The following is a 57004-nucleotide window of genomic DNA, read 5'->3' as shown; positions in this document are numbered from 1 at the left end:
GCCCAGCCAGCGGGCGCCGATCGCGCGCAGGATGTGTCCGTGGGCGAAGAGCAGGACGTCGCGGTCGGCCGAGCGCGCCCAGGCGACGACCTCGTCCGCCCGGGCCGTCATCGCGGCGAGGGTCTCGCCCTCGGGGACGCCGTCGCGCCAGATCAGCCAGCCGGGGCGGACGGCCTGGATGTCCGCCGGGGTCATGCCCTCGTACGCCCCGTAGTCCCACTCCAGCAGCGCGTCCCAGGGGCGCGCGCGGTCGCCGAAACCGGCCAGTTCGCAGGTGTCACGCGCGCGTGCCAGCGGACTGGTGCGCACCTCGGCCCCGGGCAGGCCCGCGTACGGTGTCCGGTGCAGGCGCTCCCCGAGCAGCTTGGCGCCGCGCCGGCCCTCCTCCAGGAGGGGTACGTCGGTCCTGCCGGTGTGCTTGCCGGACAGGGACCACTCGGTCTGTCCGTGGCGGGCCAGCAGGATGCGCGGAGCCATGGGGAACCTTTCCGGAGGAAAAACGCAAGCCGAACTCCTCCATCATCGCGCACCCTGTGCACGGGCAACCCGGGGGGCGATCTCTGCGTCTTTGAGGGCCGGAGGGCGCCCCCAGGGCGAGCCCGTACGCCGTAAAGTGGCACGACCGGACGGCCGGGCGCCGCGTGAGAAGAAGGGGGAGGGCATCGGATGCCGCACACCGAGACACCGGGCACCGAGGCGGACCCCGCACCGCGGCTGCGCTGGTGGACGGAGCTGCCGCTGATCGTGCTGGTGTACGCGTGCTACTCGGCGGGCCGGCTGCTGGCCCGCGGCGACGTCTCCGGCGCGGTCGACCACGGTCTGGCGCTGCTGCGCATCGAGAAGGCGCTCTACCTGAACTTCGAGCACCCGCTCAACCGCCTCTTCACGCGCGAGCCCTGGATAGGCATACCCGCCGACTTCTGGTACGCGTCGCTGCACTACCTGGTGACCCCGGCCCTGCTGGTGTGGCTCTTCCGCTCCCGGGCCGTGCGCTACCGGGCCGCGCGCACCTGGCTGATGACCTCCACCCTCATCGGCCTGATCGGCTTCACGCTGCTGCCGACCTGCCCGCCCCGGCTCCTCGACGCGAGCCACGGCTTCGTGGACACGATGGCGCAGTACAGCTCCTACGGCTGGTGGGGAGGCGCCGCGAGCGCCCCGCGCGGCATGGGGGGCATGACCAACCAGTACGCCGCGATGCCGAGCCTGCACGTGGGCTGGGCCCTGTGGTGCGGCGTGATCCTGTGGCGCTACGGCGGTACGCGCCTGACGAAGGCGGCCGGTGTCGCCTACCCCCTGATCACCACCATCGTGGTGATGGGCACCGCCAACCACTACTTCCTGGACGCGGTCGCGGGCGCGGCGGTCATGGGCGCCGGGCTGCTGCTGGCGCCGGTCGTGATGCGCGCGGCCGACCGGGTCAGGGCGCGGTTCGTGCCGCGCGTCGCACCGGTCCCGGCGGACACTTCCGCCGCGGGTTCCTCGATTGTCAGTGCCGGATGCCAGACTTCCGCGGGTGAGCGAATTCCACGGCAGCGCGAGTCGCGGTTCGGAGCGGGAGCCGAGCCGGGTGCCTCCCCCAAGGACGCGGGGGACGGCGCTCCGGCACCGGCTCGCTGAGCTGCGCGGCCCCGACGTCCCCGCGAAGGCACTGGACGCGCGCGCCCTGGCGGCGCTGGCCGCCAACCCCGGCTGCGCGCGGCGCGCGATCCTGGACGGCGCCGGGGTGAACAAGACGGCCCTGGCGAGCGCGCTGGGCGCCCCGTCGGCGTTCGGCCAGTCGCAGTTCGCGCTCACGCGGGGCAACGCCTTCGAGGCGAAGGTCAAGGCCGACGGCGGTGCGGAGCTGCTGCGGCTGGTGCACGAGAAGCTGGACCCCTCGGCCGAACCGCCCGCCGGGGCGCGCGTGCCCGACCTGACCGCGACCGGCCCCCAGGGGCGCACGGCCCGTACGGCGCTGGAACTGCGGGAGGCCGCCGCGCACCCCGGCGTGTGGACCCTGCTGGACCACCCGATGCTCGCGCTGGACGTCGCGGGCTCCCCCGCGTTCCTGGAGCCGGACGCGGTGGTGGTCCACCCGGACGGCAGCTGGACGGTCGTCGAGATCAAGTCCTTCCCGCTGCTGGACGGTTCGGCGGACCCGGCGAAGGTCGGGGCGGCGGCCCGGCAGGCCGCGGTGTACGTGCTGGCGCTGGAAGAGGTCGCGGCCCGGCTGGACCCGGCCCCGCGCGTGCGCCACCGGATCCTGCTGGTCTGCCCGCGGGACTTCTCCAACCTGCCGGCGGCGTCCGCGGTGGACGTGCGCAAGCAGCGCGCGGTGACGGCCCGCCAGCTGGCCCGGCTGACCCGCATCGAGGACATCGCCGACGCGCTCCCCGAGGGCACGTGCTTCTCCCCCGAGCTGCCCGCCGAGGAGCTGACCGCGGCCGTGGAGTCGGTCCCGGCGACGTACGCGCCCGAGTGCCTGTCCGCGTGCGAGCTGGCCTTCCACTGCCGCTCGCGGGCCCGCGAGGCCGGGGCGGTGACCTCGCTCGGCCGTGCGGTGCGGGCGGAGCTGGGCGGTCTGACGACCGTGGAGGACGTCCTGGCCGCGGCCCGCGGCGAGGCCGGCGACCCCGGCGACCCGGCGGTGGCGGCCCTGCGCCGCGCGGCGGCCCTGCGCTCCGAGGCCCTGGAGGCGGCGTGTCGCTGATTTCCACGCTGGCCCGCCTGGAAGCGGTCAGCACCGGCCGCGCCCAGCCCGCCGCCACGGTCCGCCACCGGCACCTGTCCGACCGCCCCCTGGTGTTCGTGCCGCTCGTCACCGCCGGTGAGGCCGGTGCGCCGCTGGGCGCGCTGGTCGGCACCGACCGCGACGCGCCGCGGCTGCTGGTCGTCCCGCAGCCCCGCGACCGCGACCTGAGGTTCGCGTTCCTGGCCGACCTGGCCGACGTGGTGCTGCCGTACGTCGAGGCCTACGGCGAGGTGGTGGAGGCCGCCGAGCGCACCGAGACCGACCCGGAGACCGGCAAGCGGGTCAAGGTCGAGGTCGACCTGTGCGCGGACGCGCCGCAGCTGGTGGTGCCGAGCCGGGCGGGCATCGACCTGGTGCGGCTGCTGGGGCGGTCCATGCGGTTCCGGCGCACGGCCGAGCAGGACCCGGAGACGCCCTACCCGGCGCCGCCGCGGGTGCCGCTGCTCGGGCGCTGGCTGACGCACTTCGGGGAGCGGGCCCGGGTGCCGGGCTCGTCGCTGCTGCTGGCGATGACCGACGTGCTCGGCCGGCACTGGGCGACCGGCCAGTCCACGCTGGAGGACCAGCACCTGGGGGCGCTGCTCGCCTGGATCGACCCGCCCGCGGGCGTCAGCGGCGCCGAGGCGGCGCTGCGGGCCGAGCTGGAGCGGGACGCCCAGGGCCAGTTGCTGTGCCCGCCGGCCGGCCCGGCCACCGACCCGGCGTTCGACAACAAGCTCCTCGCCCCGGCCATCGAGCGCTACGACCGTGCCCGCACGGCCCTCGCGGCCGCCGAGGACGGTCTGCAGGCCGACGAGCGGCTGGGCGCGCTGACCGCGGCCGAGCGGGAGATCCGCGCCCTCGTGCTCAGCCGCACCCGGCCCACCTGGGACGCGGTCTGGCGGGGCCTGGACCTGCTGCGCGAGCTGCCCCCGGGGGCCCATGTCGAGGAGCGGTGGACGCGCGACCGCTGGTCGTTCACCGGCCACCGCGACCGGGTCCTGGCCGGTGAGCCCCCGCAGCCCCGCCGCGACGACGCGGTCACGGCGGCGAACAAGCTGGCCACCCGGGAGCGCGAACAGGCCCGGCTGGAGGCGCAGGAGGCGCTCGACGACCCGCTGGTGATGGCGGGCCGGCGGCTGTCCGGTGAGGCCTTCGCGGGCGAGGTCACCGACGTGGTGATGGCGTACGGCGACGGCAAGCGCCCCAGCCCCCGCCCCCTGGTCACGGTCCGCACGGACGACCGGCCGCATCTCGGGGAGCGCGCGAAGGTGTACCGCTCGCTGGGCGGCAGGCCGCAGTCGGCGGAGTTCGTCACGGCCGAGGAGGACGGCGCGTACCTCGTACTGCGGATTCTCGACAAGATGGGCCGCGGCAAGGAGCCCGAGCCGGGGTCGGTGCCGGAGAAGGGCGACCGGGTCTGCTTCACGCTGTTCGAGCACGAGCAGCGGGGCGGTGCGAAGCTGCCCGACCCGGAGGAGACGCCGTGGACGCACGGCGGGCCGCCCGGCGAGGCGGTGCCGGAGGCCGCCGATCCGCTGACCGAGGAGGATGTGCTGTGACCACGGTGTTCGACCCGTCGGCCGCGGCCGCCCGGGCCACCGACGCGATCCTCCACGACACGCTGCACGGCACCGCGCGCGGAGTCGTGGTGGACTCCCCGCCCGGCGCCGGCAAGTCGACCCTGGTCGTCCGCGCGGCGCTGGAGCTGGCCGAGGCCGGCCACCCCCTGATGGTGGTCGCCCAGACCAACGCCCAGGTCGACGACCTCGTCCTGCGGCTCGCCGAGAAGAACCCCGAGCTGCCCGTGGGGCGGCTGCACAGCAGTGACGCCGACCCGTACGACAAGGCGCTCGACGGCCTGGACAACGTCCGCACGTCGGCGAAGGCGGGCGACCTCGCCGGGCTGGCCGTGGTGATCTCCACGGCGGCGAAGTGGGCGCATGTGAAGACCGACGAGCCCTGGCGGTACGCGATCGTCGACGAGGCCTACCAGATGCGCTCGGACGCCCTGCTCGCGGTGGCCGGGCTGTTCGAGCGGGCGCTGTTCGTGGGCGACCCGGGGCAGCTGGACCCGTTCGCGATCGTGGGCAGCGAGCAGTGGGCGGGCCTCGCCTACGACCCGTCGGCGTCGGCGGTGACGACCCTGCTCGCGCACAACCCGGACCTGCCCCAGCACCGGCTGCCGGTGTCCTGGCGGCTCCCGGCCTCGGCGGCGCCGCTGGTCTCGGACGCCTTCTACCCGTACACGCCGTTCCGCAGCGGCACCGGCCCCGGCGACCGGACCCTGGCCTTCGCGGTGCCGTCGGACGGCTCGGGCCCGGACCGGGTGATCGACGAGGCGGCCGCATCGGGCTGGGGCCTGCTGGAGCTGCCCGCTCGGCACACACCGCGCACGGACCCGGAGGCGGTGCGGGCGGTGGCGAGGGTGGTGCGCCGCCTGCTGGACCGCGGCGGCGCGGCGACCTCGGAGCGGTCGGCCACGCCCTCGCCCCTGACCGCCGACCGGATCGCCGTGGGCACGGCACACCGGGACCAGGCGGCCGCGGTCCGCGCGGCCCTGGCCGAGCTGGGCGTCACCGACGTGGTCGTGGACACGGCGAACCGGCTGCAGGGCCGCGAGTACGACGTCACGGTGGTCCTCCACCCCCTGTCCGGCCGCCCCGACGCCACCGCCTTCCACTTGGAGACGGGCCGTCTGTGCGTCCTGGCCTCCCGCCACCGGCACGCCTGCATCGTGGTGTGCCGGGCGGGCGTGACCGGCCTGCTGGACGACTATCCGTCGACCGAGCCGGTGCAGCTGGGGACGGTGGTGAAGTTCCCGGACGGCTGGGAGGCCAACCACGCGGTGCTGGCGCACCTGGCCGAACACCGCGTGTCCTGGCGGCCGTAGTCACGGGTGGTGGGACGGCCGTGTCACGACGCCGATGCCCACTTGCGCGCCCGCGAGACAATGGACGGTGGCCCGTTCCACCCGGCGGGTCAGCGCGACGTACGAGGAGGAGAAGACATGGCGGAGCCCACGCCGCGTCGGAACGAACCGCGGCTACGCCCCGCGCCCCTGCTCTTCGAGCCCGCGGAGGCGGCCTCGGACCCTGAGCACTTCTTCGACCTCGAGTCGATCGACGACCCCCGCGCCCTGCTGGCCCGGGCCACGGAGCTGACGCTGGCCTTCCGGGCGGCGGCGGACCGGGCGGTGGAGTTCCAGGCGATGGCGGCGGCGCAGCTGGCCGATCCGCGCCGGTTCGACCGGCTGACGGCGGCGGACATCGCCGAGCGGGCCGAGTGGACCGAGGACTACGCCAAGAAGATGGTCGAGTTCGGACGGGACCTGATGCGGGGCGAGGCCGAGGGCCGGGGCCCCGGCGACCCGGTCTAGACCGGACGCCGCCCGCTCACCCGGCATATGCCAGGCGGGCAAGATACCCCCGCCCACCCGTTCCTGTCCCGGTTTCGCGCAACCCTCGGGAACCGCGCGTTCACGCCCGGTACACCTGGAGGCATGAGCAGCGCATGGAACGCCTCCCGCGTCACCCCGGACGGAGCCGCCTGGCTCGCCTCGGCAGGAACGTATCCGCGAAGCACGCTCGCCTTCTGGGAGGAGCGGCCGGACGCACCGGTCGTGCTGCCCTGCGGGGCGGTCTTCGACGTGGTGAGCGCGCCCGCGATGTTCGGCCGGCGGATGCTCGACCGGCTGTGGGACGACGGGCCCGGCTCGGGCCCGGTGGCGGAGTACCGCGGCAGGATGCTGCTGTTCGCCGCGCCCGGCACGGCCCAGCGGCTGCCGGCGCTGCTGGAGTGGGAGGAATGGGGCGCGCACGGCCGGGAGGCGGACGCCGCGGGCGCCCGGGAGGGCTGCCGCACGGACGCCGTGCCGCCGCTGCTGTGCCACGGCACCGGCGACGCGGTGACCGTCCCCGCCCCCGCGGGAGGCCTCTCCCGCTCCCGCTGGCTCGTCGCCCCCGACACCCGGCAGCCCTGGCTCCCGGGCCCCGAGGTCCTGCTGTGGGCGGCGGTGCGGGCGGCCCGGTCCGCGGTGCGGATTTCGATTTTTTCTCCCGCCGACCAGGGTGCTAAGGTCTACGACGTCAGCAGGCGCCGCTAGCTCAGTTGGTTAGAGCAGCTGACTCTTAATCAGCGGGTCCGGGGTTCGAGTCCCTGGCGGCGCACGACAGTGGAAGGCCCCTCGCGAGAGCGAGGGGCCTTTCGCGTGCCGCGGGACGACGGCCGCCCGGCCTCAGTGGCCCACTCCGATCTTCACGATCCACGCCCCCGAGGCCGTCCGCCCCTCCACCTCGACGCGTACGCCCTCCCCCGGCACCGTGAAGCTCTCGCCGAGCGCGATCGGGGCGTCCGCGAGCGGCGGGTAGACCGAGTCCTCCCAGCAGGCCTCCGTGCGCGGGTGGGCGTCGATCACCTCGATCGGCCCGCCCCCGGACTGCGCCCCGCCCCGCACCCGGTACACCAGCACGCCCTGCCGGCACGCGGCGGCGTCGTTGCCCGCCGGTCCGCGCGCCTCGAAGGCGAGCACGCTGTCCCGCCCCGTGCGCACCACCGCGAGCTTGGTGCCCCGCCCGAGCCCGAACGCCGGCGACCCGGCGGCACCCTCCACCGGCACGCCCGGCCCCGCCGCCAGCGGCTCCAGGGTCAGCCGGGCGGGCCCGGCGTCCTGGACGCACCGCACCTGCCGCGAGTCCAGCCAGCCCAGCTTCCACTTGTGCCAGCCGAACAGATCCGGGGCGAGCCCGAACTGGCTGCCCATCAGGTCCCAGTCGCCGACGTGGGTGTCCCAGTCGCCCTTGCCGTCGGCGGGGCGGTGGTACAGATCGGGCAGGTCGAACACATGGCCGGTCTCATGGGCGAGCACCAGCCGGTCCGGCGGATGCTGTTCGAACACCGTGACGATCCGGCGCAGGTCGGTGCCGTCGGCCCGCAGCGGGCTCGTCAGGTTCACCACCTTGGTCGCGTCGGAGTCCACGCCGGGCGCGTCCGGGTCGGCCACGAAGTACACGACGTCGTAGCGCGAGAAGTCGACCTGCGGGTCGGCGACGGAGAGCGCGTCGCGCAGGTAGGCGGAGCGGTGCTCGGGGCTCCAGTCGCGCTGTATGGCGTAGGCCGTGGAGGGCTGCGGCATCCGGATCCAGTGCCGCAGCGGGTGCGGGCGCAGGGTGAACCGGCCGTAGGAAGCCCGTTCGAAGAAGCGCGTGGTCGCCGGGAAGTGGTCGGCGGTCAGCTCCTGCGGCGTGGTCAGCGGATGGGCGTCCGGGAACGACAGGAAGACCATCACCGCGTCCAGGGCCCGGGCCGGGCGCGGATAGGCCGCGTTCCAGGTGTCCAGGCCCTCCGAGTGGTGCGCGTCGGTGCGCGTCAGGGCACAGGGCGCGGCGGAGTCGGTCTCGGCGGCCGAGGGGCCGGTGCCGAGGGAGGTCGCGGCGAGGGCCGACATGGTGGTGAACACGGCCGCGGTACTGCGCAGTCGGGCGCGCGGAAACGGACGCGGCACGGGTACCTCCGGGTACGGTTCGCGGGACACCGCACCCAGCCTGTGGTCATTTGTCATATTTCGCGCTGTTTATCTGCACCACATGGGTGAAGGGCTCGAAAGAATGCGGGCGCCGACACCCCCGAAGCACTCACGGAACGTCACAACTGGTCGGGGGCTTGAAGAAGCCGTCCAGGTGCGAGCAGAAACGATCTGGCAGAAGGGCCGATTGGTCGGGGAGACTGGACACCGGCTGGAAGGCCCTGGTGCCAGCCTCTATGATCGGCACACTTTCCTGACCTTTCCTGCACGGACAGAGATCGAATACATGCGGGAGCGAGCGGTGAGCGGAACCTCCGAAGGGCCGGCGCCCGCGGCAGACCTCGACCGGCCGGTCGTCACAGAGAGTGAGATCGACACGTCTCCCCGTACCGGGCCCCTGTCACGGCCGCCCTACCGTGCCGTCTTCGCGGCCGCCCCCCTCGCCATGGCCGTGGTCGACCGCGAGGGCCTGGTCGTGAGCGCCAACGACGCGCTCGCCGCGCTGCTCGGCCACGCCCCGGACGAGCTGGCCGGGTCGGTCGCCGCCGACCTCGTGGACCTCGCCTCCGACACCCGCAGCCTGCACGCCTACCGCGAGGTGCTGGGCGGCCGGCAGTCCCGGTTGCGCTGCACCCGCCGCCTGAAGCACCCCGACGGGCACTCGCTGTGGGTGCAGGTGACGGTCGCGCCGCTGCCCGAGGAGGACCGGGCCGTGCTGCTGACCGTCGCCGACGTCAGTGCCCGCCGGGAACTGCAGGCCCGGCTGCGGCACTTGCAGATGCACGACCCGGTGACCCGGCTGCCCAACCGCACCCTGTTCTTCGAACGGCTGTCGGCCGCGCTGGAGGCGGAGTCGTACGAGCAGAGCGGCACGGGCCGGATCGGGCTGTGCTACCTGGACCTGGACGGCTTCAAGGCCATCAACGACACCCTCGGCCACCGCGTGGGCGACCGGCTGCTGGCCGCCGTCGCCGAGCGGCTCACGCGCTGCGCGGACGAGGCCGGCCGGTCGCGCGCCAGTGTCCCGCTGGTGGCCCGGCTCGGCGGGGACGAGTTCGCGCTCCTCGTCGAGGACTCCACGGGCACCGAACAACTGGCCGAACTGGCCGAAGCGGTCCTGCGGGCCGTGCAGGACCCGTTCGACCTCTCCGGGCGGCGGCTGTCGGTGTCGGCGTCCATCGGGGTGGTCGAGCGGCACGCGGCCGGCACGACCCCCACGGCCCTGATGCAGGCCGCCGACACGACGCTCTACTGGGCGAAGGCCGACGGAAAGGCCCGCTGGACCCTGTTCGACCCGGAGCGCAACGCCCACCGCATGACCCGCCAGGCCCTCGCCTCCACGCTCCGGCCGGCCATCGACCGGGACGAGTTCCGGCTGGAGTACCAGCCGCTGGTCGGCATGGAGGACGACCGGCTGCACGGGGTCGAGGCGCTCGTCCGCTGGCATCATCCCCAGTTCGGTGTACTGACGCCGAATCGGTTCATCGGACTCGCGGAGGAGGACGGCTCGATCGTCCCGCTGGGCCGCTGGGTGCTGCGCACCGCCTGCGAGCAGGCCCGCCGCTGGCAGGTGGACCACCCCGACGAGCCGCCGATCTTCGTCAGCGTGAACGTGGCGGTGCGGCAGATCTGGGACTCCGACCTGGTGGCGGACGTGGCGCAGACCCTGGCCGAGACGGGGCTCGCGCCGCACCTGCTCCAGCTGGAGCTGACCGAGTCCGCGGTGATGGGCTCGGCGGGCCGTCCGCTGCAGACGCTGAAGGCGCTCAGCGACATGGGGGTGCGCATCGCCATCGACGACTTCGGCACGGGCTACTCGAACCTGGCGTACCTGAGCCGGCTGCCGGTGTCGGCGCTCAAGCTCGACGGGTCCTTCGTGCGCGGCTTCCAGTACGACGACCGGGACGCGGCGACCCGGGCGAACCCGGCCGACGAGGTCGTCGTCGAGGCGATGATCCAGCTCGCGCACCGGCTCGGGCTGACCGTCACGGCCGAGTGCGTGGAGACCTCGGCGCAGGCGACCCGGCTGCGGCGCATCGGCTGCGACACCGGACAGGGCTGGCTGTACTCCCGCCCGGTGTCGCCGGACCGCATCTCCGAGCTGCTCGGCACGCCGGACGTTCAGGCGGAGGCGGGCGTCGCCAATCCGTAGGCGTCGGCGATGAGTTCGTAGCTGCGGACGCGCACGTCGCCGCCGTGCGCGTTGGCCGTGATCATCAGCTCGTCGGCGCCGGTGCGCTTGGCCAGGTCGTCCAGGCCGGAGCGGACCTCGTCCGGGGTGCCGTGGATGACGTTGGCGTTCCAGGAGTCGACGAAGTCGCGTTCCATGGGGCTGAACGCGTAGGCCTCCGCCTCCTCCGGGGTGGGCACGAGGCCGGGGCGGCCGGTGCGCAGCCGGACCATGCTCAGGGCCGCGGCCAGCACCTGGCGGCGGGCCTCCTTCTCCTCGTCGGCGGCGAGCGCGGAGACGCCGATCAGGGCGTACGGCCGGTCGAGCACGGCGGACGGCTGGAAGGACTCGCGGTACAGGTCCAGGGCCGGGAGGGTGTTCTGCGCCGAGAAGTGGTGGGCGAAGGCGAACGGCAGGCCGAGCGACCCGGCCAGGCGGGCGCTGAAGCCGGAGGAGCCGAGCAGCCAGATCGGCGGGCGGTGCGGGGACTGCACGCCGCCGGGGGAGGTGGCTTGCACCGGGCCAGGGACGGCGTGGATGCGGCGGTAGCGGTGGCCGTCGGGGAAGTCGTCGTCGAGGAACCGGGTCAGCTCGGCGAGCTGGAGGGGGAAGTCGTCGGCTCCCTCGTTCAGCCGGTCGGTGCGGCGCAGGGCGGCGGCGGTGGCGCCGTCGGTGCCGGGCGCGCGGCCGAGGCCGAGGTCGATCCGGCCCGGGGCCATGGCCTCCAGCGTCCCGAACTGCTCGGCGATCACCAGCGGGGCGTGGTTGGGCAGCATGACGCCGCCCGAGCCGAGGCGGATGCGCTCGGTGTGGGCGGCCAGGTGGGCGAGGATCACGGCCGGGGACGAGGAGGCCACGCCGGGCATGGAGTGGTGCTCGGCGACCCAGTAGCGGTGGAAGCCGCGCCGCTCCGCGAGACGGGCCAGCTCGACGCTGGTGCGCAGCGCGTCGGTGGCGGTGCGGCCGGCCCCCACGGTGACCAGGTCCAGTACGGAGAGGGGGACGGGGGCGCTGCCCTGCGCCGTGCCGCGAATCTCGTCTGCCGCGCCGCGTGTGTCGTCTGCCGCCACGGTGGGGTGCCTCCTGCTGTGGGCCGTGTGCTGTCGTCCCGGCCACAACAGGGGACTGTCTCCGTTTATTCCCGGACCCCGGCGCCCCGGGGCGGTCAGGCGGCCTGCTCCCAGTCCTCGCGCGCACTGCCGGGCGGGGGCGGGGGGCCGCTCTTCTCGCGGGCCCGCAGGACGGTCCAGGCGAGGGCGGCCGCGGCGAAGGTCCACCACGGCAGGGGCCATACGGCGTTCCACCAGCCGGCGCGCGGCCGCCCGAGGACGTCCACGGCGGCGCCGGCCATGGCCGCGGCCAGGCTCCAGCACAGCAGGCGTGCGGCGAGCCGGACGGCGCTCGTGGGGGATCTGAACGGGCCCGGTGCGGCCATCGGGGCATCCTTCACGGCACGACTGGCTGCGGACGTGGCCAGTGTGCATGCGCGGGACGCCGGAAGGGGAACGCGCTTTCGGTCAACTCAAGAGCCGTGCGAGAAGGCGGAGTTGAGCATTCCTCAGCTTCCGGGCGGGGTACGGGAGCGCATATGAACCGGTTTGCCCCGAATAAGCGGTAGGACCGATTCCGGCCCGCATGGCAGGCCCGTTCGCGGGCACCGGCCCCTCCGGTCGACTCCGGGAGGACGCCTTGGACTTCATGACGCGGCGTGCGGTGAAGTGGCTGCGGGTGACGTTCACGGTCGCCGTGGGCCTGAATCTCGTCGAGGCCGTCGGGGACCCGGGCGGGGCGGTGTGGACGGCGGTCCGGCTCGCGGCTTCCGCGGCCTTCACCCTGGCCCTTCTCGCCTGCGCCGTGCTGGGGGTGCTGCGGTGGCGCCGCGCGAGGGGCGGATGAGCGGGCGGCGGCGCGGGACCGGTCTGCGGGAGCGCCGGCGCGGTGCCGGGGCGGCGGGCGTCTTCGGGGCCGTGGTCGCCGGGCCGCAGCAGGTGCTCGACTCCGGCGTCGGCTGGGACTTCCTCCTGGGCTCGGCGGTCGGGGGCGCCGCGGGTGCGGTCGTCGGCTTCGCCTTCCCCTCCGTCCTGCTCCGGCGGCGCCGGGGGCGGCCTCCCGTCCCGCCGCCGCCACCGCCGTATCCCCCGCCCCCGCCGCCCGAGCGGAGGACATGAGGCCGCCCCACCGCCGGGCAGGACTCACGCCTGCACGATCGGCTCCCGCGTGAACAGCGCGCCCAGCTCGGGTGCGTTGACCCGGCGGTCGGCCAGCCGCAGGGCCTCCCAGACCGTGACCTGGTTGGCGGTCAGGACCGGCTTGCCCAGCTCCTTCTCCAGGGCCGGGATGTGCGCCGCCGTGTGCAGGGCCGTGTCGGGCAGGAGGAGCGCCTCGGCGTCGGGGTGGTCGGAGTCGCGGGCCAGGGCGAACAGTTCCGGCTCGCCCCACGCGCCCACCTCGGCCGCCGTGCGGGCGCCCGAGCTGGTGACCGACACGATGTCGACGCCGTCCGAGCGCAGGAACTGCGCGAAGAGCTGCGCCACCTCCTCCGGGTACGTCGCGCCGATGGCGACCCGCCGCACGCCCAGTTCCCGCACCGCGTGCACGAAGGCGAAGGAGGTCGAGGAGGCGGGCATGCCGGCCGCCACGGCGAGGGTGCGGACCTGCTCCTGGGCGCCGTCCCAGCCGTGCACGAAACTGCCGCCGGCCCAGACGACCGCCTCCGCGCCGGCGTGCCGCAGTTCCTGCACCCGCGTCGCCAGCCGTCCGGCGGAGCCCGTCTCCAGCAGCGCTTCCACCCGGTGCGCGTCCTCACCGATCTCGGTGTGCACCAGGTCCACCCGGATGTCGCTGCCCAGCAACTGCTCGATGCGGGGATAGTCGTCCTCGGCGGAGTGGCCCGGGTAGAGGAATCCCAGTGCTGTCATGTCCAGCCTTCCTGCCGCTGCTCTTCTTCCGGTACTACGGGGCCGGGGTCCGCCCCGGCGGTGCGGGACCGCAGCGCGCCGCCGGATCGATCAGCGCTCGGTACGGTCCCACCGCACGGGTACCCCGTCGGTGCGGCGCCGCCCACATCGTCACGTGGTCGGCCGAGATCACCGCTCGCACCTCCCGCCGCCGACGGAACCGCCCGCCGTACAGGCGCGGGTCTCGACGTCGAAGGGGGCGGCGACGCCGGCCCCGGCTGCGGGCCGGGCCCGCCGGGAAGAGGGGCGTCCAGGGCGGGGCACGGGCCTCACGCTGGGCGACGCACAGGCGACGGAGCGTGAGAACGCCTTGTTGACGCCGGTGGGTTCGGGTGCGAGCGTGGTCGTTCCGCCCGGATCGCCCGTGCGTCATCACCGGGTCACCTCGTCGTCGCCGGCGGCCCCGTGCGGCTCCCGGCACCGCCGAACGGCTGGAGGAACGGCTGCTCATGCCCACCCCCACCCTGCTCGTCCTGGACGCCGACCCCCTCCCCCGCCTCGGCCGCCTCACCGGCCGCGCGCGCGTCGAACACACCGACGCGGCGGGGCTCGCGGAGTGCCTCCCGCGCGCGGATGTGCTCCTGGTGTGGGACTTCACCTCGCGCGCCGTCCGGGACGCCTGGCCGGGCGCGGGACCGCGCCCCCGCTGGGTGCACACCGCGAGCGCCGGGGTGGACCACCTGATGTGCCCGGAACTCGCCGCCTCCGACACGGTCGTGACCAACGCCCGCGGCATCTTCGACCGGCCGATCGCCGAGTACGTCGCCGCGCTCGTCCTGGCCATGGCCAAGGACCTGCCGCGCACACTGGAGCTGCAGCGGGAGCGGACCTGGCGGCACCGCGAGTCGCGCGGGGTCGCCGGGAGCCGGGCCGTCGTGGTCGGGTCCGGGCCGATCGGCCGGGCGATCGCGCGCACGCTGAAGGCGCTGGACGTCACGACCGCGCTGGTCGGGCGGGCCGCGAGCTCGGGCGTGCACGGCCCGGAGGACCTGGACCGGCTGCTGTCGCGCGCCGACTGGGTGATCGCCGCCGCGCCGCTCACCGAGCGGACGCGCGGCATGTTCGACGCCCGCCGCTTCGGCGTGATGCAGCCGTCCGCCCGGTTCGTCAACATCGGCCGCGGCCCGCTCGTCGTCGAGGACGCCCTCGCCGAGGCCCTGCGCAAGCGCTGGATCGCGGGCGCGGCCCTGGACGTCTTCGAGACCGAGCCCCTGCCCGCGGACAGCCCGTTGTGGCGGGCCGAGGGCCTGATCGTGTCCCCGCACATGAGCGGCGACACCGTCGGCCGGCGCGACGAACTCGGCGCCCAGTTCGTGGAGTTGTACGAACTCTGGGCGTCCGGCGAGCCGTTGCGGAACGTGGTCGACAAACAGCGTGGGTACGTACCCGGACACTGACGTTCCTGGGAGGGCGGATGACCGAACTCACCGAGCTGACGGCCGTACGACTGCTCGACGGGTACCGCACCGGCGAGTTCGGTCCCGTACAGGTGGCCAGGGCGGCGCTGCGGCGGGCCGAGGCGATCCAGCCGGAGGTGAACGCCTTCGTCCGGCTGACCGCCGAGGACGCGCTGGAGCGGGCCCGGGAGTCCGAGGAGCGCTGGCGGCGCGGTGAGCCACGCGGGCTGCTGGACGGGGTGCCCGTCACGGTGAAGGACATCCTGCTGCTGCGCGGGGCGCCGACCCTGCGCGGCTCCAGGGCCGTCGATCCGGCGGGCCGCTGGGACGAGGACGCCCCGTCCGTGGCCCGGCTGCGCGAGCACGGGGCGGTGTTCCTCGGCAAGACGACGACGCCCGAGTACGGCTGGAAGGGCGTGACGGACTCGCCGCTGAGCGGTGTGACCCGCAACCCGTACGACCCCGCGCGCACGGCGGGCGGTTCGAGCGGCGGCAGCGCGGCGGCCGTGGCGCTCGGCGCGGGGCCGCTGTCGCTGGGCACGGACGGCGGCGGCAGCCTCCGCATCCCGGCCTCGTTCTGCGGGATCTTCGCGCTGAAACCGACCTACGGACGGGTGCCGCTGTACCCGGCGAGCGCCTTCGGCACGCTGGCGCACGTCGGCCCGATGACCCGGGACGCGGCGGACGCGGCCCTGCTGCTGGACGTCATCGGGCAGCCGGACTCGCGCGACTGGTCGGCGCTCGCCCCGCCGCCCGGGTCGTACGCGGCGGGGCTGGCGGGCGGGGTGCGCGGGCTGCGGGTGGCGTACTCGCCGTCGCTGGGCGGGCAGGTGGCGGTGCGGCCCGCGGTGGCCGCGGTGGTGCGGCGGGCGGTGGAGCGGCTGGCCGGGCTCGGCGCGTACGTCACGGAGACCGACCCGGATGTCACCGACCCGGTGGCGGCCTTCCACACGCTGTGGTTCAGCGGGGCCGCGCGGGTCACCCAGCGCCTCGCCCCGCACCAGCGGGAGCTGCTCGACCCGGGCCTGCGGGAGATCCGCGCGCGGGGCGCCCGGTGTTCGGCGCTGGACTATCTGGCCGCGGTGGACGTCCGCATGGACCTGGGCCGCCGCATGGGCCGCCTCCACGACGCCTACGACCTGCTCGTCACGCCGACTGTGCCGATCACGGCGTTCGAGGCGGGCGCCGAGGTGCCGAAGGGATCGGGTCACCGGCGCTGGACGGGCTGGACGCCCTTCACGTACCCGTTCAACATGACGCAGCAGCCCGCCGCGAGCGTGCCGGTCGGTTTCGACGGGGACGGGCTGCCGGTCGGTCTGCAGCTCGTGGCCGCCCGGCACCGGGACGATCTGGTGCTGCGGGCGGCCCACGCGCTGTACGAGGCGAAAGTCGCGCCGGGCGGCCCGCCCACGCCCTCCTGAAGCCCGGCACCGCCCAGGACCGCCCGGCACCGCCCGGGACATCTCCGACCGGGTTCTGGCGTTCGAGTACCGCACCCGGGATTCCTCAGCGCAGTGCTCCGACTACCGCCCGTGAGCAGGGAGAACGCGGGACCACCCGGATGGGGCATGCGCTTGGCATATGCCAGTGTGTCATTGCCCCAGTTCGGGTGCCCGGGAATCTTGTCAACCCCCGCTCCCCGCGGCGGCTTTGCCGGTTAACCTGGACACGGTTCACTGACCGGATCACGGCCCTACAGCAAGCGCAGGGGGAGACCACCGTGGCGCTGAAGCACGAGCCGACCACCCCATACCACTCGGCCCAGGAAGCCCTGCGCGTCCTGGAGACGGTGGCGCGAAACAGTTCCGGCGTCACCGACGCCGAACTCGCCCGGCACACCGGCATCGGCCGGGAGCGACTGACCACGCTCCTGCGCATGCTGCGCCGCGAGGGCTACGTCGAGCAGATCGCCGACGGCGCGTACGTCACCGGCGAGACCCTGGCCCGCCTCGCCTCCGCCCGCCGGCGCGAGCAGGCCCTGCGCGACAAACTCCAGCAGACCCTGGACCGGCTGCGCGACTCGGTCGGCGCCGCCGTCTACATGAGCCGCTACGTCGACGGCGAGATCAGCGTCACCCAGTACGCCGACAGCCCGGCCACCCCCAAGGTCAACGAGTGGGTCGACTTCCGCTCCTCGGCCCACGCCACCGCCATCGGCAAGAGCCTGCTCACCCAGCTCGACCACGCGGGCCGCCGCGACCACCTCGCCCGGCACAAGATGGCCCGCCTCACCTCGCGGACCATCACCAGCGACCGGCTGCTGCTGTCCCGCCTGGAGGCCCAGCCGCCGACCGTGCCGGTGCTGGACCTGCAGGAGTACGCGGTCGGCACGGTCTGCGCGGCCGTCCCCATCACCGCCGGCTCCTCCGTCGGCTGCCTGGCCCTGTCCCTGCCCGTCGAGCACGCCCACCGGCTGCGCCAGGCCGCGGACACCCTCAACCGCAACGCCGCGCCGGTCCTGCTGTCCATGGCGATCTAGGGCCTGGCCGGGTGGTCCGGAGCACCCCTGCGGACCAGGTAGTATTTTCTCCGTCGCCCGCCGCGGAACACCGTTCCAGCGGCTGGCGGGAGTCATGCGCCGCTAGCTCAGTTGGTTAGAGCAGCTGACTCTTAATCAGCGGGTCCGGGGTTCGAGTCCCTGGCGGCGCACCATGACGATGGGCCTCTCGTGGGAGCGAGGGGCCCATCGGCGTGTCCGGGAGGTCAGGGCGCCACGGACGTCCCCCGGTCGACGCCGGAGACGAGGTCGCCGTACGGGCCCGTGGCCTGGCCGTACGCGGTGAGGAAGCCGGCGCAGCACAGCGCGACCACGCCGAGGAACGCGAGCGGGCCGACGGCGGTCATCGTCCGCCTCGCGCGGCTCGGCGCCAGGGCCGTGGCCACGACCCTGCGGCCGCCGGTGTAGTGGACCGTGACGTAATCGCCCACGGCCGTCGCGGACGGGCCGCCGTCCTCCTCGAAGCGGATGACCCGGCCGTCGTGCGTGATGAACTCGTACACGTGACGGAGTCCGCCCCGCCCGGCCGGGTGCGCCCCGAGGTACCGCGCCTCGGCCGTCAGTCCGCTGTCCCAGGCGCCGCGGATCCGCCACCAGCACCGCACCAGGCGAAGGGCCATCCAGCCGGCCAGAGCCATGAGCAGGCCGGGCACGACGTAGCGGATCACGTCCATCGCGCACCCCCGGGGTCGGCGCGCCGGCCCCGAGCGGCCGGTGCGGGAGGAACCTACCCACGCCGGCCGCGGCGGTGACTCAAGGGAACCTCAGAGGTTCAGAAGGTGACGTCCGAGCAGGCGTAGAACGCGTTGGCCGTGTCGGCGATCGTCCACACCGCGACGATGACATGCCGGCCGCTGAGCCCGGACGGCAGCGTGCCCGTGTGGGAGAGGGTCGACGGCGGCCGCTGCCCGTTGTACGGCACCGTGAAGAACGGCGTGAGGTTCAGGTCGGACCGGGACAGGTTGTGGTTCTGGTTCCAGCCCGGCTTGGTGATGTAGTACTTGAAGTCGGTCGTGGCGTGCATGGCCGTGAACTGCCAGCGGAACGTGTAGGCCTGGCCGCCCGTCACCTTGGTGGCGGGCCATGCGGCGCCCGACGGGGTGCGGGGCGCGCTGAGCTGGCTGAAGTGGCCGACGCCGCCGTTGCATATCTGCCCGTCGGCCGGTCCGGAGGCCGGGAAGCCCTTCGGCCCCTCGACGCTCTGCGGTTCCCACTGGATGGAACCGCAGTTGGTCACCGTGCCGTTCTGACAGAGCTTCTGCCGGCTGATGGGCAGGTCGGTGTAGCCGTGGCCGCTGGCACCGCCGGAGGAGAGTACGAGGGCTCCGGTCGTGGCCAGTCCCACCGCGAGTGCGGACAACTTGGTCCTTGTGCGCATGCTGCCGCTCCTGGAGAACGTGGGGGAGTTTCACTGAGGCGTGCAGGTAGGTCTAGACCAAGTCTGAGAGTATGACCGCAAGTTGAACATGTCCATACCAATCACGGACCTGTTTCCCCACGGCCCGCGCAGAACGCCACCGTCAGGTCCTTCACCAGCACCTTGCGCTCGTAGTCGTCCAGTTCGACCAGCCCGCGCATGGTCAGCCGGGTCACCGTGTCCTCCACCGAGTCCACGACCGAGGTGAGCACGCTCGCCCGGTGCCGGGCGTCCAGGGCGGCGATCCGGCGGCGGTGCATCGCGGCCGCCACCTCGGGCGCGTACTCCACGCGCAGCGGCTGCACCGAGAACACCTCCAGGCCGACCGGGGCGGCGTCCGACGCCACCAGCCGGGTCAGGGCCTCGGCCGCCGCGTCGCCCGGCCCCTTCGCCCCGCCCGGCGTCTCCACCGGCACCCGGGCCAGGGCCGCCTCCACGCACTCGCGCAGGTACGACTCGTGGTCCTCGACGCCCAGCATGGCCCGCGCGGTGTCCCGGACCCGCCACACCACCTGGACCACCACCCGCAGCGCGACCCCGCTCCCGTCGGCGGCGGGCAGCGGCTCGCTGCGCCAGTGCCGCAGCCGTACGTCCACCCGGCGGCGCAGCAGCAGCGGGTTGACCCACAACAGTCCGGAGCGCCGGACCGTGCCGCGGTAGCGGCCGAACAGGTCCAGCACCCAGGCCCGGCCGGTGCGGCCCCGGGCCAGTCCGCCGAAGCCGAACAGGCCGAGCGCGCCCGCCCCCGCGTACGCCGCCCACTGCGCGGGGCCGAGCCCGGCCCCGGCCTGCGCGGGCAGCCGCAGCGCCTCCACGACGAGCGGCGGCAGCAGCCCGGCCCACCAGGAGGTGGCCGCACACCCGGCCGCCCCGCACGTCCCGGCCAGCACGCCGGCCGCTCCGGGCAGCACCCGCGCGGGCCGTTCGTCCAGGCCGGGGTCGACCTGCGGCACGGGCCGCGGCGCCGCGGTGGCCGCGCGCCGCGGCCGGGGCTGCTCGCCCGTGCCCTGCCTGCGGCTGACCACCGCGGGCCGCAGCGCCACCGTGGCCGGGTCGGGGTCGTCGCGGAACAGCAGGTGGACGGGGATCTCGGTGGTGGCCTCGTTCTGGATGAGCCGGGCGGGCCGGGCCGGCCCCCCGGCGGGTCCCTCGGATTCGGACGGGTGGGAAGTGGTCGTACTCACGCGTGCCTCCAGCCTCCGCGCCAGATGCGTCACAACGGTGGTCCCCGGCGCCGGATCCGTGCCCGGACGCGGCGGGTACGGGCCACACGGACCGGCCGGGGGTCGGATCCGGCCGGATCGGCCGGGTCGGGTGCCGGCCGGTCCGGCCGGCGTGCGAGACGGGCCGGACCGGCCCGCCGCGCGGGGCGACGCCCCTCGTGCCGGACTACGAGAAGAGCCGCCGCCAGGTCTCCGGCCCCGGGTAGCCGTCGGCGGCGCCGCCCCGCCAGCCCTGGGTGCGCTGGAACGCCTCCACGGCCCGCCGGTCCGCCTCGCTCCAGCGCGGCCCCGGCCCGACCGCGTAGAACCTGCCGAACCCCTTGCGCACCAGCTGTCTGCCGAGCCGGGTGACGTAGACGTTGTCGGCGCCGGGCCGGAACATCGCCCGCCCCGGGTAGCCCGGGACGCCGTGGGAGGACGGCGGCGGCCCCACCGCACCGTCCTTGACGTCCCTGCCCGCGCCCGTGACCAGCAGTTCCCAGGTGCGCGGGCCGGGCAGCCCGTCCGCGTCGGCACCCGTCCAGCCCTGCGCCCGCTGGAAGGCCCGGGTGGCCCGCCGGTCCGCGTCCGTCCAGCGCGGTCCCGGGCCCGAGGTGTAGGAGGCCCCGGCCCCGCGGGCGACGAGCATGCGGCCGAGCCGCGTCACGTACGCGTTGTGCGCGCCGGGGCCGAAATACGCCGCCCCCGGAAACGGCGTGGCCGCCGGGGCGCCCGGCTTGCCGCCGTCCGGCTCCGGGGCCGGCTCCTGTGCCGTGACGCCCTTGTACCGGTAGGGGACGTACCGGTCGGAGTCGCTCCAGTAGGCATACGGGGTGGACTGCCGGCGGGTGTGCGGGCGGGTCTGCTCGTAGGCCAGGTAGGAGCGGTGGGTGTCGTCCGTCCAGCCGCCGAAAATGGTGACGTGCGAGCCTTTCTCGGGGTCGGCCGCATTGTGGAACAGCAGAATGTCGCCCGGCTGGAGTTCCTCCTTGGAAATGGGATCCGCGTACTGGGCGAGGCTGCCCGTCCATTCGTTCCCGGGCAGTCGCCAGGCCATCGAGACATAACCCGAGCAGTCCTGCCGGTAACCGTCGGACCAGTAGGCGGTCATGCTGTACGACACCTTCGCGGCGACCCAGGTCTCCGCCCGGTCGATGATCTCCGCGCGGGTGAGGGCGGAGGGCTTGCGCGGCAGGGCCGGACGGCCGGCCGGGCCGTGCAGCGGCGCCCGGTCCCCCTGGGGCGTGTCGCGCTCCTCACCTGTGGGAACACCCGGCCGGTGGGGGGCGTGCGACGGGGCGGCCGCGGCCGGTGCGGCGGGTGTCGCGCCGAGTGCGGCGGACGCCACGGCCGCGAGGGCGAGGGCCCGGTGGGCGGCCGGGTGGGCGGTCCCCCGGCCCGCCCGGGAATGCGGCAGGACGCGGCGCCAGTGGACACAGCCGGGGCAGTCGCAGTCGCTCGCGGGGTCGAATTCCTCGAATACCGGAGACTCCATGCGATTCCCCTCACACTTCCGGCGGAAAATGCGGTGCCCGTGGACGTCCGGGCGCGCGTCGTCAGTTTCGCAACTCTCTTCCGCACGCGCATGCTGACGGTCCGAATGATGTACGCGCCCCCCTTCCCGGGGGACCCCGCGGGACGGGCGGGGTGGTCCGGAGCACCTCCGCGCGTCCTGTAGAGTTACCTCGTCAGCGCGCGCCGCTAGCTCAGTTGGTTAGAGCAGCTGACTCTTAATCAGCGGGTCCGGGGTTCGAGTCCCTGGCGGCGCACCGACCAGGAGGGCCTCTCGGAGACGAGGGGCCTTCCTGCATGTCCGGACAGTCACGCGTCCCGGTTTCCTCCTGGCCGGAACTTTTCTCTGGCCGGAACCGGGGCCACCGCACGTTTGGCCGGATACCCTCTGGCCATGGCAGCGCGTGACCTCCAGGAGCGGATCAAGAAGCTCATCCTCGACCGCCGGCTGGCCTCCGGGGCCCCGCTGCCGACCGAGCCCGAACTGATGGAGTACCTCGGCGCGAGCCGGAACTCGGTCCGCGAGGCGCTGAAGGCGCTCCAGGCGATGGGCATCGTCGAGATCCGGCACGGCTTCGGCACCTACGTCGGCCCGATGTCCCTGGCCCCGATGATCGAGGGCCTCGCCTTCCGCACGGTCGCCGGGCACTACCGGGGCGAGGACTCGCTGCTGCAGCTGCTCGAACTGCGCGAGGCCGTGGAGACGGGCCTGGCCTCCCGGCTCGCGGGACGGATACCGCAGGACGACCTCGTTGAACTGGACGCGCTCGTCGACCGTATGGAAGAGCAGGCCGCGCAGGGAGCCGGCCTCGCCGAGACCGACCGCGCGTTCCACGCCACCCTCTACCGAGGGCTGGACAACGTGCTGCTGAGCGAGGTGCTGGAGGCGTTCTGGGACGCCTTCCACCGGGTCAGGACGGACCTGGGGGGCGTGCCCCAGGACCCGAAGGTGACCTGCCGGCAGCACCGGGAGATCCTGGACGCGGTGCGGTCGGGCGACGCGATGCGGGCGGAGGAGGCCATAAGGGAGCATTTCGGCAACATCCGCGCCCGCCTGTCCACAACGGCTCCACAGGGTCCTCACACGCGCCACAATGAACGCGTATGACCGGTAAACACCGCGTTTCGCATCTTGCGATCATGATGATCGCCGTAGAACCCTGGTTTTCTGGTTTTTCAAGATGCTGCGGTTTCGCGGCAGTTGGGGGGATTCGGAACCGGTTGCGGACTGCGCGGGGGTAGGGGCCCCGTTCATGAAGCGATGCCGTGGGGGGCATCATGCAACCGGAAGGTCGTATTGCCATGTCTATAGGGTGTGGATGACGTGGTGACTGCGACCCACCACTGATACGTCTGTGAAGGTCGAGGGGGACCGCAGCAGACGGTAGGAAGCGACGAAACACGCGGTGGTCCGCGTGTGGGGGGATGACTCATGACGTCGAGGCCCACGGGTGCCCGGCAGGAAAACGACCCGTCCCAGACGACCCAGCTGAGGGTGCCGTCTCACCGGATGAGCACCACGGGGACGTTCCGGCGGATCAAGAAGACGCTGCCGAGATACGACTACGAGCACTACAGCCGGCTCGCGGGTCCCCTCACCCAGCCCGATCCGAGCAAGCCGTACAAGGTGCAGTACCGCTCGCTCATCTCGCAGGAGCCGCACCGCATCCGGGTCGCCCTGATGCTGGCCGCGGCCCCGGTGCTGTCGCTGGTGCTGCTGTTCTGGCTGCTCCAGCCCGAGCACTGGACCGAGCGCGACTACCCGGCCTTCGACTGGCTGCCGGCGCTCGACATGGTGATGCTCGTCTCGATCGGCCTGATCGAGTTCTTCCGCTGCATGAACGTGCTGTCCAACGCGCACGCCACGCTGGTCGCCCGGGACCCGATCCCGGTGGTGCCCGAGGTCGGCACCCGCGTGGCCTTCCTCACCTCCTTCGTGCCCGGCAAGGAGCCGCTGGAGATGGTGACGAAGACCCTGGAGGCGGCCGTCAGGATCCGCCACCGCGGTCTGATGCACGTCTGGCTGCTGGACGAGGGCGACGACCCCGAGGTGAAGGCGGTCTGCGAGCGCCTCGGCGTGCACCACTTCTCCCGCAAGGGCGTCGCGAAGTGGAACCAGGCCAAGGGCCCGCACCGCGCCAAGACCAAGCACGGCAACTACAACGCCTGGCTGGAGGCGCACGGCGACGACTACGACTTCTTCGCCTCGGTCGACACCGACCACGTGCCGCTGCCCAACTACCTGGAGCGGATGCTCGGCTTCTTCCGCGACCCGGACGTCGGCTTCGTCATCGGCCCGCAGGTCTACGGCAACTACGACTCGTTCGTCACCAAGGCCGCCGAGTCGCAGCAGTTCCTCTTCCACGCCCTGATCCAGCGCGCGGGCAACCGCTACGGCGCCCCGATGTTCGTCGGCACGTCCAACGCGGTGCGCATCAAGGCGCTCAAGCAGATCGGCGGCCTGTACGACTCGATCACCGAGGACATGGCCACCGGCTTCGAGATCCACCGCCACAAGAACCCGGCGACGGGCAACAAGTGGCGCTCGGTCTACACCCCGGACGTGCTCGCCGTCGGTGAGGGCCCCAGCGCCTGGACGGACTTCTTCACCCAGCAGATGCGCTGGTCGCGGGGAACGTACGAGACGATCCTCAAGCAGTACTGGAAGGGCTGGTACTCGCTGCCGCCGAGCAAGCTCTTCAACTACACGATGATGATCATCTTCTACCCGATGTCCGCCCTGAACTGGATCCTGGCCGCGCTGAGCTGCTGCCTGTTCCTGGGCCTGGGCGCCTCGGGTGTGAACATCGACCCGGCCGTGTGGCTGATGCTCTACGGCAACGCCTCCGCCCTGCAGATCGGGCTGTACGTCTGGAACCGCCGCCACAACGTCTCGCCGCACGAGCCGGAGGGCTCCGGCGGTGTGGCCGGCATGGTGATGTCGGCGCTGTCGGCGCCGCTGTACGCCAAGGCGCTGATCGACTCCGCGCTGCGCCGCAAGAGCAAGTTCGTGGTCACGCCCAAGGGCGACTCCGCGAGCCCCGACCGCTGGTTCGGCACGTTCCGCTACCACTGGTACTTCATCCTGATCTTCGGCGGCTCGATCGCGGCCGGTTTCGCCTTCGGCCACTCGCACCCCGCGATGATCATCTGGGCGACCTTCGCCATGCTGATCACGGCCACGCCGATCTTCGCCTGGCGCTGGCAGCTGAAGCAGGACGCCAAGAAGCCCGCCGCCCCCTCCGGGGAGCCGCCGCAGGACTCCGCGGGCCCGCACCGGACGCAGCCGCTGCCCGTCCCGCAGCAGCACGCGCCGCACGCCCCGCAGCACAAGCCCACGTGGGCCGCGACCCCGGGCGCACACGGGGAGGTCGGGGGAACCGACCAGACCATGCAGATCGCCCTTGGTGGACTTGGGGGACGTAAGGAATGAACGACCGTGCAGGCCGCCGCCGGGCCCGTCGACTCGCGATCGGCACGGCGGTGGTACTCGCGCTGGCCGGGATGAACGGGCCGTGGCTCTACCGCTTCAGCACCGAGAAATACCACCAGTACAAGATCAACAAGCCGGAGTACAAGGCCGCGAACGGCAAGTGGGAGATCATCGAGTTTCCCGAGGAGTACCGGCAGAACACCATCCACGCGGCGCTACTGCGCACCGGCAAGGTGCTGCTCGTCGCGGGGTCGGGCAACAACCAGGACAACTTCGACGCGAAGAAGTTCGACACCCGGATCTGGGACCCGGTCAAGGGCACGATCAAGAAGGTGCCCACGCCCAGCGACCTGTTCTGCACCGGCCACACCCAGCTCGCCAACGGCAACCTGCTGATCGCGGGCGGCACCAAGCGGTACGAGAAGCTCAAGGGTGACGTCACCAAGGCCGGCGGCCTGATGATCGTCCACAACGAGAACCCGGACAAGCCGATCACGCTGCCCGCCGGCACGAAGTTCACGGGCAAGGAGAACGGCAAGACGTTCGTCTCCAAGGACCCGGTGCTGGTGCCGCGCGCCAAGAAGGTCTTCGACAAGGCCACCGGCAGGTTCCTGCGCAACGACCCCGGCCTCGGCCGGATCTACGTCGAGGCGCAGAAGCGCGGCAAGAGGTTCGAGACCGGCACGCAGGACAACTACCGCGTGCACGGCCTGAAGGGCGCCGACGCCAAGAACACCTACGGCATCGCGCAGAAACTCGCCCTGGACAAGAAGGACTTCCAGGGCATCCGGGACGCCTTCGAGTTCGACCCGGTCGCCGAGAAGTACATCAAGGTCGACCCGATGAAGGAGGCCCGCTGGTACCCGACGCTCACCACCCTGAGCGACGGGAAGATCCTCAGCGTCTCCGGCCTCGACGACATCGGCCAGCTGGTCCCCGGCAAGAACGAGGTCTTCGACCCGAAGACCAAGAAGTGGACCTACACGGACAAGGTCCGGCAGTTCCCGACCTACCCGGCGCTGTTCCTCATGCAGAACGGCAAGGTGTTCTACTCGGGCTCCAACGCGGGCTACGGGCCGGACAACGTGGGCCGCGACCCGGGCGTGTGGGACGTGGACACCAACAAGTTCACCAAGATCCCCGGCCTGAGCGACCCCAAGCTGATGGAGACGTCGGGCACGGTGCTGCTGCCGCCGGCGCAGGACGAGAAGTACATGGTGATCGGCGGCGGTGGCGTCGGCGAGTCCCAGCAGTCCAGCGAGAAGACCCGGATCGTCGATCTGAAGAAGCCGAACCCGAGCTTCGTGGACGGCCCGTCCTTGGACAAGGGGACCCGGTACCCGAACGCCTCGATCCTGCCGGACGACAGCGTGCTGATCTCCGGCGGCTCGGAGGACTACCGGGGCCGCGGCGACTCCAACATCTTCGAGGCGCGGCTGTACGACACGGCGAAGAACGAGCTGAAGCGGGTCGCCGACCCCCTGGTGGGCCGCAACTACCACTCCGGTTCGATCCTGCTGCCCGACGGCCGCGTGATGTTCTTCGGCTCCGACTCGCTCTACGCCGACAAGGCCAACACCAAGCCGGGCGAGTTCGAGCAGCGCATCGAGATCTACACCCCGCCCTACCTCTACGGCGACGCCGACCGGCCCGCGCTGTCGGGCGGGCCGCAGACCATCGAGCGCGGCGGCACGGGGACCTTCACCTCGGCGGACGCGTCGCGGGTCGACAAGGTGCGGCTGATCCGGCCGAGCGCCGCCACGCACGTCACGGACGTCGACCAGCGCTCCATCGCGCTGGACTTCGAGGCGTCCGGCGACAAGCTGACGGTGACCGTGCCGAAGAACCGCAACCTGGTCCAGGCGGGCTGGTACATGCTGTTCGTGACGGACGCCCAGGGCACGCCCAGCAAGGCGCAGTGGGTCAAGGTGCCGTAGCCGAACGGCTGAAGGGGCGCCCTCCGGCTCGGAGGGCGCCCCTTTCCGTGTCCGGTGCGGCAGGTCAGCCGGTGGCCCTCGCCAGCTTCAGGGCGTAGTCCGCCCACCACTGGCCCGCCTTGGGGCCGCCCTTGCACTCGCCGTCCGACTCACCGGGCCGCTTGACCCACAGGTACGCGTCGACCAGCGGGTCCGCCGTCTTCGTCGTCGGCGTCTCGCCCAGCGCGCGGCCGGGCGGGTTGCACCAGCGCTCGTCCGGGTTGCCCCCCGTGTACGGGCCCTTGCCGTTGCGGCTGGTGTCGATGACGAAGTGCTTGCCGCCCACCTTGGCGGAGAGCTGTTTGCCGTAGGCGATGGAGTCCTGCGTGGAGTAGAAGTTGGAGACGTTGACCGAGAAGCCGTCGGCCTGCGCGATGCCCGCGCGCTGCAGCGGTTCGAAGATCTGGTCGGGGTTCTGCCAGCCGGCGTTGCCCGCGTCCAGGTAGACCTTGGTGTTCTTCAGCGCCTTGAGCTGGGCGACGGCACCCTTGAGGAGGTCGTAGCGCTCCTCGTGGAACTGCTCCGGGGTGCAGCCGTCCACGAGGTGCAGCAGGGCGTCCGGTTCCAGCACGACCGTGGCCGGGCGGTCGCCGATGCCCGCCGCCACGCCGTCCAGCCACGCCCGGTAGGCGTCGCCGTCGGCCGCGCCGCCCTGGGAGTACTGGCCGCAGTCGCGGTGCGGGATGTTGTAGAGGACGAGCAGGGCCGTACGGCCGGCCTTGTCGGCGGCCTCGGTGAAGCCGCGGGTCTGCTCCTCGGGGTTGTCCGGGCCGACCCACTCGGCCACCGGCTGCTCGGCGATCTTGCGGAGCTGCTCGGCGTCCTGCTTCTTGCCGGCCTTCTCCAGCGCGGCGACCTGCCGGGCCGCCGTGCCGTTCGGGTTGACCCAGAACGGGGCGGTGTCCTTCGGCTGCTGGGTGATGCCGGCGCCGGCGTCGGCGCCCCGCTCCGGGCCGTCGTCACCCCCGTCGCCGCCCGAACATCCCGCGATCAGCAGTGCCGCCCCCAGCACCACCGCGGACACCCGCCTCCCCGCGTGTGTCCCGACCCCCCTGCTGCCGTACATCCAGCTCCCCCTTGGGTGCAGCGTTGTGAGGCTCAATCCTGACATACGTCCCGCAGCGCCCACGAGGCCGAATCCGACCTGCGCGGATGACGCAGCGCCACCGCACCGGGACTTGGCGTCATTCGACCTCTAGGCCCGGCGGTCCTTTGGTTCTAGAGTCTTCCCTGCAGGGCCCGGCCTCCGGCCAGAGATTCACCCACCGTGTCTCCCATGACCTCCCGCGCAGCTCGCCGGGTTACTCCCGCAGCCCGTGCGCGCGCGGTCGAGGCCGGCCCGGTCGGCGGCTTCAGGGGGAGCGGGCCGCCGGCCGGGTTGGGGAAGCACCGCCGGCCGCTACAGGCCGGTTCCGGTCAGGTACGCCGAGACCACCACGTTCGCCGTGTAGCTGCGCGTCGTGCGGTCGAAGCTGCCGCCGCAGGTGACCAGCCGCAGCTCGGCCCGCCCCGACTCGCGGGGGCCGTAGGCCTGATGGGCGTCGAAGCGGTCGCGGGTGAGGACCTGGACCGACTCCACGGTGAACTCGGCGACCCTCGCGTCCGCCCGGATCACCCGGATCGTCTGGCCCGGCCGCATGGCACCGACCTTGTGGAAGACGGCCGGCCGGGTGTCGGTGTCGACGTGCCCGACCAGCAGCGCGGTGCCGGGTGCCCCGGGCGCCACCCCGCCGGCATACCAGCCGACCACGCCCGGCTGGTCGTAGGGCGGCGGGTCGAGTGCCCCGCGCGGGTCCAGCCCGCGGGCCACGACGGGGGCCTGGACGCCGAGCCCGGGGATGTCGACGCGCTGCGGCAGGGCGTCGGTCAGGGGCCGGTGGGGCGGGGGCAGTTTCACGTCCGGGGGCCGGCCGGCCGCCGCCATGTCACCCGTGGTGGGGGCGGACATGCCGTGCCGTACGTCGGCGACCTCGCGGCCCCACAGCCACAGGCCGAGCAGCAGCACCACCCAGGCCACACCGGCCAGCATCCGGCCGGTGCCCGCCGCGTGCCTCTGTTCCTGGTCGTACATGGTCAACCCGTTCCACGGCTCCGGTGCAACCCGCGCAGCGCGACGACCATCGCGGCCACGCCGGCGAGCACCAGACCGGTCACACCCTGCGCGGTACCGGGCCCGGCCGCGCGCTCCTCCGCGGCCACGACGTCGGCGGCACCGCCCCCGCCGGCCCGGACGGGAGCGACGGGCGAGGCGGGCGCGCCGGGCCGCTGACCGGCCGGCCCCGGCTCGTCGCCCTCGGCACCGGGGCCGGGGGGCGCGGACCGCCCACCGCCGGGGAGGGGCGGCGGCCCGCCGGTCCCGGGGGTGAGGGGCTGACCGTCGGAGCCGGAGCTTGCGGGCAGGCCGTCGGAACCGGGGGTTGCCGGCTGACCGTCGGTGCCGGGGGTCACGGGTCCGTCGGTGCCGGGGGTTGCGGGCCGGCCGTCGGCGGTGCCCTTGCGGACGGTGAAGGTGCCGGTCCGTTCCGTGTCCCCGCACGGGACCCGCACGGAGTACGTGCCCGGCGCGAGCGTCGAGCGGACGCGGCTCTCACCGGTGAGTTCGCGCACGGCGTCCGCGACCGTGAGGCGCGCGTCCGTGACGAACGCGGGTGAGACGGCGACGGCCGTGCGGTGGGGGCAGCCGGTGACGCGGAGCGTGACGTCCGTGCCGGGCGCGGCGGTCGCCGGGGAGACCGAGACGCTCCCCGCCCTGCCGGCCGTCCCCTTCTCCCCCGCGTCCCCCGTGTCCGCCGCGTACGCCGTCGGTGACAGGGCGGCCGCGGCCAGGACACCCGTACAGACCGTGACTCTCAGGGAACCCATCGTGAACCTCCAGACGCCTGGAGCCTCCCCCGGGCGGCCGGTCACCGCATCCGCAGCGACGCGGTGACTGCTCCGTACGGGTGGCGACGGGTTTGAGCGCGGCGGAGCGGGCCGCCGCAGGGGTCAGACCCGTTCGACGAGGTCCGCGATCGAGTCGACGATCTGCGACGGACGGTACGGGAAGTTCTCGACCTGGTCGGGCCGGGTCAGGCCGGTGAGCACCAGGAACGTCTGCATCCCGGCCTCGATGCCGGCCAGCACGTCGGTGTCCATGCGGTCGCCGATCATCGCGCTGGTCTCGGAGTGCGCCCCGATGGCGTTCAGCCCCGTGCGCATCATCAGCGGGTTGGGCTTGCCCGCGAAGTACGGCTTCTTGCCGGTGGCCTGGGTGATCAGCGCGGCCACCGCGCCGGTCGCGGGCAGCGGGCCCTCCGTGGACGGGCCGGTCTCGTCCGGGTTGGTGCAGATGAACCGGGCGCCGCCGAGGATCAGCCGGACCGCCTTGGTCATGGCCTCGAAGGAGTACGTGCGGGTCTCGCCGAGGACGACGTAGTCCGGCTCGTGGTCGGTGAGGATGTAGCCGATGTCGTGCAGCGCGGTGGTCAGACCGGCCTCGCCTATGACGTACGCCGAGCCGCCCGGCCGCTGGTCGTCCAGGAACTGGGCGGTGGCCAGCGCGGACGTCCAGATGCTCTCGATCGGCACGTCCAGGCCCATGCGCTTCAGCCGGGCGTGCAGGTCGCGCGGCGTGTACATCGAGTTGTTCGTGAGCACCAGGAAGGGCTTGCCGGACTCGCGCAGCTTCTTGAGGAAGGCGTCGGCGCCGGGGATCGGGACGCCCTCGTGGATGAGGACACCGTCCATGTCGGTGAGCCACGACTCGACGGGCTTGCGGTCTGCCATGTGCGTGATCTCCTGCCGTACGCGGTCCAGCCTGCGCCCCAGCCTAAACAGTGGCGGGATCTTGCGGAACGGGCGGCCGGCCCCGTCCCGACAGGCGGGACGCGCCTCCCCGCCCCTCCTGCCGGGGCGGCGCGTCAGGGGCGTCTGCGGACGAGGAGCAGGGCCCCGCCCCCGATGAGCAGCCCGCCCGCGACGGCCGCGGCGACCTGGACGCCGCTTCCGGTACGGGCCAGTTCCTCGGCGAAGGGGAAGCGGTCCGTCCGGGGCGGTACCGAGGCGTCGGGGTCGGGATCTGGGTCGGGGTCGGAGCGCGGGCGGGTGGTGCCGGTGTCGGTGCCGGGCTCGTCGCCCTCGATGCGGAAGCGGTAGTCGTTGGACTGCCCGACCCAGTCGCCGTCGTCGTCGTGCCGCTGGACCACCGCGGCGTTGGCCGTCACGTCGTTGGCCGCGGCGTCCGAGGTGACCGCGAGCCGGACCTTCACGGTGACGGTCCTGCCGGGGCCGACGGTGAACCCGGCGAAGCGGTCGTCCTCGCCGGTGAACGCCCCGACGAGTTCGTCCTCCCCGGTCTTCTCGAACCGCACGGGGTGCGCTCGGGTCCCCTCGAAGAACTCCAGCCGGGGCTGGGACGGTTCCAGGGTCCGCCGGTCGTCGACGAGCACGACGACGGGGTGGATGGCGGAGCAGGTCCGGTCGGTGGTGTTGGTCAGGTCGAGGTACCAGGTCCCGAACCCGCCCCCGGCCGTGTAGGCGTCCGGCCCGCCGCGCAGGCGGGTGGTGAGCGGGAAGGTGTGGTCGTCGGGCGCGGCACAGGCGGGTGCCGGGTCCTCGGCGTACGCCGGGGCAGCACCCGTGAACAGGACGGCGGCTGCCGCCGCCAGGCAGAGACGAGCGGGCGTGCAGAGTCGCATGATGATGTGACCTAGCCGGAAGACGGCGAAGGGAAGTCGGCCGGGCCGGGAAGCGCCCCGAACGGCGGCGCGGATCCGCCCGGTCGGCGGACATGCCCAGGGCCGGCCGGGACACCGGCACCCGTCCCCGGCCCCAGGGAGGAACGGCCCGGTGCCGCCCGGTCGGCCGACAGGACCAGTGCCTGCCGGGACACCCTCACCCGTCACGTCTGCCGAACACCGGCCCCAGCACCAGCTGGGCCGCCCCCACCGCCACGGCTCGTCCGCCCCCGGGCGCGAGCCGCACCGGCACCACTCCCTGGCCTGTGCGCCGGGCCCGTTCCGCCAGCACCGCGCCGACCCCCCGCAGGAACGGCTCCGGTGCCGAGGTCACCGTGCGGCCGCCCAGCAGGACCAGGTCGATGTCGAGCAGGCCCACCAGGTTCGCCGCGCCCGCGCCCAGGACCCGTGCCGCCGCCTCGATGTCGCCGCGCGCCACCGCGCCGAGGCACAGGGCCTCCACACAGCCGCGGTCGCCGCAGCCGCACGGCGGTCCGTCCAGCTGGATCACCTGGTGGCCGAACTCCCCCGCCCCGGTCCGGGCGCCGCGGTGCACCCTGCCGCCGATCACCAGCCCGGCTCCCAGCCCCGTGCCCAGGTGCAGGTAGGCGAAGGAGCCGGCCTCGCCCTCCACGGCCAGGCCCAGCGCCGCGGCGTTGGTGTCCTTGTCGACCACGACCGGCACCCCGAGCCGCCCGGCCAGGGCCTCCCGGAGCGGGAAGCCGTCCCACTCGGGGAATCCGGTCACCCGGTGCAGCACTCCCCGGGCGTGGTCGAGCGGCCCGGGCAGCACGACCCCGACCCCCAACAGCGCCCCACCGCCCCTGCCCGGCGCCCCACTTCGCAACGTCCCGCCCGGCAGCTTCCCGTCCCCCAGCGTCCCGTCCGGCAGCGTCCCGTCCGGCGAGCCCGGCAGCGCTCTGCTCTGCACGTCCGGCCCGTCCGGCCCGCCGGGCAGCGTCCCGTCCCGCCCGCCCGGCAGCGCCCTGCCTCGCCCGCCCGCCAGACGTCCGTCACACCCGCTGCCCAGCGCCGTCCCGTCGGGCGGCTCCGCCGTCCGCCCGTCCGTCAGGACTCCCGTCACCGCCTCCGTGACCGCCCCCAGTACGGCCTCCGCCCCGGCCCCCAGGTCGAGCGCGGTCCGCCGTTCCCGCACCACGGCACCGCGCAGATCCACCAGTACGGCCCGCAGCTCGTCCCGGTCCAGGTGGACGCCGACCGCGTGGCCGGCGTCCGGCACCAGGCGCAGTACCGTGCGCGGTTTGCCCCCGGTCGACGCCCGCCGCCCGGCCTCCGCCGCGAGCCCGTCCTCCCGCAGCCGTGCCGTGATCTTGCTGACGGCCTGCGGGGTGAGCCCGGTCCGCTCCGCCAGCTCCAGCCGGCTGATGCCCTCGTCGCCGGCCGTCCGCAGCAGCTCCAGCACCAGTGCCGCGTTGTGGCTGCGCAGGGCGAGCAGATTCACCCCGGGGCCGGCCGTACCGTCGTTCGCCCTGTTCACGCGTCCATTGTCTCCGGCGCTTGCACTTTGGCAACAGCGTTGCGAAAGTGGACGGCATGACTGGCACACCCCTGCGCGTCGGCCTCGTCGGCTACGGCCTCGCCGGCTCCGTCTTCCACGCCCCGCTGATCGCCGCCACCGAGGGCCTCACCCTCGACACGGTGGTGACCTCGAACCCCGAGCGGCAGCAGCAGGCCCGCGCCGAGTTCCCGGACGTACGCCTGGCCGCCTCGCCGGACGAGCTGTTCGACCGGGCCTCCGAGCTGGACCTGATCGTCGTGGCGTCCCCGAACAAGACGCACGTGCCGCTCGCGAGAACCGCCCTGGAGGCCGGCCTCCCGGTCGTGGTCGACAAGCCCGTCGCGGGCACGGCCGCCGAGGCCCGCGCGCTCGCCGCCCTCGCCGAGGAGCGCGGCCTGCTCCTCTCCGTCTTCCAGAACCGCCGCTGGGACAACGACTTCCTGACCCTGCGCAAGTTGCTGGCCGAGGGCGAGCTGGGTGACGTGTGGCGGTTCGAGTCCCGTTTCGAGCGCTGGCGGCCGAAGCCGAAGGGCGGCTGGCGCGAGTCCGGCGACCCGGCAGAGATCGGAGGTCTGCTCTACGACCTCGGCAGCCATGTCGTCGACCAGGCCCTGGTCCTCTTCGGCCCGGCGGCGTCGGTGTACGCGGAGACGGACGTCCGCCGCCCCGGCGCCGAGACCGACGACGACACGTTCATCGCGATCACGCACACCGGCGGCGTCCGCTCCCACCTCTACGTCTCCGCCACGACCGCCCAGCTCGGCCCCCGCTTCCGCGTCCTGGGCTCACGGGCCGGTTACGTCAAGTACGGCCTCGATCCGCAGGAGGCGGCCCTGCGCGAAGGGCTCCGTCCCGGCCCGGACTGGGGCGCGGAGCCCGAGTCGCTGTGGGGACGCGTGGGCTCCGGCGAGTCCCCCGTGACCGGGGGCGGCCGCCCCGAGCCGACCCTCCCGGGCGACTACCCCGCCTACTATGCGGCCGTGGCGCAGGCCCTGCTGGCGGGCGCCCCGAACCCGGTGACCGCGCTGGAGGCGGCCGCCGCCCTGGACGTACTGGAGGCGGCCCGTCGTTCGGCCCGCGAGAAGACGGTGGTGACGCTGTGACGCCCAAGAGCCCGCACGGTTCCTCGCACAACCAGGAGCTGACCCCGAAGTTCCATCCGGAACTCACCCCGAGCCTGGAGGAGCTGGAGAAGGAGGAACGCCGCCTGGTGTTCCGCCGGTTCACCCATGACGACGCCTGGGAGCTCGGCTCGCTCCTGGTGGAGCTGGCCCGCGAGCGGCAGGCCCCGGTCGCCATCGACATCCACCGGGCGGGCCAGCAGCTCTTCCACGCGGCGCTGCCCGGCTCGACCCCCGACAACGACGCCTGGATCGCCCGCAAGCGCCGGGTCGTCGAGCGCTACGGCTCGGCCTCCTACCTGGTCGGCGCCCGCTTCCGCGCCAAGGGCAGCACGTTCGAGGAGTCCTCGCGCCTCGACCCCGACACCTACGCGGCGCACGGCGGCTCCTTCCCGATCACCGTGGAGGGCGTCGGCGTGATCGGCGCGGTGACGGTGTCGGGCCTGCCGCAGTTGCAGGACCACCGGCTCGTGGTGGAGGCGCTGGAGCGGTTCCTCGACCGCTGAGCCGGGGCCGGAATCAGCACCGCTTCCCTCCGGTTGGGCACCTGCGTACGCGTGATCAAGCAGGGCGCCCACCGGAGGGAACCGAACAGATGAGCACTCCCGTGAAGGAAGCGGTCGGCAGGTACGGCATCTGGAGCGTGGGCCTGCGCTCGGAGGACCCGGATCGCCGGGGTGAACTGGCCGAGGCCGCCGCCGAGCTGGAGGAACTGGGCTTCGGCGCCGTCTGGCTGGGCGGCAACAGCTCCGCCGCCCACGCCGCCCCGCTGATCGAGGCGACCTCGCACCTCACGGTCGGCACCAGCATCCAGAGCATCTGGCAGCACGAGCCGGACGCGGCCGGTGCGGCGTTCGCCGAGCTGGAGGCCGCCCACCCCGGCCGTTTCGTACTCGGTCTCGGCGTCAGCCACGCCCGGCTCGCGGAGCAGTACCGCCGCCCGTACTCGGCCCTCGTCTCCTACCTGGACGGCCTGGACGCCGCCGGGGTGCCCGAGGACCGCCGGGTCCTGGCCGCTCTCGGCCCCAAGAGCCTCAAGCTGACGCGCGACCGTGCGGCGGGGACGATCCCCTACCTGGTCACGCCCGAGCACACCGCGCAGGCCCGCGACGTCCTGGGCGAGAGCCCCCTGCTCGCCCCCGAGCTGGCCGTGGTCTGGGAGACGGACCCGGTCCGGGCCCGCGCCCTGGCCCGGGAGTTCCTGGAGCTGTACCTCACCCTGCCCAACTACACCAACAACTTCCTCCGCCACGGCTTCACGGAGGAGGACCTGAAGGACGGCGGCAGCGACCGCCTCGTCGACGCCCTGTTCGCCTGGGGCGACGAGACGGCCATCCGCACCAGGATCGACGGCTTCTTCGAGGCGGGCGCGGACCACGTGGCCCTGCAGGTGATCACGGAGGGTTCGCGTGACGCCCTTCCCCGCAAGACCTGGCGCGACCTGGCGACCCTGCTGGGCTGACACGAGGGCCGACGCCCCATGAGGGGTGGGGGGAACTGCGCGGCAAGCCACACCCGGCCCGCAGCCGAGCACCGACCGCGGTTCCCCGCCTCTCCTGCCCTCCCGGCCCCCCGGCTCCCCGACTCCCCGACTCCCCGATGACCGGCTCTCCCAGCGGAGCGCCTACGCGTTCTTGAACTCCTGCCGCTGCCGCCCCAGCCCCTCGACCTCCAGCTCCACGACGTCCCCGGCCCGCAGGAACGGCTTGGGCTCGGGCGCCCCGAGCGCCACCCCGGCCGGCGTGCCGGTGTTGATCACATCGCCCGGGTACAGCGTCATGAAGCGGCTGACGTACCGCACGACTTCGCCCACGGGGAAGATCTGCTCGGCCGTCGTCCCGTCCTGCTTCAGCTCCCCGTTGACCCACAGTCTCAGGGAGAGGTCCTGCGGGTCGGCCACCTCGTCCGCCGTCACCAGCCAGGGCCCGAGCGGGTTGAACGTCTCGCAGTTCTTGCCCTTGTCCCAGGTGCCGCCCCGTTCGATCTGGAACTCCCGCTCGGACACGTCGTGCGCCACGGCGTACCCGGCGACATGCGCCAGCGCCTCCCGCGCCGACTCCAGATACCGGGCCGTACGTCCGATGACGACGGCCAGCTCGACCTCCCAGTCGGTCTTGCGCGAGCCGCGCGGCACGAGGACGGTGTCGTTCGGCCCGACGACCGTGTCGGGCGCCTTCATGAAGACCACGGGTTCGGCGGGCGGCTCGGCGCCCGTCTCCCGCGCGTGGTCGTGGTAATTCAGCCCGATGCACACGATCTTGCCGATCCGCGCCAGCGGCGGCCCGATCCGCAGCCCGGTGGCGTCCAGCACGGGCAGTTCGCCCGCGGCCGCGGCGGCCCGGACCCGGCCGAGCGCCTCCTCGTCGGCGAGCAGCGCGCCGTCGATGTCCGCCACGACACCCGACAGGTCCCGCAGGGTCCCCTCGGCGTCGAGCAGCGCGGGCCGCTCCGCCCCCGCCGTACCGACTCGCAGCAGCTTCATGATCAGTCTCCCTCGATCGCGGGCGCCCGACCGATACGCGGGACCCGGATGCGGCGGGGCAGCCATCGGAGGACTGGTCGATCCTCCAAGCTCGGCGTTCACTCCGCAATACCCCGTTCACGGACCGGACCGCCACCTCGCGGGCCGGCTACCGGTACAGCACGGCCCGCTCGACGGCACTCCACGTCGTGCTGGTCACCACGTACAGGGCGGCGGCCAACGGCACCACGGCCACGGTGACGAGCGTGAAGAACGACAGGAACGGCATCACCCTGGTCACCGCCCCGAGCCCCGGCACCTGCTCCCCGGCACCGGCCGGGACGGCCGGGTTCGCGGCCATCATGCGCTTGCTCAGCCGGTAGCTGAACGCGGCGACACAGGCGACGACGGCGAACAGCCCGGCGTACACGAGCCCCGCCCCGCCGAACAGGCCGTCCTGGAGCGCGTCGGACCACCGTCCGCCCAGCGGCGCGGCGAACAGTTCGTGGGCGAGCAGCCCGTTGGCGCGCCCGCCGATCGTGTCGCTGGAGAACAGGTGGTACAGCAGGAAGAACGCGGGCACCTGGAGCAGCCCGGGCAGGCAGCCGGCCAGCGGCGACACCTTCTCCTCGGCGTGCAGGTCCAGGACGGCCCGCTGCAGCCTCTCGGGGTTCTTCCCGTGCTTCCTCCGCAGCTCGGCGATCTTCGGCTGCAACGCGGTGCGGGCCTGCTGGCCGCGCGCGGCGGCCCGGGACAGGGGGTGGACGAGGAGCCGTACGAGCGCGGTGAACAGGACGATCGCGGCGGCCGCGGCGGACGCGCCGAACAGCGGCTGGAGCAGGTCGGCCAAGTGCTCGACCAGGGTGGCGAAGACGGACATGGGTGAGCCCTCCGGGGGTCTCGTCGTGCCGGAACGGAAGAACAGGCGGCATGACGACCCGCGCGGGGTCACGGACGTGCTGGTGAGGCCCTACGCGACGGTCGCCCGGAGGACGTGTCCGGGTGCGCGGGGACGGGTGCGCCCCCGGGCGTCGGGATCGCGCTGGGGCAGGAAGGCCGTACGGCGGTCGCGGTCGCGGATGGCCGTACGCACGCGGGTGCGCGGCACGGCGGGCGCGCAGCGCGAGGCGACGACGGTGCACAGCGCGAGGGCGGCCGAGGCCGTGGCGGTCGCGGCGAGGGCGACGGTGGCCGAGAGGCTGCCGGTGTCGAGCAGCGCCACCTCGACGATCAGGAAGAGCAGCACGAGAGCGGGACGCAGGCTGGTCCAACCGCGGTTCACCGGCTGCCCCCCCTCTCTCGTACTTGTGTGTGCCCTGCTGTCGGTTATACAGGATCACGCTCCCGCCCGGACCGGCCCCTTCATAAACGGGTTTGAGAAACCCCCGTCAGAACTCTCGACAACCCACCCGCCGCACCCGATGCTTCTCGATGCCATCACCCCGTTGCCATGCACGGGACAAGGCCGAGCCGCCCTGAAGACCCCTGCCCGCATTCCGTGACGGAGGAGCCGTGATCCGACGCAGATCCCTGCTGGCCGCAGCAGGCGGTACGTTCCTCGGCAGCGCCCTGGCGACCGGCACCGCGCACGCGGACGCCACGATCGCCGTCAACCCGTCGACCACGTACGGCACCTGGGAGGGCTGGGGCACCTCCCTCGCCTGGTGGGCCAACGTCTTCGGCGCCCGGGACGATTTCGCGGACCTCTTCTTCACCACCAAGTCGGTGACGTACAACGGCCGTTCCCTGCCCGGCCTCGGCCTCACCATCGCCCGCTACAACCTCGGTGCGTGCAGCTGGAACAGCGTCGGGGGCGAGACGATGGCCGAATCGCCCAACATCCCCGGCTTCAAGCAAATCGAGGGCTTCTGGCAGGACTGGAACAACGAGGACCCCACCTCTTCGGCCTGGAAGTGGACGGCGGACGCCAACCAGCGCGCGATGCTGGTCAAGGCCGTGCAACGGGGCGCGATCACCGAGCTGTTCGCCAACTCCCCCATGTGGTGGATGTGCGCCAATCACAACCCCTCGGGCGCGGCCGGCGGCGGCAACAACCTCCAGACCTGGAACTACCGCCAGCACGCGAGCCACCTGGCCGCGACCGCCCTGTACGCGAAGTCGAACTGGGGCGTGAACTTCGCGACGGTCGACCCCTTCAACGAACCGGCCTCCACCTGGTGGACCGCGACCGGCACCCAGGAGGGCTGCCACATGGACCCGGCCGTCCAGGCGGCCGTCCTCCCCCATCTGCGCGGCGAGTTGGACAAGCGCGGCCTGACGGGCGTCCGCATCGCCGCCTCGGACGAGACCAACTACGACACGGCCCGCTCCACCTGGGCGTCGTTCAACTCCTCCACCAAGTCCCTGGTCTCCCAGGTGAACGTGCACGGCTACCAGGGCTCGGGCGGCCGCCGCGACCTCCTCTACACGGACGTGGTGACGACGTCCCGCAAGAAGCTGTGGAACTCCGAGACCGGCGACAGCGACGGCACGGGCATGACCATGGCGTCCAACCTCTGCTACGACTTCCGCTGGCTGCACCCCACGGCGTGGTGCTACTGGCAGGTCATGGACCCGTCGGCGGGCTGGGCGATGATCGCCTACGACCCGGCCACCCTCCAGCCGACCACCGTCCAGACCAAGCACTACGTGCTGGCCCAGTTCAGCCGCCACATCCGCCCCGGCATGACGATCCTGGACACGGGGGTCGGCTACGCGGCGGCGGCGTACGACGCACCGTCGCGCCGCCTGGTCCTGGTGGCGGTCAACACCGCCGGCACACCCCAGTCCCTCACCTTCGACCTCTCCCGCTTCACGACGGTGACGGGCGGCTCCGGGGGCGTGGTGCCCCGCTGGAACACGGTGACGGCGGGAGGGGGCGACCTCTACACCCCGCACTCGGACCTCCGCCTGAACGGAAAGTCGCTCACTGTCCCGTTCGCGGCGAAATCCGTCCAAACGCTCCAGATAGACAACGTGACGCCGTAACCACAGCCGTAGCCACATCAACATCACAGCCACAGCCACAGCCACAGCCACAGCCACAGCCACAGCCACAGCCGTGACCCTCGGGGGTGATGAGCACGACGAGGGTGCGCGCGGGCGCGGTCCGGCCTGCGCATCTCTCACGCTTGTCACCTCCCGGCAGTACGGTGTCCCCCATGCGCCCCGACACGCCTGCCGAAAACGTCGACCACACCGCCGAGGCGGCACGCCTGGAGCGGACCGCCGGCCTGTACCCCGAGGACGCCGAGGCCCTGCTGCTGCGAGCGGCGGCCCACCTGGAACTCTCCGGCGACCGCCCCACCGCGACGAAGCTCTACGACCGCCTCCTGTCCTCCCCCCAGGGGCTCGACCACCCCCACCTGGTGCGGGCGCTCAAGGCCTCGAACCTCTGGGAGTACGGCCACGAGGCCGAGGCCCGGGCGATCATCGACGGCGTCCGGACGGCGGCCCCGCGGGACCCGGCCCCCTGGGTGATCGTGGCCGAGGCCCTGGAGTCGCACGACGAGCTGGAAGCGGCGCACGACACCTTCACGGAGGCCGTGCGCCTCCTGCTGACGGATGTGCCGCAGCCCCCGAAGCCGACCCACCCCCTGCTCTTCGGCCGCCACCGGGTCCGCCGCATGCTGGGCCGCTCCCACGACGCGTGGGACGCCCTGGCCGACACGGTCCACTCCCTCCCGGTCTCCCTGGACGAACTCCACGACCCCAAGCGCGTGTGGTCCCTCGGCTCGGAGAACCCGGCGGAACTGGAGGCGGAGATCCTCCGCCTCCGCGCGGAACTGGGCGCCTACCGCGAGGCGCTCTCCCGCCCGTTCCCGGTGGCGATCCTGCACTGGCCGGCGGCGGAACTGACCGAACTCCTCCAGGCGTATCCGTCCCTGGCCGAGGAGTACCCCACCCACGAGGAGCACCTGGCCTCGATAGAGCGCGCCCTGCGCGAACTCTCCGCCTCCGGCACACCGAACCTGGGCATCGTCACCGGCACGGTCCCGTCCTACGAGGCGTTCGCGGCATCGGAGGGCTCCTCCCCGGGCGACCCGACGCTCCTCCCCCAGTACGCCACGACCCTGGCGGCCCGGGGACGCGCGGTGGCGTGGCCCCCGCAGGAGGGGGCGGGGTGCTGGTGCGGCTCGGGGCGGACGTACGGGGGGTGTCACGGCAGCACGCCCTGACTCCGGCTGACGGCAGGACCCGACACCCCACCGGCGGGCGGCCCGCAGCAGGAAAGAGATCGGCTTGCAGCGAAGGCTCTTCGTCGGTCGACAGCTACTGCTAGAACTGATGCAGGTCGCCTCAAGTGATCGAATCACGCACAGAGAGCATGAGCAGCGATCATCAACCGGACGACAAGCATGCGTGGGGCTCGACGACAGTGAACGAGATGACGCCATCCTCACCCGGCGTCTCGGCCCGTATGAGCAGGCAGGCGAGCAAGGACACGGCCGTCGAACTGGCCGTGCGGCGGTTGTTGCACGCGGACGGGCTGCGTTACCGAGTGGAATACCCGGTGCCGGGCCTGCCGCGACGGCGCATCGACGTGGCGTTTCCGGGGGCCAAGGTCGCGGTTCTCATCGACGGCTGCTTCTGGCACGGCTGCCCCCAGCACGCCACTCATCCGAAGGCCAACGCGCAGTGGTGGCGCGCCAAGCTGGACCGCAACATGGCGCGCGATCGGGAGACGACGGAGCATCTCGTCCGAGAGGGATGGACGGTGCTGCGCTTCTGGGAGCACGAAGCTCCCGAAGCGGTGGCCGTACGTGTGGCGGATGTGGTGCGCCGGCGTCGGCCGGGACGAGACAGGGGGGAAGAGGAGTGAGCGGGCTCACCTTCGTGGACGTGTGTGCCGGAGCAGGTGGTCTTGCTCTCGGGCTGGAACGGGCGGGCTTCGAGCCTCGTCTCCTGCTGGACGAGGACGAACTCGCCGTCACGACCCTGCGCAGCAACAGGCCCCGGTGGCACGTGCTGCAGGGCGACCTGCTGGACTTCGATCCGGCCGAGCACCCCATGAGTCACGACGTGGATCTGCTCGCGGCGGGCCTGCCACGGGTGAAGTCGAGTGCGACCGTGGGACGAACGGATTCGAGGACGGAGGAGCGGCTGTTGGAGGCCGCCGTCTATCTCGTTCACGCGATCAGGCCTCGGGCGGTGCTCATCGAGAACGTCCCCGGACTCGCCCATGCCGACGAGTACCGCTCGTTCCGCGACTTCGCCCGTGCCGAGTTGGACCACTTGGGCTACGAATCCAGCTGGTTCGTCGTGAACGCCGTCGACTTCGGTGTGCCGCAGAGTCGCAAGCAGGGTGTTCTGGTGGCTGTCGAACGAGAGCGGACCAAGGCGTTCCGCCCTCCCTCGCCGACGGTGCGGCGACCGAGGACGGTGGGTGACGCCCTGGGCCCGTCCATGGCCTCGCGTGGCTGGCGGGACGCCGACCGCTGGGCCGCCCAAGCCGACCGGCCGGCTCCTACGCTCGTCGGCGGCTCGAAGAACCGAGGTGGGGCCGACCTGGGACCGACCGGAGCGAAGCGGACGTGGGAGACCATGGGCGTCAACGCTCACACACTCGGCGACCGGATTCCCGGGCCGGAGTTTCACTGGGATCCGGACCTCGGCCGGGACAACATGGTGAAAATCACGGCTGAACAGGCGGCGTTGTTACAGGGATTTCCCGAAACATGGGCAATTGCCGGACTCAAAACCGCCCGGTACCGCCAGATCGGGCACGCCACGCCCCCGCCGGTCGGAGAGGCACTGGGCAGGGCTGTGGCCGAAGCGTTGGACGGTGCCCCCGCGACCTCCGCCGCCGGCTAAACTTCCGCCACATGACCAGCGCGGCGCCACACCAGCCCATCCTCGACAAGCCCTTTGTCCTGGACCTCTTCGCAGGACCCGGAGGGCTGGATGTCGCCGGACACGCGCTCGACATCCCGAGCCTCGGCATCGAGTGGGACAGGAGCGCGTGTCTGACGCGCTACGCGGCCGGACTGGACACCCTCCACGCGGATGTGAGCGCGGTGCGCAGGGACGCGTTCGAGTCACTTCCGCCGGAGATCAACGTCCTCGCCGGTGGACCCCCGTGCCAGACCTACTCGGTGGCCGGGAAGGGCGCAGGCCGCAAGGCCCTGGAAGAGGTCAAGGAGTACATCGAGCGGCTGATGGCGGGCCACTCCGACGAGGCGATCGACAGGAGCCTGAAGAAGCTGAGTGATCCACGCACCGCGATGGTCCTCGAACCTCTCAGGTATGCGATTCAGGCGACGAGGAGCCCGAACCGGCAGAAGCGCCCCTATGACGTCATCGTCCTGGAACAGGTCCCGGCGGTTGAGGCCCTCTGGCACCATTACGCCAAGGTGCTCAAGGAGACCGGCCTGCCCGACGGCACCAAGTACGAGGTCGTGGTCGACGTCCTCGACACAGAGACCTACGGAGTACCGCAGACTCGATCTCGTGCCGTGTTGATCGCTCGGCGTGAAGGGCTCGGTCAACCCTTGCTTCCCGCGCCCACGCACCGAGCGTACGAGGCCAAGGAATGGAATCGTCGAGCCGTACAAGCAGCGAGCCGGATCCATCAGCCGACACTCGACGCCCCCGACACCGCAGGGGTGACCGACACGGCCCCGGGGAGCGACGACAAGGGTCTGAAGCCCTGGACATCGATGGGTGAGGCACTCGCCGATCCGGTCGGCACTCATCCAGGGCGTCGCACTCCGTTCCTCGTCCGCTCGAACTACGGCAGTTCCGGCATCCCCGGCCGGCGCGGGGTGCGGACCGACCGACAGCCTGCGGCCACCGTCACCGGGCGCATCTCTCGCTTCGTGGTCTTCGAGCACCTCAACGAGAGCGTCGTCCGCGAGGGCGCTCGCTTCAGCATGAACGAGGCGGGCATGCTGCAGAGCTTTCCTCCGGACTACCCCTGGTCCGGCACGGCACAGGCCCAACAGGTGGGCAACGCGGTTCCGCCTGTGTTCGGCGCCCACCTGTTGAGCGCCGCGCTCGGACTTCCCGCGCCTGACCCGGAGGTACTGAGAAAACCGTGGCAGCCCGCCACGGAGGAACAGCGGGCCAAACTGCGCAGTCACGGCTGCGGGGCTGCGGACACGTGCACGGCCCGGTGTCCGCGTCCCGAGCGGCAGACACCGGTCCGTTCGTCCTCGCGCCCGCGCGTGGACGCGTCGAAGCAGCCAGAAGCAAACGGCACCGACTCGTTGCGCCGGATCAGTCCTCGTTCTTCCGGCCTCTGACGGGTGCGGTCTCGAACAGCTCCGAGAAGTAGGCCGTCAGCTTCGCCACGGAGTCCTCGGGGACAGGTTCCTCGTCGGGCCCCTGCGGGAGCACGCGCCGTGCGACCGGCGGCGCCGTATCGGCCTCTGCGATCCAGTGCCGCAGAGGAAGCGGGTCGCGAGGCCTGTCCGCTGCGAGCGCGTCGTACGTCAGAGTCGCCCCCGCCGCGTTGATCGCCACGCTGAGGGCGTTGACCTCTCGACCGGTGGTGATCTGTCCGTTCTTCAGGAGGCGCACGATCGCCTGAGCGGTGGGACGGTGATCGATGAGGTCCATCCGGAGAGTGGTGTGGATGAGGTCCTGGTTCCCGCAAGCGATCTCGACGGGCTCGTAGTCCGGCCCGTTCCTGAAGAGTTCGGCCGCCCACCACAGACGCGAGAAGCACTGCCGATCCGCGGGACCGCGGAAGCGGTCGGCCGCGACGCGTCTCACCGGCCTGCCCGCCGTCGCCTCGGGCAGGTGCCGCCAGACCACGTAGTCGGGAGCCACCGCCAGAGCGATGTGGTTCCACAGGCGCCTGTCAGCCGCCTCCCGCCGCGTCAGCCGCAGCGTGGCGTGGAGTCGCGGCGCGAGCCACGCGTCGGCTCGGGTGCGATCCTCCCGGAACTCGAACATCGCATCGTCCACGAGACTGCGGATCGGTTCGGTCGACCATCGGACGTCGTCCTCCGGGAGAGGCTCCGCCACCTTGGCGAGATCGATGCCGCCGTGCACCTGCTCCGCCTTGAGCAGTTCCTCGGTGAGAAACGGATCGACAGCCGAGTTGGCGAGAAGCGCCAGGCGCTCCGGTACGTGGTTCGGTTGAGTGATCACGTCTCACTTCTCCCGGTTCATCTGTTCCAGACCACGAATGGCGTACGCCAGCGCCCTGGTGGCATCGGCACGACGTGCCGCTGCGTAGTGGATGCGCGTCTGCAGTTCGGCCCACCCCGATTCGCCCGTGCGCCGGCGATGGACCTGCCTCAGCGCTTCCTCGACGTGCACACCGGGAACCACGTCCGGAAGCATCTCCCGGAGCACTTCTCCTTGCCAGTCCGTCGGGAAGACCGGGCCGCCGCCGGGCTCCACCTCCAGATCGCCGATGGCGCCGTGGAAGACGGCGGTCCAGACGTCGGTGGCCATCTGAGCCACCAGAAGGTCGCGCACCTTGCTGTCGACACCGGACCCGCTGCTGTCCAACAGCCCGAGAACCCCCTCCACATCGGTGTTCACGAACACGGTGGGGACCCGAGCCGAAGTGTCCACCACCCATGGAACATCCGCGTACGCGTGCAGCCACTCTCTGGCACTCTTGCTGAACGAAGCCTTCTGAACGTCCAGTTGGAGTCCACGGACCGGCTCCTCTGAGGCGGTGTCGATGATCCAGTTGCGATCGGTCTCGGCGATCGATCGTCCCTCGACCCCGTCCACCGTCCCGACCGCGTACACGGCCAGAGACGCCCGACTCAAGTGGTTGTCACGGAGCAGCTCCAGCGTCCCCGACCAGTCCCGACCGTCCTCCGCATCGCGTGTCAGGTCGACGGAGGTGCGGACGTTCGTCTCGCCGTCCGTCAGTACGGCGAGGACACGCAGATCGGACCACGCCGCGTCCGGCGCGTTCGCCCCGGGCGGCAGCGTGGCCGAGAGACCGATCGTGGCGGTCAACCAGTCGGCATGACCCGCGATGCCCAGGGCGACGACCTGTTGCTGGGTCGAGTAGGCCGTGGTCTCCAATCGGTCTCTGGTGCCGTCGGACAGTTTGAGGGAGACCGAGGTCACCCTGAGCGTGATCGGCCGGTTGAGCCTCTTGTACGGGTAGATCTTCACCGTCACTCCCCCTTGCCGGCCCGCAGTTCGAGGACGAGGCGGGTGAGCGTGGTCCTGACCGGATGGCTGGTGACATCCGTGGATCCTCTGAACTTCGCTCGACGCGTGCCCGGCGGGAAGCGCAGGGTGCCGTCCTCCACTTCACAGCCCTCCACGGCCACGAGTTCTGCCCAGTCCAACTTCGGGCGTCCCCCGGAGCGCACATCCAGCTGGGCGACCGGCACCATCGGGACGACCTCGTCGCCGCGTGGGATGCTCACTTCCGCGGTGATCCGCCACTCTCCGTCGTCGCCGACCGTGGCTTCGAGTCCGTCCAGTACCGGAACCACCGGACCTGCGGGCGCCTTGGCCTTCGGTCTCGTTCTCACGGTCAAGGCCTTGCGCAGAGCTTCCCCCCCTCCGCGGTTCCCGCTTCTCGGCCGTGCGACGAGCTCCTTGACCGCGTTGTTGACCTCCGTCGTCATGGTGTTGATCCGCCGGTACGCGGAGGGCGACCAGCGGAGAGTCAGCTCCTCCGTCTGGCCCCAACGGTCGTGCTCAGGGGGCTCCGCCGCCCGCAGGAAGTCCTCGGCCTCCTTGGCGAAAGGTGCGGACTCGCCGGCGGCCTCGCCCACCAGGAGAACAGCCTGGAACGGGTTGGTTCCCAACGGCAGGTTCGGAACACCGGCCCTCTTCACCGTCATGCGGTTGCCCCGCATCGAGTGGACCTGGTTCTTGGGCACATCCTTGTCACTGTCCGCCTCGGTCACCAGCAGCACCGCCTGGTGCGTACCGAGCGTTCCCCGACCACCTCCGGAGAGGGGCAGCTTAAGCGGAACGCTGCGAGCGGCCACCTGCCCGGCCTCGGTGAGGCGATCCACTGTCGTGCCCTCGTAGTGCGCACGAAGGGCACGGGTCCGAGAGGGCTGCTCGACAGCCGGATCGACCTGCTCCTCCGCCACGACCACTGCGCCGTTGCGCAGAGAGCGGACCGAGACTTCCAGGAGTGGCAGCTTGGTGCCGCCGCCGGTCATCGCCGCCCAGAAATCCCGCCCCAGCGCCTCGACCAGGCGGCGGTGCATCTTGCGGATGTCGCGTGTGTCCCCCCCGCCTTCCTCGTCCGAGACCACGTGATCCGGTTCTGACGAGCCGTCCTCCAGGCTGGCCACGTCGTGGGCGCCGACGATGAGGAAGGAAGTACCCGGCTCGTCGCTCTCCCGGGTCAGGTGCAGACGAGCCACGGTCTCCTCGTCCGCCCACCAGGATCGTGCGACCATGGCGCCGGGAGAATCAGGATCGGGACGCCCGAACCACGCGGGGCCCGCGTACGGCACGCCGTCGACTTCACGCCACGGCAGTTCGAGACGACCGATGACTCTCCGCTCGGTGCGCCCCTCGTGAGGCACGGACAGAGTGGAGTTGATGAGGACGAGACCCAACGCACTGGTCGCCCACAGTGTCGCCTTGCCGAGACCGTAGGAACCACCGGCAGCGGAACCGGACTTGAGGCTCTCGAGCTGCCGCCTGACGACCGCGGCGAACTTGCCGTCCGCATAGTCGTCGCCGATGAGCCCGGAGGCGTTGTAGTCGTCGATCCGCAGCAGGACCAAGCGGCCCTTCTCGTACATGTCGCGAACTCCGGCGTCCACGACTCGCCCGACCTTCTGGTTCCCGGCGATCTCCGATACGGCGAAGTAGTGCGGAAAGAGATCGTTCCAGAGAATCGCCTCGCGGAAGGAGTCGAGAGCTTCGCCGGTCAGCTCGTGCAAGGTGTAGCGGACGCGGACCGGGCGGCCGTTGTCCGTCAAGCGCTCGTCGAGACTGTTCTGGCAGGTCTCGCGTGCAAGAACCTGCACGTCTGCGTCGAAGGCGAAGGCAGCCGCGTTACCCAGGTCACGTCCGCCGTCGGGGTATCCCGGACGGTGGTACCAGGTGACCGGTAGGCCGGCTCGGGTGTCCGTCGTACGTGTGTGCACCGTGCCCAGATCGGTGCCGAGAGCCTTGGCGATGTCCGCCATCACGGTCGGGCGGGGAGTCGACCTGCCGGTGATCCATGCGGAGACGGCGGCTCGAGTCAGCTTCAGCTCCTCGGCCAGTTCGGCCTGGGTCTTTCCTGCGAGTTTGAGCTGACGGGCCAGCCAGGGCCCGAACTCCTCACCTGTCTCCACGCGCCACCTGCTCTTCCCTGGGAGTCGTGAGGCGAGGCTAATTTGACGAACGAGGCCGCGTCAACCGAAAGTTAACCGAGCCCGTCAGACTCGACAGCTACACAGCGATGCCCGAACTGCCCGAATTGCACTACTTCGGGTCCGCATGGCGTCCCGATCGAGACAAAAGAGCGGATCGGCCAACTCCGCACGGGCGAACGGAAGTTCGGGGTTGCGCATTCATGTGGCTCCCGATAACTTCAGTGACGGTGGAGAATCCACCTCGCTCGTCGCCCGATTTCGGGTACGGGCGACCGTGGAACCCTCATGCCTGAATCTCAATGCGGGCAGGAGTCGGAGCGTCGACACGGGTCGACATTCTCGGGACTCCGAAGTAATGCACCAAAAGCGCTGGCGGGGTGAAACTCTCGTCCGCTAGCGTGATCACTCGGGGATTTTTTTACCCGCAGAAGCAGTTCGTTCCACGGGGACGTGTACCCGAATACACCCCTGTGCGACCATCAGGACACGACGTATCAGGGGTGGAGCCCAATGGATGAGCAGGACTGCGGCGATTTCCTGGTTTCCAGTCGGGAGTTGGACGCATTCGAGTTGATGATCAGGACGGCAAGAAACAAGGTCGAGGTGGCAGAGATTCTCCACGTTCACGACCTGTCGGAAGACGGTTTCACTCGCAACTTCCCCTACTTGGCCAAGGACGTTCGAGACCTGCCGGACGACGACTCCCCCTGCACCTGACCGAAGCGCGCCTCTGAGCAGGAACGTTGCGCGGCATCGCCCTGCCCCGGGCCGTCTGCCACGAACATCTCCTGGCCCCGTCCTGCACGGCCGGGGCCACACACCGAACGACGTGCCGGCAAACCGCGATCGGCAGCCGGCTCGTCGTTCCCGCTCCATCTCGAAGCGATCCACACCCAGGAGCAGAAGCAATGCCGTCTTCGACTTCTTCGGTCATCGAGACCGTTCTCGAACAGTCCTCTCGTGTCCTGCAGACTTATGCGGTGGACCCCGGTCTCGTCGCCGAGCATGCCAATGGCGAGCGTCGCATCACCAAGGGTGGGTACGGTGACCGCCAGCTGTTCGAACTCGTCCAGAATGCAGCAGACGAAATGGCCGAGGATCCCGGTGGTCGCGTCCACGTCGTCCTCACGGAAAGACACCTCTATTGCGCGAACGAGGGAAATCCGGTCACCGCTGAAGGTGCTGAAACAATCCTTCGAATGAGCATGTCGAAGAAGCGCGGAGGTCAGATCGGTCGTTTCGGAGTCGGCGTCAAATCGGTACTCGTGGTGACGGACGCTCCGGAATTCTTCAGCCGCACAGGTAGCTTCGGGTTCGACCGCGCCTGGTCGTACGAGCAGATCAAGGCCGTTCCCGGTGTGGTGGCGCGGTACGGGTCGGAGTTCGATGCCCCGGTGCTGCGTATGGCCCGCTCGCTTGACCTGCAGGCCGAGTGCGCCTCCGACCCCGTCCTGAACGAATTGATGACCTGGGCGGTCACCGTCGTTCGCCTCCCCCTGTTGCCGAGGGCGGACGACCGGTTGGGGCGGGACATGCACGGCGGCCGCGCGAAAGACCACGGTGAACCCCGCGAGGAGTTCCCGATCGGTTTTCAGCTCTTCTCGCCGCATGTTGCGAAGGTCGTTCTGGAGGACCGCCGGCCCCGTCCCGTGGCACGTCGTGTGCTGACCGCCCAGCGGGCCGGGGATCTGCACACCCTCGTCGAGGAGCGCACCGGGAAGGCGGTCACCACGGAACGATGGCGCGTCTTCACCGCGACACACGAGCCCGGCCCAGAGGCTCGTGCGGACGCCGGGGAGTTGCACGACCGGCTCTCCCTGGACCTCGCATGGGGCGTTCCTTCCCTGGAGAAAGACCCGGAGAGCGGCCTGTACATCAGTCCGAGAGCCCGCGGTCGGGGCAAGTTCTGGTCCTTCTTCCCGAGCAAGTACGAGATGTCGCTGAGCGGCATCCTCAACGGGGCGTGGAAGACCAACGAGGATCGGCAGAACCTGCTCGACTCCTCGCCGTTCAACCAGGAAATGATCAGGGTGGCCGCACGGCTGGTCGTCGACTCCCTGCCCGCCCTCGCTCCAGCCGAGGATCCGGCCGCCTATCTTCCCCTGCTGCCCGGCCGAGTGAAGGAGGCGATCAGTTGGGCCGACGAATACCTGACCCGGGAGATCTGGGCCCGTACCGCGGATCGTCCGTCGCTGCCCGACCAGGACGGTGTCCTGCGCCTACCGACGCAGTTGCGGATCCATCCACGGCTCGACAAAGACCTGAAGAGGTTGTCCGGTTGGCTCCGGCTGTGGCACGAGTGTCCCGGTCGCCCCTCCGACTGGTTGCATCCCAGTGCCGAGGCGGACTCTCTGCGATCCGGCAAGGTCGAGCACATTCTCAACGCGGCCGGACACGGTCGGACCGATGTCCGCGCGTGGCTGGAGGCCCTGGTCGAGGGCGGGACGGCCGAAGGCTCCGCCGTAGCCATCCGAATCCTCGCCGACATGGTCGAAGCCCGCTCCCCTTACGCCGACGAGGCGCGCAGGGCCCGCATCGTGCTCACCGAGGACCACGGTTTCGTCGCTCCCGTGCACGGCAAGGTGTTCAGGCGGGCCGATCAGGGCGGACTTCGCGAGTCCCTGGTGTACGTGGTCGACGAGATCGCCCAGGATCCGTCACTGATGCACGCGCTCAATGTCCTGGGCATCCGGGAGGCCGATGTCGAGGGCCGCTTCTTCAGTGTGCTCGATCAAGGCTTCGACCACTACAGCGAGTCGGACTGGCAACGGTTCTGGGAGCTGTTCCGCCTTGCCGGAGCACATCGAGTGGCCCACAAGGTCCTGGAACGGGTGCCCGTACCCCGATCGACGCTCCGTGTACGGACCGCGGACGGACACTTCCGGCCGATCGAGGACTGCATGCTGCCGGGTGTCGTGGTCGACGCGAAGCGTGATCCGAGCATCGCTGTCGACATGACCTTCCATTCGGACGACATCCCGTTCTTCTCCCAGCTCGGATTGTCGGAACGCCCTTCCGGAGGTGTGCAGCCGAAGGCGGGCGAGGCCTGGTTCGACGAGTACCGCGAGGTCGTCCACGCCTCCTATCTGCGCGGCCTGGACAGCCGTGCTCCTCGTCCTGCGCTCAACCGGATGAAAGTCGAGGGCGCTGCGATCGGTGGCCCCCTTCATCTCTTCCCCGCCCTGTCCGCGGAATCCAAGGCTGCCTTCCTGAAGGTGCTGCCGGACGACGCCGTGGTGGACAACTGGACCCGTCAGATCGGTGCCCAGACCAGCACCCGGCAGGCGGTCGCCTCGCCGATTCGATGGATGCTGAGGAAGTACGGAACAGTCGCCACCTCGCAGGGGATCAAGCCGCTGAGGGACGCTGTCGGCCCGCAACTCGCCGCCTACCGTGACGTGCTGCCGGTCGCGGACATCTCCCCGGAGAAGGCACGCAAGCTGCGGCTGCCGACCACGGTCGACGAGGTTCCCGCCGACCGCTGGGACGCGCTCCTCGACGAGGTGTCCCGCAGTGAGGACGATTCCTTCGTCGGCGCCACCTACGTGATGCTGACTCGCTTCGGTGCCGACTTCCCCGAGGATTCCCTGACGCGATGCCGCATCGGCGACACGTGGGGCACTCGCCCCGATGAGGAGATCACCCTCGCCGTCAATGCTGCCGAGTACCGCGCTCTCCGAGCGGAGCACCTGCCCGCCCTGCTCGTACCGACCGTCGAGGACGCCGATCTGATGGTCGAGAAGTGGGGGATGCTCCGCTACTCCGACGTGATCAGTCGGGAGACGCGTGAGGTGGCCGAGGGGGATCCGGTACCGCTGGTGGAGCTGTACCCCGCCCTCCGGCAGCGTCTCAACAGCGGAAACCGCAACAGCCTGGTTCTGCGCTGCACGGAGTTGGAGGAGATCACCCGTACACCCAACGGAACACATGCCACGCCGCTCGAGTCGGTCAGTCAGAACGGCGTCGTCAAGGTCCGTGTTCCGCTGGACCCCGAGCCGATGCTCGTCCTGATCGACCGCGAACTCGGACTCGGCCTGGGGGTGGCCGGTTGCCGCGCCGTCCTGGAACACCAGGAGCGGATGGCACGGGACAGCGCGATCCAGGCAGCGCTCAGAGCCGTACGCGACGCCCAGGACGTCGTCGGCAAGATCGAGCTGCTGGTGGGGGCCGAAGCGCTCAGAGCGGGTTTGCCCGAGGGGTTGATGGAAGCCGAACTCCAGGCGACCGATGGTGTGGAACCGTCGGCCCGCAGGATCGCTCAGATGGCGTTCAACGCTCACGGGGACGGTGTGCTCCAGCAACATGCGCGGGACATCCAGGCCCGATTCCCCAACGCACCGGTGGGTTACACGGGTTCTTCGGCTGCGGTCGCTTTCGTGTCGGACCTGAAACTGCCTGTCGCCTTCGCCGGCTCCAGGACTCCTTCCCCACCACCGTTCGAGACCGTCGAGGGGCCGCGTGATTTCCCGAGTCTCCACGATTACCAGGAGGACCTGGTCCGCAACATCTCCACCATGCTCGACCGGCTGGCCCCCCAGCGCGGCATGCTGTCCCTTCCCACCGGCGCCGGCAAGACTCGGGTCACCGCCGAGGCGGTCATCCGCTGGGTCAAACGAACAGGTGACCTCAAGGGCCCCCTGCTGTGGATCGCACAGACCGAGGAGTTGTGCGAGCAGGCCGTCCAGAGCTGGAAATTCGTCTGGAGCAAGGTGGGCGCCGAACGACCGCTCACCATCAGCCGATTGTGGGGAAGCAACGAGGTCGGGAACGTCGTCGACCACCCGCACCTGGTGATCGCCACGGACGCGAAGCTGGAGCGGTGCCTGGGCCATGACCAGTACGCCTGGCTGCGGCAGTCGGTGTTGGTCGTCGTGGACGAGGCACACACCGCGATCTCCAAGCGGTACACCGAAATCCTGGGCCTGCTGGGACTCACTCAGTACGAAACCGGACGCCACCTGCTCGGCCTGACGGCAACCCCGTTCCGCAACACCAACGAGGAGGAGACCCGGCGCCTGGTCAACCGCTTCGGAAACCGCCGGCTCGACGAGGGTGTCTTCCCTTCCGGGGATCCGTACCGGGACCTGCAGGAGTGGGGCATGCTCGCCCAGGTCGAGCACCGCACTCTGAAGGGCGGCAGGATCGAGCTCACACGCGACGAGAAAACCCACGCGGACCGGATGGCGATGCTTTCGCGCTCCGCCGAGCAACGGCTCGCCGACGATCACGAACGCAGCCGCCGCATCGTCGACGAGGTGGCCGCTCTACCGGAGGACTGGCCGACGCTGCTGTTCGCCACTTCCGTGGATCACGCCAAGTACCTGGCCGCCATGCTCAACGACCGCGGCATCCGAAGTGCCGCCGTCGACTCGACGACCAGCACACAGGACCGTCGCGCTCGCATCGAGAATTTCCGAAACGGCCGCATTCGTGTGCTCACCAACTACGGTGTCCTCACCCAGGGCTTCGACGCACCGGCCACCCGCGCCGTTGTCGTCGCCAGGCCGGTGTACAGCACCAACGTGTACCAGCAGATGATCGGCCGCGGCCTGCGAGGTCCTCGGAACGGCGGCAAACCCGACTGCCTGATCCTCAACGTCAGCGACAACATCGAGAACTTCGACACCCAGCTCGCCTTCACCCAGTTCGAGCACCTCTGGAGCCGTTCGTGACCGACGCCTACCTGGACAGTCCCCCGCTCACCGAGGAGCAGCGGACCGTGGTGGAGCAGCCCTGGGACGCGCGCGTCCTGGTGACCGCCGGCGCGGGTGCCGGCAAGACTCACACACTGGTGCGCCGACTCGACGCGCTGTGCGGCGACGAGGACCCCGACGAGGCGCTGGAAGCCGCCGAGATCCTGGTGCTCACATTCTCCCGAGCGGCGGCTCGGGAACTGCGCGAGCGGATCACCCGGCACGGGGGGCGCGCCCGCCGGGTGCGTGCCCAGACCTTCGACGCCTGGGCGTTCGGGGTGCTGCGACAGGCGTACCCGGACAAGGACTGGCACGCGATCTCCTTCTCCGAGCGGATCGAGGCCGCCGCCCGAGCGGTCGAGAAGGGAGCCCTGGAGGCAGGAGACGCCGTGCCTCCCGCCCACGTGGTCATCGACGAGGTGCAGGACCTGATGGGCGACCGGCGCGACCTGGTCGAGACACTGCTCGACCGCTATCAGGAGAGCTGCGGCTTCACCGTCGTGGGAGATGCCGCGCAGTCCGTCTACGGTTTCCAGATCACGGATCTGACCGAACGCGCCGACGAGACCGGACGGTTTTTCGACTGGTTGCGTGCCTCGTACCCGGACGACCTCGTGGAGCTCCGTCTCACCAGGAATTTCCGGGCGGCCACCCCTGAAGCCGGAGTCGCGCTGGCATACGGGCAGCGCCTCCAGAACCTCACCGGCGCCGACGAGGCCGAGGTCGTCTACGAGGAGATGCGCGAGCTGCTCCTCGACCCGGCGAACGGCATGGGGGCCCTCACCGACCCGTTCACCCTCGAGAGCCTGCGCAACTTCCCCGATACCTGCGCGGTCCTCACCCGGGACAACCGGCAGGCCCTCGTCGTCTCGGAGACCTTCCACGAGCACGGGGTGGAACATCGGCTGCGGCGCCCGTTGGAGGACCGGCCGACGCCGTACTGGGTGGCGGAGCTGCTCAGGCGAACGGAGTCGGCGACGCTCTCGGAGGACCGGTTCCGCTCATTGCTCACGGAGATACCTCTGCCGTACGAGCTGGACCCCGGAGCTGTGTGGACCGTACTGCGTCGGGCAGCGCGAGGCCCGGGGCGGGGCGTCCTCGACCTGAACGGGCTGCGTCGTCTGGTCGCCGACGGGCGTTTCCCGGACGAACTGGCCGACCCGGACGGGGCGCGCGTCGTTGTCTCGACGGTGCACCGGGCCAAGGGCTTGGAGTTCGATCGGGTGATCGTCCTCGCTCCCTCGAGCGCCGCCGAGTTGCGGCAGCAGTTCAAGACGGAGCTCGACCTCCCTTCCGAGGCCCGCGCCCTCTACGTGGCCCTGACACGCGCTCGTCAGGACCTCTACTTCACGGATCGGCCGGAGTTGCCGATCATCAGGCGGGTCGCCGGCGGCAAGAACGGTCGCAGATACATCGGCGGTAGGAAGCCCTACAGCCGGTACGGGATCATCGGCGAGCCCGGTGACGTGTGCGCGGACAACCCTCCCGGCCACGGCACTGACGCGGTGGCGACCCAGACCTATCTTCTGCACCATGTCGCCCCCGGTCACGAGGTCGTGCTTCGCCGACGCCACGACCTGCCGCTGGGCGAGTGGGAGAGCCCGCCGTACGCCCTGTTGCACAACGGGCGGGAGATCGGCGAGGTCTCGGAGCGGTTCCGGCAGGAACTGTTTCAGGTGCAGAAGGTGAACCGTACCTGGACCCCCTGGTGGCCCGACGAGATCCACGGACTGCGGGTCGACACGCTGGAGTCCGTCGCGGGCAGCCCTGCCGCCGGTGCCAACACCGGCCTCGGCGACCGGGGAGTGTGGATCGCGCCCAGGATCACCGGCATCGGAAGGTACCGCCGGTCGAACGACGAGGAGGAGCGCGCATGAGCGACAAGGAGAACCGGTACACCGAGCACTATCGGGTACGGGACGAGGAGCTGCTGGCAGGCCTTCGCCGTGAGCTTCTCGGCCCAGCCCCGGACGCGGCTCCGGAGGAACGTGCGGAGGTTCTCGCCCGTGACGCCCCGATCGACCGCTATCTGACCGGTGTCCTCTATCCGAGGTCGGCGAACGATCGGGCAGAGCAGAGAATGGTCGAGGACCAAGCGGAGCACGAAGGCCTGGACACGACGCCCTTGCGTACGCGCGACAGCTCGGAGGAGTCCGGGACGGCGCAGGAGGACGGCGCCGCAGGGGCGCGCCGGCCCTCGTCCATGGGGCTCACCTTCGCTATCGACCCCGCCATAAGCGACCGGGTGGTGGTTCGTGCGCGGGCCGCCGCCTACCGCCCCACCGACGCGGACGGCAACCCGGTCCCCGCCCGTCGTGCAGAGGCCCGCACCACCTCTGATCAGGAGGAACACTGGCGCCGTGAGGAACTCGCGCTGCCCGAGACCACCGTGGACGTGACCGCCCCCGATCCGAACCTGCGGTTCGAGTTGGCCGACGGGGTGGCGTTGCGCGTCAATGTCCGACGCCCTGATCCGGTGCTGGGCACGGTGACCGTGACAGTGACCCTGGTCAACACTCACAAGGTCGGGGAGCAGGAGCTGCAGGACGCGTTCGCCCTGTTCCAGTGTGGCCTCGTCGTCCGCGCGGTCGACGGATCCAGCGCGTTCGTCGACCGTTCCGCCCGTGGTGTCGCAGACGATCCCGAAGTTGCCACCAGTCGCCTGCTGCACCGCCACGCTCCGACCTTCGCCGTCGGCCACGGGTGCGCAGCGGAGTGGGACTGGAAACCGCCGCCGATCGGCATGTCGGACTCCGTTCCGGCCGCCGTGCCCGAGGTGCGAAGCGAATTCGTACCGACCGTGGAGGTGCTGCTCACCGATTCCAACCCGGAGATCGACAGCTCCGCCCTGTCCATGCTCGGTCTGGCCGAGCACCCCGATTCGCAGGTCGTAGCCGCGCTGGAGGCCCTCGCCACCGGCTACGAGCGATGGATCGAACGCAAGCAGACCGAGGCCGACGCCCTTGCAGGCGGGCCGTACGAGAAGGCTGCCCAGAGCCAGATCGTCGTCTGTCGCGAAGCGTTGGGGCGGATCCGCGAGGGCATCGACCTCCTGCGCACGAAGCCCGACCTCATGCGGGCCTTCCGACTCGCCAACCGGGCGATGGCCGTTCAGCGGGCTCGCAGCGCGTGGGTGAAGAACGGCCGCAAAGGCTCCCCGGAACCCGCCGAGGGCCGCTGGAGGCCGTTCCAGATCGCGTTCGTACTGCTCTGCCTGGCAGGGATCGACGACCCGGAGCACCGCGACCGCGAGGTCGCGGACCTCCTGTGGTTCCCGACCGGTGGCGGCAAGACCGAGGCCTATCTCGGACTGATCGCGCTCACGTCCTTCCTGCGCAGGTTGCGGCTCGGTCCGCACGGCGGCGGAGTCACCGTCCTGATGCGGTACACGCTGCGCCTGCTGACCCTGCAACAGTTCGAGCGCGCCACGATCCTGCTC

48 protein-coding genes, 3 tRNA genes and 1 pseudogene (2 of these 52 cut by a window edge) are annotated in these 57004 nt (G+C 71.5%); 30 read left to right on the top strand and 22 right to left on the bottom strand.

The window, feature by feature from the left end; translation table 11 throughout:
• Nucleotides 1-477: the 5' portion of a histidine phosphatase family protein gene (locus tag ACIGAN_RS24100; protein ID WP_399860375.1), read on the bottom strand. It extends 117 nt beyond the left edge of the window; the window shows 477 of its 594 coding nt (coding positions 1-477); it begins with the start codon at nt 475-477; its stop codon lies off the left edge, out of view.
• Nucleotides 478-666: 189 nt separating this feature from the next.
• Between ACIGAN_RS24100 and ACIGAN_RS24095 the strand changes: the two genes are divergently transcribed.
• From ACIGAN_RS24095 to ACIGAN_RS24065, 7 genes are all read left to right on the top strand, one after another.
• Nucleotides 667-1620, top strand: coding sequence for a phosphatase PAP2 family protein (locus tag ACIGAN_RS24095; RefSeq protein WP_365740517.1), 954 nt, complete (start codon nt 667-669; stop codon nt 1618-1620).
• The gene (locus ACIGAN_RS24090) at nt 1571-2692 is read left to right on the top strand and encodes a hypothetical protein (RefSeq protein ID WP_399860373.1); all 1122 of its coding nucleotides are present in this window, start codon (nt 1571-1573) and stop codon (nt 2690-2692) included. The genes ACIGAN_RS24095 and ACIGAN_RS24090 overlap by 50 nt, the downstream gene beginning before the upstream one ends.
• Complete coding sequence (locus ACIGAN_RS24085; protein WP_399860370.1) at nt 2683-4275, top strand: hypothetical protein; 1593 nt, start codon at nt 2683-2685, stop codon at nt 4273-4275. The genes ACIGAN_RS24090 and ACIGAN_RS24085 overlap by 10 nt, the downstream gene beginning before the upstream one ends.
• The gene (locus ACIGAN_RS24080) at nt 4272-5606 is read left to right on the top strand and encodes an AAA domain-containing protein (RefSeq protein WP_399860367.1); all 1335 of its coding nucleotides are present in this window, start codon (nt 4272-4274) and stop codon (nt 5604-5606) included. The genes ACIGAN_RS24085 and ACIGAN_RS24080 overlap by 4 nt, the downstream gene beginning before the upstream one ends.
• A 117-nt stretch (nt 5607-5723) precedes the next feature.
• A complete protein-coding gene (locus ACIGAN_RS24075; RefSeq protein WP_365740521.1) occupies nt 5724-6092 on the top strand; it encodes a hypothetical protein in 369 nt (122 codons plus the stop codon).
• A gap of 123 nt (nt 6093-6215) precedes the next feature.
• Nucleotides 6216-6818: a bifunctional DNA primase/polymerase gene (locus ACIGAN_RS24070; RefSeq protein ID WP_399860363.1), complete on the top strand. Its 603-nt coding sequence runs from the start codon at nt 6216-6218 to the stop codon at nt 6816-6818.
• Nucleotides 6809-6882 (top strand) — tRNA-Lys (locus tag ACIGAN_RS24065). The genes ACIGAN_RS24070 and ACIGAN_RS24065 overlap by 10 nt, the downstream gene beginning before the upstream one ends.
• A gap of 68 nt (nt 6883-6950) precedes the next feature.
• Here ACIGAN_RS24065 and ACIGAN_RS24060 read toward each other — a convergent pair.
• A complete protein-coding gene (locus ACIGAN_RS24060; protein ID WP_399860361.1) occupies nt 6951-8273 on the bottom strand; it encodes a M6 family metalloprotease domain-containing protein in 1323 nt (440 codons plus the stop codon).
• Nucleotides 8274-8523: 250 nt separating this feature from the next.
• On the opposite strand from ACIGAN_RS24060, the gene ACIGAN_RS24055 reads away from it, so the two are divergent.
• Nucleotides 8524-10389, top strand: a complete 1866-nt coding sequence (locus ACIGAN_RS24055; RefSeq protein ID WP_365086165.1) for a putative bifunctional diguanylate cyclase/phosphodiesterase — start codon at nt 8524-8526, stop codon at nt 10387-10389.
• Here the strand turns inward: ACIGAN_RS24055 and ACIGAN_RS24050 are convergent.
• On the bottom strand, nt 10359-11477 hold the full coding sequence (locus ACIGAN_RS24050; protein ID WP_365740525.1) for an LLM class flavin-dependent oxidoreductase: 1119 nt from the start codon (nt 11475-11477) through the stop codon (nt 10359-10361). The genes ACIGAN_RS24055 and ACIGAN_RS24050 overlap by 31 nt on opposite strands.
• A gap of 95 nt (nt 11478-11572) precedes the next feature.
• On the bottom strand, nt 11573-11842 hold the full coding sequence (locus ACIGAN_RS24045) for a hypothetical protein (protein WP_399860357.1): 270 nt from the start codon (nt 11840-11842) through the stop codon (nt 11573-11575).
• Nucleotides 11843-12105: 263 nt separating this feature from the next.
• On the opposite strand from ACIGAN_RS24045, the gene ACIGAN_RS24040 reads away from it, so the two are divergent.
• Together ACIGAN_RS24040 and ACIGAN_RS24035 are read left to right on the top strand one after the other, a co-directional pair.
• A complete protein-coding gene (locus ACIGAN_RS24040; protein WP_399860354.1) occupies nt 12106-12303 on the top strand; it encodes a hypothetical protein in 198 nt (65 codons plus the stop codon).
• The gene (locus ACIGAN_RS24035; protein WP_365740529.1) at nt 12279-12575 is read left to right on the top strand and encodes a hypothetical protein; all 297 of its coding nucleotides are present in this window, start codon (nt 12279-12281) and stop codon (nt 12573-12575) included. Before ACIGAN_RS24040 ends, ACIGAN_RS24035 begins: the two co-directional genes overlap by 25 nt.
• Before the next feature lie 24 nt (nt 12576-12599).
• On the opposite strand, the gene ACIGAN_RS24030 is transcribed toward ACIGAN_RS24035, so the two are convergent.
• Both ACIGAN_RS24030 and ACIGAN_RS24025 read right to left on the bottom strand, forming a co-directional pair.
• Nucleotides 12600-13325 carry a maleate cis-trans isomerase family protein gene (locus ACIGAN_RS24030; protein ID WP_365740530.1) on the bottom strand — a complete coding sequence of 242 codons (726 nt, stop codon included), beginning with the start codon at nt 13323-13325 and terminating at the stop codon, nt 12600-12602.
• A pseudogene (locus tag ACIGAN_RS24025) lies at nt 13322-13497 on the bottom strand (decarboxylase); the annotation flags it as partial. The gene ACIGAN_RS24030 and the pseudogene ACIGAN_RS24025, both read right to left, overlap by 4 nt.
• A 316-nt stretch (nt 13498-13813) precedes the next feature.
• On the opposite strand from ACIGAN_RS24025, the gene ACIGAN_RS24020 reads away from it, so the two are divergent.
• The 4 genes from ACIGAN_RS24020 to ACIGAN_RS24005 all read left to right on the top strand — a co-directional run bounded on the left by ACIGAN_RS24020 (nt 13814) and on the right by ACIGAN_RS24005 (nt 17413).
• Nucleotides 13814-14761: a D-2-hydroxyacid dehydrogenase gene (locus tag ACIGAN_RS24020; RefSeq protein ID WP_365740531.1), complete on the top strand. Its 948-nt coding sequence runs from the start codon at nt 13814-13816 to the stop codon at nt 14759-14761.
• Between the two features lie 17 nt (nt 14762-14778).
• Nucleotides 14779-16182, top strand: coding sequence for an amidase (locus ACIGAN_RS24015; RefSeq protein WP_399860350.1), 1404 nt, complete (start codon nt 14779-14781; stop codon nt 16180-16182).
• Nucleotides 16183-16481: 299 nt separating this feature from the next.
• Nucleotides 16482-17240, top strand: coding sequence for an IclR family transcriptional regulator (locus tag ACIGAN_RS24010; RefSeq protein WP_365086188.1), 759 nt, complete (start codon nt 16482-16484; stop codon nt 17238-17240).
• Between the two features lie 96 nt (nt 17241-17336).
• Nucleotides 17337-17413: transfer RNA gene (locus ACIGAN_RS24005), tRNA-Lys, on the top strand.
• A 51-nt stretch (nt 17414-17464) separates the two neighbouring features.
• On the opposite strand, the gene ACIGAN_RS24000 is transcribed toward ACIGAN_RS24005, so the two are convergent.
• The 4 genes from ACIGAN_RS24000 to ACIGAN_RS23985 form a co-directional block, all read right to left on the bottom strand.
• The gene (locus ACIGAN_RS24000; RefSeq protein ID WP_365740536.1) at nt 17465-17932 is read right to left on the bottom strand and encodes a hypothetical protein; all 468 of its coding nucleotides are present in this window, start codon (nt 17930-17932) and stop codon (nt 17465-17467) included.
• A gap of 98 nt (nt 17933-18030) precedes the next feature.
• Nucleotides 18031-18636, bottom strand: coding sequence for a lytic polysaccharide monooxygenase auxiliary activity family 9 protein (locus ACIGAN_RS23995; protein WP_365086194.1), 606 nt, complete (start codon nt 18634-18636; stop codon nt 18031-18033).
• A gap of 101 nt (nt 18637-18737) precedes the next feature.
• Nucleotides 18738-19859, bottom strand: a complete 1122-nt coding sequence (locus ACIGAN_RS23990) for an SPFH domain-containing protein (RefSeq protein ID WP_365086197.1) — start codon at nt 19857-19859, stop codon at nt 18738-18740.
• Nucleotides 19860-20064: 205 nt separating this feature from the next.
• Entirely contained in the window at nt 20065-21372 is a 1308-nt protein-coding gene (locus tag ACIGAN_RS23985; RefSeq protein WP_399860346.1) for a peptidoglycan-binding protein, read from the bottom strand.
• Between the two features lie 200 nt (nt 21373-21572).
• Here ACIGAN_RS23985 and ACIGAN_RS23980 point away from each other — a divergent pair.
• The 4 genes from ACIGAN_RS23980 to ACIGAN_RS23965 all read left to right on the top strand — a co-directional run bounded on the left by ACIGAN_RS23980 (nt 21573) and on the right by ACIGAN_RS23965 (nt 26759).
• Nucleotides 21573-21646 (top strand) — tRNA-Lys (locus ACIGAN_RS23980).
• A gap of 137 nt (nt 21647-21783) precedes the next feature.
• Nucleotides 21784-22497, top strand: a complete 714-nt coding sequence (locus ACIGAN_RS23975; RefSeq protein WP_365086203.1) for a FadR/GntR family transcriptional regulator — start codon at nt 21784-21786, stop codon at nt 22495-22497.
• Between the two features lie 324 nt (nt 22498-22821).
• Entirely contained in the window at nt 22822-24822 is a 2001-nt protein-coding gene (locus tag ACIGAN_RS23970; RefSeq protein ID WP_399860342.1) for a glycosyltransferase family 2 protein, read from the top strand.
• Nucleotides 24819-26759: a kelch motif-containing protein gene (locus tag ACIGAN_RS23965; RefSeq protein ID WP_365738919.1), complete on the top strand. Its 1941-nt coding sequence runs from the start codon at nt 24819-24821 to the stop codon at nt 26757-26759. The genes ACIGAN_RS23970 and ACIGAN_RS23965 overlap by 4 nt, the downstream gene beginning before the upstream one ends.
• A 64-nt stretch (nt 26760-26823) precedes the next feature.
• Here ACIGAN_RS23965 and ACIGAN_RS23960 read toward each other — a convergent pair whose 3' ends face one another.
• From ACIGAN_RS23960 to ACIGAN_RS23935, 6 genes are all read right to left on the bottom strand, one after another.
• The gene (locus ACIGAN_RS23960; protein ID WP_365086212.1) at nt 26824-27864 is read right to left on the bottom strand and encodes a glycoside hydrolase family 6 protein; all 1041 of its coding nucleotides are present in this window, start codon (nt 27862-27864) and stop codon (nt 26824-26826) included.
• A 333-nt stretch (nt 27865-28197) separates the two neighbouring features.
• Nucleotides 28198-28869 carry a class F sortase gene (locus ACIGAN_RS23955; protein ID WP_399860339.1) on the bottom strand — a complete coding sequence of 224 codons (672 nt, stop codon included), beginning with the start codon at nt 28867-28869 and terminating at the stop codon, nt 28198-28200.
• A gap of 2 nt (nt 28870-28871) precedes the next feature.
• Nucleotides 28872-29660, bottom strand: a complete 789-nt coding sequence (locus ACIGAN_RS23950; RefSeq protein ID WP_399860336.1) for a hypothetical protein — start codon at nt 29658-29660, stop codon at nt 28872-28874.
• 123 nt (nt 29661-29783) lie between these two features.
• Nucleotides 29784-30563: an HAD-IIA family hydrolase gene (locus ACIGAN_RS23945; RefSeq protein WP_399860334.1), complete on the bottom strand. Its 780-nt coding sequence runs from the start codon at nt 30561-30563 to the stop codon at nt 29784-29786.
• A 134-nt stretch (nt 30564-30697) separates the two neighbouring features.
• Complete coding sequence (locus tag ACIGAN_RS23940; RefSeq protein ID WP_399860331.1) at nt 30698-31474, bottom strand: LPXTG cell wall anchor domain-containing protein; 777 nt, start codon at nt 31472-31474, stop codon at nt 30698-30700.
• Between the two features lie 196 nt (nt 31475-31670).
• Nucleotides 31671-33011 carry an ROK family transcriptional regulator gene (locus tag ACIGAN_RS23935; RefSeq protein WP_399860328.1) on the bottom strand — a complete coding sequence of 447 codons (1341 nt, stop codon included), beginning with the start codon at nt 33009-33011 and terminating at the stop codon, nt 31671-31673.
• A 56-nt stretch (nt 33012-33067) separates the two neighbouring features.
• Here ACIGAN_RS23935 and ACIGAN_RS23930 point away from each other — a divergent pair, with 56 nt between their 5' ends.
• The 3 genes from ACIGAN_RS23930 to ACIGAN_RS23920 all read left to right on the top strand — a co-directional run bounded on the left by ACIGAN_RS23930 (nt 33068) and on the right by ACIGAN_RS23920 (nt 35615).
• On the top strand, nt 33068-34135 hold the full coding sequence (locus ACIGAN_RS23930) for a Gfo/Idh/MocA family protein (RefSeq protein WP_399860326.1): 1068 nt from the start codon (nt 33068-33070) through the stop codon (nt 34133-34135).
• Entirely contained in the window at nt 34132-34659 is a 528-nt protein-coding gene (locus ACIGAN_RS23925; protein WP_365738931.1) for a heme-degrading domain-containing protein, read from the top strand. The genes ACIGAN_RS23930 and ACIGAN_RS23925 overlap by 4 nt, the downstream gene beginning before the upstream one ends.
• Before the next feature lie 89 nt (nt 34660-34748).
• A complete protein-coding gene (locus tag ACIGAN_RS23920) occupies nt 34749-35615 on the top strand; it encodes an LLM class F420-dependent oxidoreductase (RefSeq protein ID WP_399860323.1) in 867 nt (288 codons plus the stop codon).
• Between the two features lie 162 nt (nt 35616-35777).
• Here the strand turns inward: ACIGAN_RS23920 and ACIGAN_RS23915 are convergent, their stop codons facing one another.
• The 3 genes from ACIGAN_RS23915 to ACIGAN_RS23905 form a co-directional block, all read right to left on the bottom strand.
• Nucleotides 35778-36635 (bottom strand): fumarylacetoacetate hydrolase family protein, encoded by an 858-nt coding sequence (locus ACIGAN_RS23915; RefSeq protein WP_365738934.1) that lies wholly within the window; start codon nt 36633-36635, stop codon nt 35778-35780.
• A 148-nt stretch (nt 36636-36783) separates the two neighbouring features.
• Nucleotides 36784-37494 carry a YidC/Oxa1 family membrane protein insertase gene (locus ACIGAN_RS23910; protein ID WP_365738935.1) on the bottom strand — a complete coding sequence of 237 codons (711 nt, stop codon included), beginning with the start codon at nt 37492-37494 and terminating at the stop codon, nt 36784-36786.
• Nucleotides 37495-37584: 90 nt separating this feature from the next.
• The gene (locus ACIGAN_RS23905) at nt 37585-37896 is read right to left on the bottom strand and encodes a DUF6412 domain-containing protein (protein WP_365086245.1); all 312 of its coding nucleotides are present in this window, start codon (nt 37894-37896) and stop codon (nt 37585-37587) included.
• Nucleotides 37897-38126: 230 nt separating this feature from the next.
• Between ACIGAN_RS23905 and ACIGAN_RS23900 the strand changes: the two genes are divergently transcribed.
• The 5 genes from ACIGAN_RS23900 to ACIGAN_RS23880 all read left to right on the top strand — a co-directional run bounded on the left by ACIGAN_RS23900 (nt 38127) and on the right by ACIGAN_RS23880 (nt 43858).
• Nucleotides 38127-39602 carry a beta-1,6-galactanase gene (locus ACIGAN_RS23900; RefSeq protein ID WP_399860319.1) on the top strand — a complete coding sequence of 492 codons (1476 nt, stop codon included), beginning with the start codon at nt 38127-38129 and terminating at the stop codon, nt 39600-39602.
• A 173-nt stretch (nt 39603-39775) separates the two neighbouring features.
• Nucleotides 39776-40792 (top strand): SEC-C domain-containing protein, encoded by a 1017-nt coding sequence (locus tag ACIGAN_RS23895; protein ID WP_399860316.1) that lies wholly within the window; start codon nt 39776-39778, stop codon nt 40790-40792.
• Nucleotides 40793-41034: 242 nt separating this feature from the next.
• The gene (locus ACIGAN_RS23890; protein ID WP_365086529.1) at nt 41035-41436 is read left to right on the top strand and encodes a very short patch repair endonuclease; all 402 of its coding nucleotides are present in this window, start codon (nt 41035-41037) and stop codon (nt 41434-41436) included.
• The gene (locus ACIGAN_RS23885) at nt 41433-42428 is read left to right on the top strand and encodes a DNA cytosine methyltransferase (RefSeq protein WP_399860314.1); all 996 of its coding nucleotides are present in this window, start codon (nt 41433-41435) and stop codon (nt 42426-42428) included. The genes ACIGAN_RS23890 and ACIGAN_RS23885 overlap by 4 nt, the downstream gene beginning before the upstream one ends.
• 11 nt (nt 42429-42439) lie before the next feature.
• Complete coding sequence (locus tag ACIGAN_RS23880; protein WP_399860311.1) at nt 42440-43858, top strand: DNA cytosine methyltransferase; 1419 nt, start codon at nt 42440-42442, stop codon at nt 43856-43858.
• Here the strand turns inward: ACIGAN_RS23880 and ACIGAN_RS23875 are convergent.
• Genes ACIGAN_RS23875 through ACIGAN_RS23865 form a run of 3 tightly spaced genes read right to left on the bottom strand, consistent with a single transcriptional unit; the run spans nt 43833 to nt 47851 of the window.
• On the bottom strand, nt 43833-44711 hold the full coding sequence (locus ACIGAN_RS23875) for a DUF6339 family protein (protein ID WP_399860308.1): 879 nt from the start codon (nt 44709-44711) through the stop codon (nt 43833-43835). The two genes, ACIGAN_RS23880 and ACIGAN_RS23875, sit on opposite strands and share 26 nt — an antisense overlap.
• Before the next feature lie 3 nt (nt 44712-44714).
• Nucleotides 44715-45704, bottom strand: coding sequence for a hypothetical protein (locus ACIGAN_RS23870; protein WP_399860306.1), 990 nt, complete (start codon nt 45702-45704; stop codon nt 44715-44717).
• 2 nt (nt 45705-45706) lie between these two features.
• The gene (locus ACIGAN_RS23865) at nt 45707-47851 is read right to left on the bottom strand and encodes a helix-turn-helix domain-containing protein (protein ID WP_399860304.1); all 2145 of its coding nucleotides are present in this window, start codon (nt 47849-47851) and stop codon (nt 45707-45709) included.
• Between the two features lie 531 nt (nt 47852-48382).
• Here ACIGAN_RS23865 and ACIGAN_RS23860 point away from each other — a divergent pair.
• From ACIGAN_RS23860 to ACIGAN_RS23845, 4 genes are all read left to right on the top strand, one after another.
• Nucleotides 48383-48589: a hypothetical protein gene (locus tag ACIGAN_RS23860; protein ID WP_399860300.1), complete on the top strand. Its 207-nt coding sequence runs from the start codon at nt 48383-48385 to the stop codon at nt 48587-48589.
• 191 nt (nt 48590-48780) lie between these two features.
• The gene (locus ACIGAN_RS23855; RefSeq protein ID WP_399860297.1) at nt 48781-53544 is read left to right on the top strand and encodes a DEAD/DEAH box helicase; all 4764 of its coding nucleotides are present in this window, start codon (nt 48781-48783) and stop codon (nt 53542-53544) included.
• Nucleotides 53541-55442, top strand: coding sequence for a UvrD-helicase domain-containing protein (locus tag ACIGAN_RS23850; RefSeq protein WP_399860294.1), 1902 nt, complete (start codon nt 53541-53543; stop codon nt 55440-55442). The genes ACIGAN_RS23855 and ACIGAN_RS23850 overlap by 4 nt, the downstream gene beginning before the upstream one ends.
• Nucleotides 55439-57004: the 5' portion of a helicase-related protein gene (locus ACIGAN_RS23845; protein ID WP_399860291.1), read on the top strand. The gene runs 1692 nt beyond the window's last position; 1566 of the gene's 3258 nt are visible here — the first part of the coding sequence; the start codon lies at nt 55439-55441; its stop codon lies off the right edge, out of view. The genes ACIGAN_RS23850 and ACIGAN_RS23845 overlap by 4 nt, the downstream gene beginning before the upstream one ends.

Origin of the sequence: Streptomyces sp. NPDC085931 (assembly GCF_044540565.1) — a bacterium.
Lineage (GTDB): Bacteria > Actinomycetota > Actinomycetes > Streptomycetales > Streptomycetaceae > Streptomyces.
This window is presented reverse-complemented; position numbering and strand designations above follow the sequence as displayed.

Bases quoted from the DNA above. Each gene is read 5' to 3' on its own strand.
- ACIGAN_RS24095 (WP_365740517.1), top strand. From the start codon at position 667: ATGCCGCACACCGAGACACCGGGCACCGAGGCGGACCCCGCACCGCGG.
- ACIGAN_RS24075 (WP_365740521.1), top strand. From the start codon at position 5,724: ATGGCGGAGCCCACGCCGCGTCGGAACGAACCGCGGCTACGCCCCGCG.
- ACIGAN_RS24070 (WP_399860363.1), top strand. From the start codon at position 6,216: ATGAGCAGCGCATGGAACGCCTCCCGCGTCACCCCGGACGGAGCCGCC.
- ACIGAN_RS24060 (WP_399860361.1), bottom strand. From the start codon at position 8,273: ATGACAAATGACCACAGGCTGGGTGCGGTGTCCCGCGAACCGTACCCG.
- ACIGAN_RS24055 (WP_365086165.1), top strand. From the start codon at position 8,524: ATGCGGGAGCGAGCGGTGAGCGGAACCTCCGAAGGGCCGGCGCCCGCG.
- ACIGAN_RS24045 (WP_399860357.1), bottom strand. From the start codon at position 11,842: ATGGCCGCACCGGGCCCGTTCAGATCCCCCACGAGCGCCGTCCGGCTC.
- ACIGAN_RS24040 (WP_399860354.1), top strand. From the start codon at position 12,106: ATGACGCGGCGTGCGGTGAAGTGGCTGCGGGTGACGTTCACGGTCGCC.
- ACIGAN_RS24030 (WP_365740530.1), bottom strand. From the start codon at position 13,325: ATGACAGCACTGGGATTCCTCTACCCGGGCCACTCCGCCGAGGACGAC.
- ACIGAN_RS24020 (WP_365740531.1), top strand. From the start codon at position 13,814: ATGCCCACCCCCACCCTGCTCGTCCTGGACGCCGACCCCCTCCCCCGC.
- ACIGAN_RS24015 (WP_399860350.1), top strand. From the start codon at position 14,779: ATGACCGAACTCACCGAGCTGACGGCCGTACGACTGCTCGACGGGTAC.
- ACIGAN_RS24000 (WP_365740536.1), bottom strand. From the start codon at position 17,932: ATGGACGTGATCCGCTACGTCGTGCCCGGCCTGCTCATGGCTCTGGCC.
- ACIGAN_RS23995 (WP_365086194.1), bottom strand. From the start codon at position 18,636: ATGCGCACAAGGACCAAGTTGTCCGCACTCGCGGTGGGACTGGCCACG.
- ACIGAN_RS23985 (WP_399860346.1), bottom strand. From the start codon at position 21,372: ATGGAGTCTCCGGTATTCGAGGAATTCGACCCCGCGAGCGACTGCGAC.
- ACIGAN_RS23975 (WP_365086203.1), top strand. From the start codon at position 21,784: ATGGCAGCGCGTGACCTCCAGGAGCGGATCAAGAAGCTCATCCTCGAC.
- ACIGAN_RS23970 (WP_399860342.1), top strand. From the start codon at position 22,822: ATGACGTCGAGGCCCACGGGTGCCCGGCAGGAAAACGACCCGTCCCAG.
- ACIGAN_RS23965 (WP_365738919.1), top strand. From the start codon at position 24,819: ATGAACGACCGTGCAGGCCGCCGCCGGGCCCGTCGACTCGCGATCGGC.
- ACIGAN_RS23960 (WP_365086212.1), bottom strand. From the start codon at position 27,864: ATGTACGGCAGCAGGGGGGTCGGGACACACGCGGGGAGGCGGGTGTCC.
- ACIGAN_RS23955 (WP_399860339.1), bottom strand. From the start codon at position 28,869: ATGTACGACCAGGAACAGAGGCACGCGGCGGGCACCGGCCGGATGCTG.
- ACIGAN_RS23950 (WP_399860336.1), bottom strand. From the start codon at position 29,660: ATGGGTTCCCTGAGAGTCACGGTCTGTACGGGTGTCCTGGCCGCGGCC.
- ACIGAN_RS23945 (WP_399860334.1), bottom strand. From the start codon at position 30,563: ATGGCAGACCGCAAGCCCGTCGAGTCGTGGCTCACCGACATGGACGGT.
- ACIGAN_RS23940 (WP_399860331.1), bottom strand. From the start codon at position 31,474: ATGCGACTCTGCACGCCCGCTCGTCTCTGCCTGGCGGCGGCAGCCGCC.
- ACIGAN_RS23930 (WP_399860326.1), top strand. From the start codon at position 33,068: ATGACTGGCACACCCCTGCGCGTCGGCCTCGTCGGCTACGGCCTCGCC.
- ACIGAN_RS23920 (WP_399860323.1), top strand. From the start codon at position 34,749: ATGAGCACTCCCGTGAAGGAAGCGGTCGGCAGGTACGGCATCTGGAGC.
- ACIGAN_RS23915 (WP_365738934.1), bottom strand. From the start codon at position 36,635: ATGAAGCTGCTGCGAGTCGGTACGGCGGGGGCGGAGCGGCCCGCGCTG.
- ACIGAN_RS23910 (WP_365738935.1), bottom strand. From the start codon at position 37,494: ATGTCCGTCTTCGCCACCCTGGTCGAGCACTTGGCCGACCTGCTCCAG.
- ACIGAN_RS23895 (WP_399860316.1), top strand. From the start codon at position 39,776: ATGCGCCCCGACACGCCTGCCGAAAACGTCGACCACACCGCCGAGGCG.
- ACIGAN_RS23890 (WP_365086529.1), top strand. From the start codon at position 41,035: ATGAGCAGGCAGGCGAGCAAGGACACGGCCGTCGAACTGGCCGTGCGG.
- ACIGAN_RS23880 (WP_399860311.1), top strand. From the start codon at position 42,440: ATGACCAGCGCGGCGCCACACCAGCCCATCCTCGACAAGCCCTTTGTC.
- ACIGAN_RS23860 (WP_399860300.1), top strand. From the start codon at position 48,383: ATGGATGAGCAGGACTGCGGCGATTTCCTGGTTTCCAGTCGGGAGTTG.
- ACIGAN_RS23855 (WP_399860297.1), top strand. From the start codon at position 48,781: ATGCCGTCTTCGACTTCTTCGGTCATCGAGACCGTTCTCGAACAGTCC.